This is a genomic window from Citreicoccus inhibens (assembly GCF_019039035.1).
GTDB lineage: Bacteria > Myxococcota > Myxococcia > Myxococcales > Myxococcaceae > Citreicoccus > Citreicoccus inhibens.
Genome location: NZ_JAHNZT010000048.1, coordinates 1 through 46420, shown reverse-complemented (window position 1 = coordinate 46420; position 46420 = coordinate 1). Strand labels below are relative to the sequence as shown.

At 69.4% G+C, this 46420-nt stretch carries 41 protein-coding genes; 13 read left to right on the top strand and 28 right to left on the bottom strand.

What is annotated here, in order from left to right; all coding sequences use genetic code 11:
* Positions 1-939, top strand: a 939-nt coding sequence (locus KRR26_RS33085) for a DUF481 domain-containing protein (protein WP_236069430.1), incomplete at its 5' end; no start/stop codon positions are given.
* A gap of 82 nt (positions 940-1021) precedes the next feature.
* On the opposite strand, the gene KRR26_RS33080 is transcribed toward KRR26_RS33085, so the two are convergent.
* The 13 genes from KRR26_RS33080 to KRR26_RS33020 form a co-directional block, all read right to left on the bottom strand.
* Entirely contained in the window at positions 1022-1462 is a 441-nt protein-coding gene (locus KRR26_RS33080; RefSeq protein ID WP_120203223.1) for a cytochrome C oxidase subunit IV family protein, read from the bottom strand.
* Positions 1463-1471: 9 nt separating this feature from the next.
* On the bottom strand, positions 1472-2131 hold the full coding sequence (locus KRR26_RS33075; RefSeq protein ID WP_120203222.1) for a cytochrome c oxidase subunit 3 family protein: 660 nt from the start codon (positions 2129-2131) through the stop codon (positions 1472-1474).
* A complete protein-coding gene (locus KRR26_RS33070) occupies positions 2121-3797 on the bottom strand; it encodes a cytochrome c oxidase subunit I (protein WP_120203220.1) in 1677 nt (558 codons plus the stop codon). The genes KRR26_RS33075 and KRR26_RS33070 overlap by 11 nt, the downstream gene beginning before the upstream one ends.
* Positions 3781-4827 carry a cytochrome c oxidase subunit II gene (gene coxB, locus KRR26_RS33065; RefSeq protein WP_120203219.1) on the bottom strand — a complete coding sequence of 349 codons (1047 nt, stop codon included), beginning with the start codon at positions 4825-4827 and terminating at the stop codon, positions 3781-3783. The genes KRR26_RS33070 and coxB overlap by 17 nt, the downstream gene beginning before the upstream one ends.
* Entirely contained in the window at positions 4824-5708 is an 885-nt protein-coding gene (locus KRR26_RS33060) for an SCO family protein (protein WP_120203217.1), read from the bottom strand. The genes coxB and KRR26_RS33060 overlap by 4 nt, the downstream gene beginning before the upstream one ends.
* A 33-nt stretch (positions 5709-5741) precedes the next feature.
* On the bottom strand, positions 5742-6203 hold the full coding sequence (locus KRR26_RS33055; protein ID WP_120203215.1) for a hypothetical protein: 462 nt from the start codon (positions 6201-6203) through the stop codon (positions 5742-5744).
* Positions 6200-7423 carry a hypothetical protein gene (locus tag KRR26_RS33050; protein ID WP_120203214.1) on the bottom strand — a complete coding sequence of 408 codons (1224 nt, stop codon included), beginning with the start codon at positions 7421-7423 and terminating at the stop codon, positions 6200-6202. The genes KRR26_RS33055 and KRR26_RS33050 overlap by 4 nt, the downstream gene beginning before the upstream one ends.
* Positions 7420-7980 (bottom strand): c-type cytochrome, encoded by a 561-nt coding sequence (locus tag KRR26_RS33045; protein ID WP_120203212.1) that lies wholly within the window; start codon positions 7978-7980, stop codon positions 7420-7422. The genes KRR26_RS33050 and KRR26_RS33045 overlap by 4 nt, the downstream gene beginning before the upstream one ends.
* On the bottom strand, positions 7977-8522 hold the full coding sequence (locus KRR26_RS33040; RefSeq protein ID WP_120203210.1) for a DUF3341 domain-containing protein: 546 nt from the start codon (positions 8520-8522) through the stop codon (positions 7977-7979). The genes KRR26_RS33045 and KRR26_RS33040 overlap by 4 nt, the downstream gene beginning before the upstream one ends.
* A 4-nt stretch (positions 8523-8526) precedes the next feature.
* Complete coding sequence (nrfD, locus tag KRR26_RS33035) at positions 8527-9933, bottom strand: NrfD/PsrC family molybdoenzyme membrane anchor subunit (RefSeq protein ID WP_120203209.1); 1407 nt, start codon at positions 9931-9933, stop codon at positions 8527-8529.
* A 5-nt stretch (positions 9934-9938) separates the two neighbouring features.
* Positions 9939-13172: a TAT-variant-translocated molybdopterin oxidoreductase gene (locus KRR26_RS33030; RefSeq protein WP_217081774.1), complete on the bottom strand. Its 3234-nt coding sequence runs from the start codon at positions 13170-13172 to the stop codon at positions 9939-9941.
* The gene (locus tag KRR26_RS33025; protein ID WP_120203206.1) at positions 13169-13831 is read right to left on the bottom strand and encodes a cytochrome c3 family protein; all 663 of its coding nucleotides are present in this window, start codon (positions 13829-13831) and stop codon (positions 13169-13171) included. The genes KRR26_RS33030 and KRR26_RS33025 overlap by 4 nt, the downstream gene beginning before the upstream one ends.
* A gap of 471 nt (positions 13832-14302) precedes the next feature.
* A complete protein-coding gene (locus KRR26_RS33020) occupies positions 14303-14695 on the bottom strand; it encodes an HNH endonuclease (RefSeq protein ID WP_217081772.1) in 393 nt (130 codons plus the stop codon).
* 150 nt (positions 14696-14845) lie between these two features.
* On the opposite strand from KRR26_RS33020, the gene KRR26_RS33015 reads away from it, so the two are divergent.
* From KRR26_RS33015 to KRR26_RS33005, 3 genes are all read left to right on the top strand, one after another.
* Positions 14846-15769, top strand: coding sequence for an SH3 domain-containing protein (locus KRR26_RS33015; RefSeq protein ID WP_217081771.1), 924 nt, complete (start codon positions 14846-14848; stop codon positions 15767-15769).
* Between the two features lie 61 nt (positions 15770-15830).
* Positions 15831-17324, top strand: coding sequence for an anthranilate synthase component I family protein (locus KRR26_RS33010; RefSeq protein ID WP_120203201.1), 1494 nt, complete (start codon positions 15831-15833; stop codon positions 17322-17324).
* Positions 17321-17884 carry an anthranilate synthase component II gene (locus KRR26_RS33005; protein WP_120203199.1) on the top strand — a complete coding sequence of 188 codons (564 nt, stop codon included), beginning with the start codon at positions 17321-17323 and terminating at the stop codon, positions 17882-17884. Before KRR26_RS33010 ends, KRR26_RS33005 begins: the two co-directional genes overlap by 4 nt.
* Positions 17885-17896: 12 nt before the next feature.
* Here the strand turns inward: KRR26_RS33005 and KRR26_RS33000 are convergent, their stop codons facing one another.
* From KRR26_RS33000 to aroF, 7 genes are all read right to left on the bottom strand, one after another.
* Entirely contained in the window at positions 17897-18496 is a 600-nt protein-coding gene (locus tag KRR26_RS33000) for a histidine phosphatase family protein (RefSeq protein ID WP_120203197.1), read from the bottom strand.
* A gap of 85 nt (positions 18497-18581) precedes the next feature.
* On the bottom strand, positions 18582-19373 hold the full coding sequence (gene trpA / locus KRR26_RS32995) for a tryptophan synthase subunit alpha (protein WP_120203196.1): 792 nt from the start codon (positions 19371-19373) through the stop codon (positions 18582-18584).
* Positions 19370-20575 (bottom strand): tryptophan synthase subunit beta, encoded by a 1206-nt coding sequence (gene trpB, locus KRR26_RS32990; RefSeq protein WP_120203193.1) that lies wholly within the window; start codon positions 20573-20575, stop codon positions 19370-19372. The genes trpA and trpB overlap by 4 nt, the downstream gene beginning before the upstream one ends.
* Positions 20572-21219 (bottom strand): phosphoribosylanthranilate isomerase, encoded by a 648-nt coding sequence (locus tag KRR26_RS32985; RefSeq protein WP_120203192.1) that lies wholly within the window; start codon positions 21217-21219, stop codon positions 20572-20574. The genes trpB and KRR26_RS32985 overlap by 4 nt, the downstream gene beginning before the upstream one ends.
* Positions 21216-21977 carry an indole-3-glycerol phosphate synthase TrpC gene (locus KRR26_RS32980; protein ID WP_217081770.1) on the bottom strand — a complete coding sequence of 254 codons (762 nt, stop codon included), beginning with the start codon at positions 21975-21977 and terminating at the stop codon, positions 21216-21218. Before KRR26_RS32980 ends, KRR26_RS32985 begins: the two co-directional genes overlap by 4 nt.
* A gap of 47 nt (positions 21978-22024) precedes the next feature.
* Complete coding sequence (gene trpD, locus KRR26_RS32975) at positions 22025-23041, bottom strand: anthranilate phosphoribosyltransferase (RefSeq protein WP_120203190.1); 1017 nt, start codon at positions 23039-23041, stop codon at positions 22025-22027.
* 3 nt (positions 23042-23044) lie between these two features.
* Positions 23045-24070, bottom strand: a complete 1026-nt coding sequence (aroF, locus tag KRR26_RS32970; RefSeq protein WP_120203189.1) for a 3-deoxy-7-phosphoheptulonate synthase — start codon at positions 24068-24070, stop codon at positions 23045-23047.
* A 198-nt stretch (positions 24071-24268) separates the two neighbouring features.
* On the opposite strand from aroF, the gene KRR26_RS32965 reads away from it, so the two are divergent.
* Complete coding sequence (locus KRR26_RS32965) at positions 24269-25519, top strand: NAD(P)/FAD-dependent oxidoreductase (RefSeq protein WP_233576685.1); 1251 nt, start codon at positions 24269-24271, stop codon at positions 25517-25519.
* A gap of 73 nt (positions 25520-25592) precedes the next feature.
* Here KRR26_RS32965 and htpG read toward each other — a convergent pair whose 3' ends face one another.
* On the bottom strand, positions 25593-27527 hold the full coding sequence (htpG, locus tag KRR26_RS32960; protein WP_120203186.1) for a molecular chaperone HtpG: 1935 nt from the start codon (positions 27525-27527) through the stop codon (positions 25593-25595).
* Between the two features lie 228 nt (positions 27528-27755).
* On the opposite strand from htpG, the gene KRR26_RS32955 reads away from it, so the two are divergent.
* From KRR26_RS32955 to KRR26_RS32940, 4 genes are all read left to right on the top strand, one after another.
* Positions 27756-29480, top strand: a complete 1725-nt coding sequence (locus KRR26_RS32955) for a dipeptidyl-peptidase 3 family protein (RefSeq protein ID WP_120203184.1) — start codon at positions 27756-27758, stop codon at positions 29478-29480.
* Between the two features lie 77 nt (positions 29481-29557).
* Entirely contained in the window at positions 29558-30307 is a 750-nt protein-coding gene (locus KRR26_RS32950) for a fatty acid desaturase (RefSeq protein ID WP_120203182.1), read from the top strand.
* Positions 30308-30341: 34 nt separating this feature from the next.
* A complete protein-coding gene (gene msrP / locus KRR26_RS32945; protein WP_120203181.1) occupies positions 30342-31331 on the top strand; it encodes a protein-methionine-sulfoxide reductase catalytic subunit MsrP in 990 nt (329 codons plus the stop codon).
* A 10-nt stretch (positions 31332-31341) separates the two neighbouring features.
* Positions 31342-31965, top strand: coding sequence for a protein-methionine-sulfoxide reductase heme-binding subunit MsrQ (locus tag KRR26_RS32940; RefSeq protein ID WP_120203179.1), 624 nt, complete (start codon positions 31342-31344; stop codon positions 31963-31965).
* 12 nt (positions 31966-31977) lie between these two features.
* On the opposite strand, the gene KRR26_RS32935 is transcribed toward KRR26_RS32940, so the two are convergent.
* The 4 genes from KRR26_RS32935 to KRR26_RS32920 form a co-directional block, all read right to left on the bottom strand.
* Positions 31978-32451: a response regulator gene (locus KRR26_RS32935; RefSeq protein WP_120203370.1), complete on the bottom strand. Its 474-nt coding sequence runs from the start codon at positions 32449-32451 to the stop codon at positions 31978-31980.
* A gap of 214 nt (positions 32452-32665) precedes the next feature.
* Positions 32666-33907, bottom strand: a complete 1242-nt coding sequence (locus KRR26_RS32930) for a hypothetical protein (protein WP_217081769.1) — start codon at positions 33905-33907, stop codon at positions 32666-32668.
* Complete coding sequence (locus tag KRR26_RS32925; protein ID WP_328707250.1) at positions 33904-36435, bottom strand: TonB-dependent receptor domain-containing protein; 2532 nt, start codon at positions 36433-36435, stop codon at positions 33904-33906. The genes KRR26_RS32930 and KRR26_RS32925 overlap by 4 nt, the downstream gene beginning before the upstream one ends.
* Positions 36432-37988, bottom strand: coding sequence for a serine/threonine protein kinase (locus KRR26_RS32920; protein WP_120203176.1), 1557 nt, complete (start codon positions 37986-37988; stop codon positions 36432-36434). The genes KRR26_RS32925 and KRR26_RS32920 overlap by 4 nt, the downstream gene beginning before the upstream one ends.
* A 324-nt stretch (positions 37989-38312) precedes the next feature.
* Here KRR26_RS32920 and KRR26_RS32915 point away from each other — a divergent pair, with 324 nt between their 5' ends.
* The 3 genes from KRR26_RS32915 (at position 38313) to KRR26_RS32905 (ending at position 41781) form a co-directional block, all read left to right on the top strand.
* Complete coding sequence (locus KRR26_RS32915) at positions 38313-39182, top strand: ABC transporter substrate-binding protein (RefSeq protein WP_217081768.1); 870 nt, start codon at positions 38313-38315, stop codon at positions 39180-39182.
* A gap of 272 nt (positions 39183-39454) precedes the next feature.
* The gene (locus tag KRR26_RS32910) at positions 39455-41146 is read left to right on the top strand and encodes a BamA/TamA family outer membrane protein (protein WP_328707249.1); all 1692 of its coding nucleotides are present in this window, start codon (positions 39455-39457) and stop codon (positions 41144-41146) included.
* 68 nt (positions 41147-41214) lie between these two features.
* Positions 41215-41781: a regulatory protein RecX gene (locus tag KRR26_RS32905; protein WP_217081766.1), complete on the top strand. Its 567-nt coding sequence runs from the start codon at positions 41215-41217 to the stop codon at positions 41779-41781.
* Positions 41782-41793: 12 nt separating this feature from the next.
* Here the strand turns inward: KRR26_RS32905 and KRR26_RS32900 are convergent, their stop codons facing one another.
* Entirely contained in the window at positions 41794-42570 is a 777-nt protein-coding gene (locus tag KRR26_RS32900; protein WP_217081765.1) for a UPF0489 family protein, read from the bottom strand.
* Positions 42571-42688: 118 nt separating this feature from the next.
* Between KRR26_RS32900 and KRR26_RS32895 the strand changes: the two genes are divergently transcribed.
* Positions 42689-44905, top strand: a complete 2217-nt coding sequence (locus KRR26_RS32895) for a S9 family peptidase (RefSeq protein ID WP_217081764.1) — start codon at positions 42689-42691, stop codon at positions 44903-44905.
* Between the two features lie 131 nt (positions 44906-45036).
* Here the strand turns inward: KRR26_RS32895 and KRR26_RS32890 are convergent, their stop codons facing one another.
* Both KRR26_RS32890 and odhB read right to left on the bottom strand, forming a co-directional pair.
* A complete protein-coding gene (locus tag KRR26_RS32890; RefSeq protein WP_120203165.1) occupies positions 45037-45240 on the bottom strand; it encodes a cold-shock protein in 204 nt (67 codons plus the stop codon).
* A 169-nt stretch (positions 45241-45409) separates the two neighbouring features.
* A partial coding sequence (odhB, locus tag KRR26_RS32885) for a 2-oxoglutarate dehydrogenase complex dihydrolipoyllysine-residue succinyltransferase (protein WP_217081763.1) occupies positions 45410-46420 on the bottom strand: 1011 nt, incomplete at its 5' end.

Below are 46420 nucleotides of genomic sequence, written 5' to 3'. Positions count from 1 at the left end.
GCCCCCGCGACGGCCCCGAGCGCGGATGCCTCGGCCGCCGAGCGCGCCGCGGTCGCCGCCGAGCGCGCCGCCGCCGCCGCCGAGCGTTCCGCCGAGGCCAGCGCGCGTCTGGCCGAGGCCATGGAGCGCCTCGCCGAGGCCGCCGCCAGGAACCCGGGCAGCGCCACCCCGCCTCCTCCGGTGGAGACGGCCAAGGCGAATGAGGTGACGTCGCCCAAGTCGGGGCAGTGGGATGTGTCCATCGGCCTGGGTCTCATCTCGCTGACGGGCAACGCGTCCACGCTGACGTTCAGCGGACTGGCCAGCGCGCAGCGCAAGACGGAGCACTGGATCTACTCGCTCAAGAGCTACGGCGCCTACGGCCGCAGCCGTCCGCCCGAGGTGCAGGGCGGAGAGGTGGCCGAGTCCCAGGTGGTGGCGCTCAACGCCGGCTTGGAGCTGCGCGGTGACCGGCGCTTCACCCAGCTCTTGAGCGGCTACCTGCTGGCCGGCGCGGACACGGACCACGTGAAGAGCGTGGAGTCGCGTCCCTTCGGCGAGGGCGGAGGCAGCATCCTCTGGTGGGACGGGAAGACGGCGGACGGGCGTGACTCCACGCTGCGCACCGATATCGCCTTCCGCTACGCGCGCGAGACGCGCTTCCAGTACTACCCCACGCGGATGGACCTGCCGGACGTGGACCTGGGCGGCCCGCGCTTCGGCGCCCTGCTGCGCTACGGCTTGTCGCAGGACATCATCTTCCAGGAGGACGTGGAGGTCCTGCTGAGCGTCATCGGCGACTCGCGCGTCCTGCTCAGCAGCCAGACGCAGCTCAACGCCAAGCTCACCCAGTCCCTCTCGCTGGGCGTGGGCTTCCTCGTGAAGAGCGACAGCGAGCCGCCCGCGGGCAAGGTGTCCACGGACACGGCCCTGTCGTTCAACCTCTCCGTCGCGCTGTAGGCCGGACGCGGTAGGCCCCAAATGAAGCGCGGCGCCGGGGAAACCCAGGCGCCGCGCGGGGACTGCGAAGAGAAGGCGAGTCCTACTCGTGCTTCTCGTGGTCCTGCTTCTCGTGGGTGTTGCCCCCGAAGCGACCCTCGGCCTTGTTGGCGCCGATGTCCACGGCCTGCAGGTCGCTGTACTGAGAGCCCGGCGGGTTCGCCAGCCGGAACCGGGTGCCGAAGTCCATCAGCACGAAGCTGATGAGCAGCACCACGAAGAAGATGGACACGCCAAACACCAGGCGGTTGGCGCCCCGGTGCTCGGACAGGTGCATGAAGTACAGCGCCACCAGCGTGCCCTTCACGCTGGCGATGACGAGCGCCAACAACAGGCCGAAGCTGGGCAGGTGCATGCGGCCCGTGAGGACCGTGACCACCGTCAGCACGGACAGGATGAGCCAGATGGCGACGTAACGGCCGGCGCCATGGTGCTCCTGCATGTTGTGCTCTTCCTGACGCGATTCGTTGGCAACGGAAGCCATGGTCGACCCTTAGACGAGGTACAGCATCGGGAAGAGGAAGATCCACACCAGGTCGACGAGGTGCCAGTACATGGAGCCCAGCTCGACCGCGGTGTAGTTGTTCGGACCGAAGTCACCCTTGCGGTAGGCGCGGACCATGATGATGGCCAGCACCGTCATGCCAATGATGACGTGGAAGGCGTGCAGGGCGGTGGACGCGAAGTACACCGTGAAGAACATCGGCGCGCCCGGCACCTGGATGCCGTCGTAGAAGTAGTACCGGCCCGGCAGCGTCCCGATGTGGAACTTGTGCTTGTACTCGAAGTACTTGATGACGAGGAACGCGCCCGCCATCAGCAGCGTGAGGAAGAACATGTGCCCCACCAGCTTGTTCTTCCCCTCCTTCGCGTAGTGCACCGCCATGGCGGCGGTGAACGAGGAGGTGATGAGCACGATGGTGTTGATGCTGCCCATCAGCAGGTCCAGGCTCCGGCTGCTGGCCGCCCACGCTTCCGGGAACAGGAAGCGGTAGGCCGCGTAGCAGGCGAACAGGCCGGCGAAGAGCAGGATTTCCGTGGCCAGGAACAGCCACATGCCCAGGCGCGCCGCGTGCTTCTGCACATCCAGCGACGCGAAGTGCGCCGCCAGCTTGGCGCCGCCCGGGGCGGAGGCGGAGTGACTAGACTGCATCGGAGACCTCGGCCTTCTTCGGATCCACGTAGAAGTGGGGCTCTTCCGGGTACGTAGGCTGCGGGCCCACGAAGTTGTGGGTCGGCGGCGGCGACGCCGTCAGCCACTCATAGCCCTTGCTGCCCCACGGGTTGTCCACGCGCTTCCCATAAATCAGGGCCCACGTCAGGTACAGGGCGATGATGACGAAGCCGAACGCCAGCAGGGACGCGCCCGCGGTGGAGGCCACGTTCAGGGCCTGGAACCGCTCCGGGTACTCATAGTACCGGCGCGGCATGCCCGCGTTGCCCAGGAGGAACTGCGGGATGAAGGTCGCGTTGAAGCCCAGGATGATGAGCGCCGCGGACACCAGGCCCCAGCCCTCGTGGTACGTCTTCCCGAACATCTTGGGGAACCAGTAGTGGAGGGCCGCCAGGAACGCCATGATGGTCGCGCCCACCATGATGAAGTGGAAGTGCGCCACCACGAAGTAGGTGTCGTGCCACGCCACGTCCAGGGACACCGTCGCCACCGCGATGCCCGTCATGCCACCGAACACGGTGAAGAACAGGAAGCCGCAGAAGTAGGCGAACGGCGTGGTGAACTCCACCGCGCCCTTGTAGACGGTGCCCACCCAGTTGAAGACCTTGATGGCGGTGAACACACCGACCAGCATGCTGAGCGCGCCGAAGATGCCCGCGTCGAAGGTCGACTGACCGGACACGAACATGTGGTGGCCCCAGGCGAAGAAGCCCACGAACGCGATGCCCACGCTGGAGTACGCCACCGCGCGGTAGCCGAAGATGTTCTTGCGGCTGAAGGTGCTGACCACCTCGCTCATCACGCCGAACGCCGGCAGCACCATGATGTACACGGCCGGGTGGCTGTAGAACCAGAACAGGTGCTGGAAGAGGACCGGGTCACCGCCGCGGGCCACGTCGAACATGCCCAGGTTGAACAGGTTCTCCGCCGACACGAGCAGCAGCAACAGGCCAATCACCGGCGTGGCGAGCACCTGGATGCAGCTCGTGGCGTAGAGCGCCCACACGAACAGCGGCATCTTGAACCACGTGATGCCCGGCGCGCGCATGGTGTGCGCCGTCACGATGAAGTTCATGCCGGTGAGGATGGAGCTGAACCCGATGATGAACGCGCCGAAGAGCACCGGCGCCACCGTCGTCGTCGTGTGCGCGCTGTACGGCGTGTAGAACGTCCAGCCGGTGTCCAGGCCGCCGTTGAGCATGCCCCAGAGCGCGAAGCCCGCGCCCGCCAGGTACACGTACAGGGACAGCAGGTTCAGCCGGGGGAAGGCCACGTCCTTGGCGCCCAGCATCAGCGGCAGCATGAAGTTGCCGAAGATGGCCGGGATGGCGGGGATCATGAACAGGAAGATCATGACCACGCCATGCAGCGTGAACGTCCGGTTGTACGTCATCGCGTCCATGATGGTCGGACCCGGAGTCAACAGCTCCAGACGAATCATCAGCGCGAAGATGCCGCCCACGAGGAAGAAGAGCAGCACCCAGAACATGTACATGATGCCGATGCGCTTGTGGTCCACGGTGAGCAGCCACGACTTCACCGTGGTGCCGTCGACCAGATAGCTCGGGTGGTCCCCGTGCTCGTCGTGGTGCGCCTCGTGGCCGGGAGCAGCCCCCGGCGCGGCGATGCTACTGGATGGGGTCATAAGCGGGTCCCTCGGAGGCGCCCTCGCGAACGTTCGCGGTGCGCAGCGACTTGATGTACTCGACGATGGCGGCCGACTCGGGGCCCTGCAGCTTGCCCTGATAGGTCGGCATCACATTCTGGTAGCCGGCGACGATGTGCGCGCCCGGGTCCATCATGGACTGGGTGATGTAGGCCTCGTCCACGCGGATGTTCTGACCGTCCTGGAGGTGCTCCATGCGGTCATACATGCCGAGGAACGTGGGCCCGATGTGCTGCGAGCCGTCCACGGAGTGGCACTTGAGGCAGCCCTGCGTGCCGGCCAGCTTCTGGCCCTGCTCCGCCATGCGCGCGGTGCCCGGCACCAGCGAGTTGTCCGCGAGTGCGTCCTGACGGTCCTGGAGCCGCCCGCGGCGCTGCTCCTTGATCCAGGTGTCGTAATCCTCGGGGGCCATGACCACGACCTCCGCGAGCATCTTCGAGTGCGACAGGCCGCAGTACTCGGTGCACAGCACCTGGTACGTGCCCGGCTTCGTCGCCTCGAACCAGGCCTGCGTGTAGCGGCCCGGCAGTGCGTCCATCTTGATGCGGAAGGACGGCACGAAGAAGGAGTGGATGACGTCGCGCGAGGTGATGAGCAGACGCACCGGGCGGTTGGCCGGCACGTGCAGCACGTTCACGCCGTTGGGGCCCTCCGGATAGGAGAACTTCCACATCCACTGCTTGCCCATGACGTAGACGTCCATCGAGTCCTTGGGCGGCGTGGTGAACCACGTGAAGTCCCGGAACCCGATGGCGAACCACGCCAGGAAGAACACCAGCGGAACCGAGACGAAGAGGAACTCCGTCTTCAGGTTCGGGACGACGTACTCCGTCGTCTGGTTCTCTACCCGCCGGCGGTAGCGGAAGAACATGAACAGCGCCGCCAGGCCGACGCCCGCGGACGCAACCATCGTCGTGCCGACGACGAAGTAGTGCAGGAAGTCGATCCGGTCCGCGAACGTGGACGCGCGCTCCGGGAGGAACAACAGTTTGTTGGCCAGGTCGCTCATGTAGTCGCGCCTTTCTTCAGCTCGCGCCTCCAGAAATAGATCAGCATCGTGGCCAGGGCGCCAAACACGGCGAGGGCGCCCAGGCGGATGAACCCGAAGATGTAGAAACCGTACCGCCGCGTGGCGGTGTCATACTTGAAGCAGGACAGGACGATGCGATCGAAGCTCGTTCCTACCCTTCCGCCGGCCGCCTCCAGCAACGCGAACTTCACGTCCTTGGCCGGAAACGTCGTGCCGTAGAGGTAGCGGGAGATGCTCCCCTCCGGCGTGAGCACCATCACCACCGCGGGGTGGGCGTACTGCTTCGTGCTCGCGTCATACACGTACTTGAAGCCCACTGCATCGGCGACCTTGCGGATGTTCTCCTCGGTGCCGGTGAGGAACCGCCAGGGCGCTGTCTCCGGCTTGCCCATGCCCTGCAGGTACTTCCGGCGGCGCTCGCTGCTCAGCTCCGGGGTGTCCTGCGGGTCGATGCTCAGCGTCACCGCCTCGTAGTCCTTGCCCAGCTCCAGGCCCAGCTCGCGCATGACGCTGACCTGCCCGTTGATGACCAGGTTACAGAGCATGGGGCAGGAGTAGTACACCAGCGTGAGCACCGTGGGGCGCGTCTTCGGCATCACATCGCCCAGCCGCACCTCCTGGCCCTGCTCGTCGGTGAACCGCGTCTCCAGGGGGATGGGCTCCCCCAGGTGCTCCTCCACGTCCACGCCCCGCACGGGAAGAGGGGCATCCGAGTCCGCCTCCACGATGGCGCGCGGCGTCTTGCCGCCGCCCGGCATCGCGGACGCGGGCGTGGCCTGGGCCAGCACCAGCGCCGCCGCCGCGAGGAACCCCAGGGCACGGAGGGTGCGCGGGGTGGTGTGCACGTAGAGGGACCGCATCGGAGGACGGCTCGGGTAAGGGGGGAAAGAGGACTACTTCTTGGGGGCCGGCGCGGGGGGCGTCGGCGTGGCCGGAGTGGGCGGGGTGGGCGCGGGCTCGGGGGCGCGCTTCTGGTCCGCGATGACGCGGTCGTACACCTGCTCGATGCCCGGGTGGGCCGCCACGCCCGGCTGGTCACCCCAGCCGTTGCGCAGCGCCTGGTGCTGGCCGCTCAGCTTGTCCGTCGCGTGCCAGTCCTGGTCGAACAGGCGCTGGTTGACGATGCCCACCTCGTACTGACCCACCGCCGCGGGACGCGGAGGAGGACCGTCCGGCTGGGCCTCGTTCATGGTGGCGACCTGGATGCGCCAGGCCCACACGCCGCCCACGATGAAGACGACGATGGCGCCCACGCCGATGCCAACGACCTTCGGCATGTCGATGTGGTCTTCCTCAGCCGCCACGCCATGCGCGCCCACGATGATGCGCGACTCCTCCTTGACTGGCTTGCTCATGGCTGCACGTACCTCATCGACTCGGTGATGTAGGGGTCCTTCACCGGGAGCGTGAACTTGTTGCGGGCCAGCATCAGCGCGAAGCCCACCGCGATTCCGCCCACCCCCACGAACGCGACCGGCAGCGTCCAGTGGAACGACGGACCCGCCTTGCCCGTCATGGCCGGCCACACGAGCCAGTACAGGTCCAGCCAGTGCATCAGCAGCAGGTAGAGGGCGACGACCATCAGCTTGCGCGGCTGCAGCTTCAGGTTGCGCGACAGCAGGGTGAAGAAGGGCAGCACGAAGTGCAGGAGCACCAGCGCGATGGACAGCGGGCGCCACGCGCCGAAGATGCGGATGCCGTACCAGGGCGCCTCTTCCGGCAGGTTGGCGATCCACACCAGCAGGAACTGGGAGAACCCGATGTAGGCCCAGAACGCCGTGAAGGCGAACATCAGCTTGCCCAGGTTGTGGTAGTGCGCCGTCGTCACCACGCTGCCGTACAGGTCCTTGCCCTGCGCCAGGACGGTGACCACCGTCAGCAGGCAGAAGGCCGCGAGAAAGCTGCCCGCGAAGTAATAGGCCCCGTAGATGGTCGACTGCCAGAGCGGCGTGAGGCTCATCAGCCAGTCGAAAGCAGCAAACGTAATGGTGAGGGCAAGGAAGGGCAGCGCGCCCGGAGCGAACTTGCGCTGCTTGACGGTGAGCTCCAGCTCGCCCGTCTCATCCTGCTTCATGCTCCACGAGCGCAGCCGCCAGGACACCAGCGTCCACACCGTGAAGTAGATGGCCTGACGGACCCAGAAGAAGGTCGGGAACAGGTACCCGTGCTGCTTGTGGCCCAGGTGGACCTTCTCGATGCCCTCGATGTGGGCGGCCAGCGGGGACTCCGGCCACCACGAGTAGAGCTGCTTGAGGCCCAGCACCACGCCCACGAAGAGGACGATGAACACGGGCACCGTGGCGCCCATGGTCTCCATGGTGCGGCGCAGCACGATGGGCCACTTGGCCTTCGCGGTGTGGAAGATGGCCAGCATGATGGTGCTGGCCACGCTGATGCCCACCCAGTAGGCGAAGGCGATGAGGTAGCTGTGCGCGGCGGCGCTCGCGTCGCCGACGAAGAAGCCCGCCAGCGCGGCGATGAGGCACACGGCCCCCACACCGAAGGCCAGGCCCATCTTGGAGCTGCCGGCGAACCGCCCCATGGGCTCAGTGGCAGTGGAAGTCGCGGAACTCATCGGTTCTCCTGAGGGACGGGCTGCTGGCCCTGGGGGCTGCGGGCGGCCTGGAGCGCTCGCACGTAGGCGACCACGGCCCAGCGCTCCCGCGTGTCCAGCTCGCCCGAGAAGGACGGCATCACGCCGTAGCCCTCGTTGATGGCGGTGTAGAAGTGGCCCGCGGGCTTGTTCGCCAGCTCCAGCAGGGACGGAGGCAGGCGCATGCCCATGTTCTCCGCGACGATGCTGTTGCCGTCGCCGAGCACGCCGTGACACTGCGCGCAGACGATGTTGTACTTCTTCTGACCCAGGGCGATGAGCGGCTTGTCCACCGGCATGGGGATGGTCGCCACCGGCTGGCCATTGGCGCGGCCGGTGCTGATGCCGGGGTTGCCGACCGGGCGCTCACGCGGGATGGAACCCGCGGGAGGCACGCGCATGGAGCGGCCGTCCGGCCAGAACTCGGACGCCTCGTAGTTCTCGTACTTCGCCTGGACCTCCATGCGCTGGAGGAACTCGGAGCTGACCTCGCAGCCCGTGAGCGCGGCGAGTCCGGCGGCGGGGATGAGCCACCTCATTCCTTCTCTCCCGTGACGATGGTCACCTGGGTGGCGCCCAGGGCCTTGAGCTGGTTCATGGTCTCGGAGCTGTCCGTCCCGGCCGCGAACGGCACGCCCAGCCAGTAGCCGTGGGTGGAGGCGCTGCGGAACGCCTCCGACTCGAAGGCCACGTGGTAGGGCTGCGGCAGGCGGCTGAGGCCGAGCAGACCGAAGAAGATGCCGAACGCGGCGAACAGCACGCTCAGCTCGAACGTGATGGGAATCCACGCGGGAAGGCTGAGCAGCGGACGACCGCCGATGTTGAGCGGATAGTCGATGGTGTTCATCCACGTCTGCATGGCCAGGGCGGTGCACATGCCCGTGAGACCACCGCCCAACGCGATGAAGGGGACGCGCGACGGGGGCAGACCCAGCGCCTCCGACCCGCCATGGAGCGGGTACGGAGAGTAGGTGTCCATGCCCTGGTAGCCCTTCTCGCGCATCTGGTTGGTGGCATCCACCAGGATGTCTGGCGTGGCGAACTCGGCCAGCACCCAGGAATCGAGGACCTTGGCTTCCATGACGCTAGTGGGCTCCGTGGGAGTGGGCGTTGTGCTCGGCGTGCTTCAGCTCCAGCTGCAGCTCCTTCACTTCGCTCACCGCGACGGCGGGGACGAACTTGAGGAACAGCAGGAACAGGGTGCCGAACAGGCCCAGCGTGCCGATGTAGATGCTCCAGTCCACCCAGGTGGGCTTGTAGATGTCCCACGAGGAGGGCAGGAAGTCCTGGCTGAGCGACGTCACGATGATGATGAAGCGCTCACACCACATGCCGATGTTCACCAGGATGGAGGCCACCCACATGATGGGGATGCTGGTGCGGCACTTCTTGAACCAGAAGATGTTCGGCGTGACGACGTTGCACGTGATCATCAGCCAGTACACGCCGGCGTAGGGGCCCGTGGCGCGGTTCACGTAGAACGTCCAGAACTCGTACTCGTTCTGGGAGTACCAGGCGATGAAGTGCTCCATCAGGTACCCGTAGGACACGAGCAGGCCGGTCGCGAGGATGACCTTGTTCATGTTCTCCAGGTGGCGGTCCGTGATGACGTCCCGCAGACCCAGGTACTTGCGCGCCGGGACGATGAGCGTGATGACCATCGCGAAGCCGCTGAATACGGCGCCGGCCACGAAGTAGGGCGGGAAGATGGTCGCGTGCCAACCCGGAATCTGGGACGTGGCGAAGTCGAAGGAAACGATGGTGTGCACGGACACCACGAGCGGCGTGGAGAGGCCCGCGAGCAGCAGGTACGCCGTCTTGTAGTTGTGCCAGTGCCGGCCGGAGCCGCGCCACCCGAGGCTGAACGCGCCGTAGATGATGCGCTGCAGCTTGCCCTTGGACGAGTCACGCAGGGCGGCCAGGTCCGGGATGAGGCCCACGTACCAGAACAGCGCGGACACCGTGAGGTACGTGGAGATGGCGAACACGTCCCACACGAGCGGCGAGCGGAACTGCGGCCACGCGCCCAGGGTGCTGGGGTACGGGAACAGCCAGAAGGCGAACCAGGGACGGCCCGTGTGCAAGAGCGGGAACAGACCCGCGCACATGACCGCGAAGAGCGTCATCGCCTCGGCGAAGCGGTTGATGCTCGTGCGCCACTTCTGCTGGAAGAGCAGGAGGATGGCGGAGATGAGCGTTCCGGCGTGGCCGATACCGACCCACCAGACGAAGTTGATGATGTCGAACGCCCAGCCCACCGGCTGGTTGTTGCCCCACACGCCGATGCCGCGCGCCAGGGTATAGGTGACGCCCAGGACGAGCAGTCCCAGGGCGGCGGAGGTCATGCCGAAGAGCATGAACCAGCCCTTGCCGGGCTTGCGCCAGACATGGTCCAGCAGCGTCTCATTCAGCGACTTGTCGTCGTGGTGCGGTGCGACGAGGCGCCGGGGCTCGAGGGGATCGAGCGCGGCGGCGTGAGCAGTCTCGGCCATGGCGGTCAGTGGCCTCCTTCGGGCGCCTGGGAGTGCTCAGTGGCGACCGCGAGAGCGGGGTTGGGGTTACGCACGCGGATGAGGTGCGAGGTACGGGGGCGGGTGCCCAGCTCGTGGAGCAGCGCGTAGGCGCGCGGATCCTCGGTCAACTGGGTGACTCGCTGCGACTTGTCGTTGAGGGAGCCGAAGACGATGGCCTGCGTGGGGCAGGTCTGCTGGCAGGCCGTCTTCAGTTCCTTCTCCTGGATGAGGCGCTTCTCGACGCGCGCCGTGATGCGGGCCCGCTCGATGCGCTGCACGCAGTACGTGCACTTCTCCATGACGCCGCGGTTGCGCACCGTGACGTCCGGGTTCATCAGCATCTTCTCGGTCGGCGCCTTGCCCTGCGTGTAGTGCAGGTAGTTGAAGCGGCGGACCTTGTACGGGCAGTTGTTGGAGCAGTACCGCGTGCCGACGCAGCGGTTGTACACCATGTCGTTCAGGCCCTCGTCCGAGTGCGTGGTGGCGTTCACCGGGCACACGTACTCGCAGGGTGCCTTCTCGCAGTGCACGCACGCGACCGGCTGCATGACCATGGCCGGGTCGTTCTCGTTGCCCTGGAAGTACCGGTCGATTCGCAGCCAGTGCATCTCGCGGCCGCGGCCCACCTGCTCCTTGCCCACGACCGGGATGTTGTTCTCGGCCTGGCAGGCGATGACGCACGCGTTGCACCCCGTGCAGCGCGACAGGTCAATGGCCATGCCCCACTTGTAGCCGCCCGAGTAGTCGAAGTCGGCGCCGGGCAGGATGTTCTGCAGCTCGGGCTCGATGGGGCCCTTGACGCGCTCGAGGATGTGCTCCGTCTCTTCCGAGGGGTGCGTGAGCTGCGACACCGGCATGTCCAGCGCCAGCGGGCGGCCTTCCATGCGCCAGTGGTACTGGGTGCGCGCGAACGTGTAGCTGCCGCGGACCTTGGTCAACTGGGCGCCGCCGTCGAACCACGGGGCCTTCACCGAGCGCAGCGCGTTGGCGTTGAACCCGATGCCCTTGGCCACCACCTCGTGCAGGCCGTTGCGGCCGTAGCCGAGCGCCACGACGATGGTGTCGTCCGCGTTGCCGGGGAGGATGGTGACCGGGACGGACAGCTTGCGGCCCTGATAGGTCAGCTCCGCCATGTCGCCGGACTCGAAGCCCAGCCGCTTCGCGGTGGCGGGGCTCAGGATGGCGGCGTTGTCCCAGACAATCTTGGTGATGGGGTCCGGCAGCTCCTGGAGCCACGCGTTGTTGCCGAAGCGGCCGTCGAAGACCTTGTAGTCCGCGACGAAGTTCAGCTCCAGGTCGCCCTTGCCCGACGCGGGGGGCGTGTACGCCGCGATGAGCGCGTTGGCCGCCTCCAGGTTCGCGGTGGCGGAGACCTTGTTGGCCGCCGTGCCCGCGACGACACCCTCGGACACCCACGTCTCCCAGCGCGACTCGAAGTCGCTCTGGAAGGTGGCCGCGGCGGCGGTCAGGCCGCTCTGGCCCGCCCAGAAGTCGCGCAGCATCTGGTACGCGGGGCGGTAGGGCTCATCCAGGAAGAGGGCGAAGAACTCGGCCTCCGGAACGCCGTTGAAGAGCGGCTGGATGAGCGGCTGCGCGATGGCCACCGTTCCGTCCAGCGCGCGGCCGTCGCTCCAGGTCTCCAACTGGTGCGCCAGCGGGATGAACCAGTCCTTGGCGCTGCGCACGTGGTCGGACGTCTCGTCCTCGTAGTGCGCGGCGTAGAGCACGCCGAGCTTCTCGCGGTTCGGGTTGGTGGCGGGGTTGAGCACCTCGGCCAGGCCCGCGTCGGAGGGCAGCGTGTAGAGCGGGTTGGAGGCGGTGACGACCAGCGTGTCCACGCGGCCGGCCTTGATGTCCTCCACCAGGGCGTTCACCTCGCCGAAGCCGGAGGCCTCGGGCGTGGTCGCCTGGGTGTAGTGGACCGTGGCGTCCGTGTTGCGCAGGGCCACGTTGATGGCGTGGGCCAGGGCGTGCACGGCGGCCGGCTGGCGCTCACCCGCGATGACCAGCGACTTGCCCGGCTTGGACTTGAGGTCCGCGGCGACGGCCTCCACCCAGTGGGCGAGGTCCGCGTTCAGCTCACCGGCCTTGGCGGCCGCGGCAGCGGCCAGCCCGGAGACCTGACCGCCAATGGCCTGGGCCACGGCGGCGGCGACGCCGAGGATGTCCCGCGACTTCACGCGCACGCGGTGGTCCGCCATGCCGCCCGTGATGGAGAAGCGGGGCTCGGCCACGTACAGGCGGTTGAGCTCGCCGTTCTTCGGGTCGCGGCGGTCCGCGAACTGGCGGGCCATGGCGAGGTGGGTGGGGCGGCTCTCCAGGAAGTCCGCGTCCAGGGCGAGGATGACGTCCGCGCCGCTCAGGTCATAGCGCGTGGCCACGGCCTGGCCGAACAGCGCGCGGGTGGCCTCGTTGTTGGCGTCCTGGGCGATGGGCGCGAAGCTGTGGAAGCGCGCGTTGGGCAGCTTCTTGAGGATGCGGTTGCGCACATCCGCGAGCATCGGCGAGTTGATGGGCTCGGTGAGGAAGCGCACGCGGGCGCCGCCATCGGTGGCCTTGCTGACCAGCGTGGCCAGCTCCTCGGCCAGCACGCGCAGGGCGCGCGGGGCCTTGCCCTGGCGCAGCACGCGGGCGCGCTGCGGGTCATACAGGGAGAGCAGGAAGGCCTGCTCGAAGATGCCGGCGGCGCCCTGGTTGATGGGGTGCTGGGGGTTGCCCTCGACCTTGATGGGGCGACCCTCGCGGGCGGAGATGAGCAGGCCAGAGGTGTGGCCCGCGAACGTCATGCCGGACGCATAGTGGAGCGCGTTGCCCGGGACGACCTCGGGCGGCGTCTTGGTGTACGGCACCATGCGCTCGTCCGAGGGACGGGTGCTGCACGCGCTCGCGCCGGCGAGGGCCAGCGATGCGCCGAGCAGCTGCATGAACTCGCGGCGCACGAAGCCCGTCGGGGGAAGGTCCGCGCCCACGGGGAACTCCGGGCGGGTCTCCTCCAGGAACTCCGGCGTGGCCAGCTTCTCCTCGAGGCCGAGCCAGTACGTCTTGCCGTAGGCTCCCTCGGCGGGGACGCTGCGCTGGGCGGCGTGCTCGAGCGCCTGCTCCACGGCATCGCCGTGGGTGTGGGCGGAGGGGGAAGCGCCCGTGCGGTCCGAGACGACCGGGAGCGCGAACGTCGAGGGGGTGTCCTGCGAAGGAGCACCGTCGGGCTTGGTGTTCATCGGTGGCATGTGGAGCAGCTCGTGCGCGAGTGAACGTCGTACTCTTCCGCCAGCTTGTTGCCGAGCTCAGCGGCCTCGGCCTTATCCGCCGGAGGGGTCCAGGTCATGCTGGTGATGAACTCCGCGGGCCGGAGGTTCGGCTTCGGATCGCGGTGGCAATCCAGGCACCAGCTCATCGTCAACGGCGCGAACTGCTGCACGGCGGCCATCTGATCGATGCGGCCGTGGCAGGTGGCGCAACCCACGCCCTTGTTCACGTGGATGGAGTGGTTGAAGTAGACGAAGTCCGGCAGGTTGTGGACGCGGACCCAGGGAATGGCCGAGTCGGTGAAGAACGCCTTGCGGACCTCGGTGAGGTACGGGCTCTTGTTCCACACCTGCGCGTGACACGACATGCACACGGTGGTGGAGGGGATACCCGCGGACGGGGCCTTCTCCACCGTCCAGTGGCAGTACCGGCAGTCAATCTGCTCATCGCCGGCGTGGTGCCGGTGATCGAACTCGATGGGCTGTTCCACCGGATGCTGCTGGAAGGTGACGTGCGGAGAGCGCACGTAAGCCATGAGACCGCCAATGGCGATGGCGGGCACGGCGAGGAGCGTCGCCGCCGACAGGCGCGACACCGTATTCGTCCAGCGTGGGAAGAGAGGGCCGCTCATACCAGGACCAGGGGCAAGAGGACTTCAGGGAGTGACATGACAGCGGAGGAGAAAGCGTGAAAGCCGCCTGACGCGGAGAGCAGAGCGGCGATCCCGGCCCGGGTGGGGCGGGCGGGCGGCGGCTCCTGGCACTCGGAAGGCAAGGCAGTCACGTCCAACGAAACCTCTAGGTGAGCCGCGGGCGGGCCACTCCTCCACCTCCCCACCCAACGCGGCGCGGGACCATCAACCATCGATACGACAGTGTCAACCAATTCTGCAGTTGCGAACGGGGGATACCACTTCCTGACGCACGGACCGAATGTCGCGACACGCGCGCGATGACTCCGGCTTCTGGCGAGCGGAAGGGGCATTTGCGGTGAGGTGGGCTCCGGGATGGATCAACCCGACGGAACTCCATCCCTCCAGGACGGGCCGCGCGTCGAGACGCGCACGTCTCACGCGATGTCTTGCTACAGCCCCATACAGGCCTCACGGCGCTTCCTCCTCTTCGCGTGCGGGTTCGTCGTCGTCGGCTTCGGGGTCACGCCACCGCTCGCGGCGCCGCGCGAGCAGCCGCTCCACCAACTCGCGCGCCCGCGCGTCGCGGGGGTAGTGGCGGTCATGGCGGGCGCCCTTGCCCTGGTTGCAGCGCGCGCACGCCAGCGCCAGGTTCTCCGGCGCGTTCGTGCCGCCAGCGGTCCTGGGGATGATGTGTTCGAGGGTGGCGCGGCTGATGGGCTCGCCATCCAGCGCGACCACGAGGTGCGCGTTGCAGTGGAGGCACTTGCCCTGCCATGCCTCCTGGCCGCGGTGGGGGACGCGCTCGAAGGTGGCGTCGGTGGCGATGACGTCGAGGATGCGGCGGCGGTGCAGCCGGCTCACGGGTGTCGCCTCCCAGGGCTGGGGCCATGGACCTGCCCACCGGGGCCCGCCCCGGCTGTTCGCCGCGCGTCGGACGCGCCGGGCCCCCCCTTGGATGGCGTGGGGGGACGGGGGATAACCGGGATTCCCTTCACCGCGCGCATCCTGACCATGCTCACCCTCCTGCTGTCTCTGGCCCTGAGCCAGGCGCCCCAGTCGCTCGAGTACTCCGCCCCGGTCGAGCCCTCGGAGCGCACCCCGGAAGCGTATGCATTCACCCGCTTCGCGCCGTCCGAGCGGCCCCTTTATGTGGGGGTGGACGAGGCCAACCTCCGGAGCGAGCCGAGCCCGGAAGCCCCGGCGGTGACCACGTTGATCCTGGGCGCCTCGGTCCGGGTGCTGAAGGCCCAGGAGGGGCAGGTGAAGGTCGGCGACTATGTCAACACCTGGTACCAGGTGGAGGTCGTGTCCCCCCTGGCGGGGGCGGACGGGGCGCGACCGTCGGGGTGGCTCTTCGGGAACACGCTGACGCCCTACCGGTTCGAGGCGGACCTGGACGGCGACGGCGAGAAGGAAGTGGCCACGGTGGTGATGAGCAATGAGTTCAAGATTCGCGTGCGCATCCTGGAGCCGGGCCTGAAGCCCTGGCGCCGCGTCACCAACGTGGACATGGACGTTCCGTCCACGGGGGAGGTCGCCTCGGTGGGCGGCCCGGTGGTCGCGCGACTCATCCCGAGCAAGAAGGCGGGCGTGGAGTTGCTCGAGCTGGACTCCCATCCGGACAGCTGCGGCGCGTACCTCACCCACTACGTGAGCTACGTGGTGCCGGGGCGCAAGAAGGGCGTCCTGGGCAAGGGGCAGGTGGCCCTGTCGCTGGTGGGCATTGACGATGCGCCCGAGCATTCCAACTACAAGGCGACCTTCCAGCCCGCGACGCGGCGGGTGCTCGTGGACTGGGTGCGGAGCGAGGACTCGGAGGACGGCGAGTCGGTGCGGCAGTTGGAGAAGAATCGCGACGTGTATCAGTACGGCGAAGGGGTCTACTCGCTGGTGCGGCCCGGCGCGGACGGGGCCGTTTCCCAAGACAAGCCTTAGCGCCCGCGGTGACGGGCACCCGGTACCCCTCCGGGTCGAGCGAGGGGTTCGAGCGATCATCATGGATGCACAGGAGCGAAGGGCGGCATATCGCCGGCGCGCGGAGAAGGGCGAGGCGGTCCCGGTATCGGTGGACCTGCCTGCGGACCTCGACACGCCGCTGTCGGCGTACCTGAAGCTGGGCGGCGGTTCGCGCGGCTTCATCCTCGAGTCGTGCCACGGCGGCGAGCGCTTCGGGCGCTACAGCCACGTGGGCGTCAACCCGGTGGGCCGCGTGCGGCTCGACCGCGACGGCGCGACGTTGTGGCGAGGCGCGCACGAGGAGCGGCGCGAGGGAAGGCCCCTGGACGTCCTGCGCGGCGTGTGGCGCGAGCTGGCCGTGACGCCCTTGCCGGGCGAGGCGCCCTTCCTGGGCGGGCTCGTGGGCTACATGGGCTACAACACCATCTCGTGGCTGGAGCCGAGCGTGCCGGATCGGCATGCGCCGGACATTGGCTTCCCCGACGCGGAATGGCTGGTGTGCGAGGACTTCGTCACCCACGACACGCGCACGCAGTTGCTGCGCGCCACGGCCATTGCCCGCCCCGCGCTCCACGCCAGCGTGGCGCATGCGCTTCAAGACGCGGAGGCGCGCGCGCAGGCCATGGCGGACGCGCTGCGCAAGCCGCTGCCTCCCGAGGCCTATGCCGCGGCGCCCGCGCTGCCGGGAGGCGCTCCTCCCGAGGTGACGTGGGATCGCGCGGGGTACGAGGAGGCGGTGCGCCGCGCGCAGGAGTACATCCTGGCGGGGGACTGCTTCCAGGTGGTGCTGGCGCGCCGCTTCGAGGCACGCGGGCACATGCCTCCGCTGTCGCTCTACCGGGCCCTGCGGCGGGTCAATCCCTCTCCGTATCTCTTCCTCGTGGACCTGGGGGAGGCGCGCGCGCTGGTGGGCGCGTCGCCGGAGCTGCTCGTCCAGGTGCGCGATGGGGACGTGGTGGTGCGCCCCATCGCTGGCACGCGCCGCCGTGGCGCGAACGAAGCCGAGGACCTCGCGCTGGAGAAGGAGTTGCTCGCGGACGAGAAGGAGCGGGCCGAGCACATCATGCTCGTGGACCTGGGCCGCAACGACGTGGGCCGCGTGGCCGCGCCGGGCTCCGTGCGGCTCGAGGACCTGATGGTCATCGAGCGCTACAGCCACGTCATGCACATCGTCTCGCAGGTGCGGGGGCGGTTGGATCCGCAGTACGACGCGCTCGACGCGCTGGCCAGCACGTTCCCCGCGGGCACGGTGTCCGGCGCGCCGAAGATTCGCGCCATGCAGATCATCGACGCGCTGGAGCCCCTGCGTCGCGGGCCCTACTCGGGCGCGGTGGGGTACCTGTCCTTCTGCGGGACGCTGGACGTGGCCATCGCGCTCAGGACCTTCTTCCTGGACGGGGACCGCACGATGTGGACCGCGGGCGCCGGCGTGGTGGCGGACTCGGTGCCCTCCAAGGAGTCGGACGAGACGGAGGCCAAGGCGGGCGCCATGGCCGCGGCCCTGCGGCTCGCGCGCGCGGGAGGCACCCCGTGATTCTCGTCATCGACAACTACGACTCGTTCACCTTCAACCTCGTCCAGCTGCTCTTCACGCTGGGCGCCGAGGTGAAGGTGGTGCGCAACGATGCCCTGGATGTGGCGGGCGTCCTGGCGACGGGGGCGTCGCACCTGGTCATCTCTCCGGGGCCCTGCACCCCGCACGAGGCAGGTGTCAGCGTGGCGGCCATCACCCAGGCGCGCGTCCCGGTGCTCGGCGTGTGTCTGGGGCATCAGTCCATCGGCGCGGCGTTCGGTGGACGGGTGGTGCGCGCGCCCTTGCCCGTGCACGGCAAGGCGGCGCACATCCAACACGATGGCACGGGGGTGTTCTCCGGACTGAGTCCCGGCTTCCAGGCCGCGCGCTACCACTCGCTCATCGTCGAGAAGGCGTCGCTGCCCGCGGAGCTGGAGGCCACGGCGTGGAGCCAGGATGGGCTCATCATGGCGCTCCGTCACCGTGAGCGGCCCGTGGTGGGGCTGCAGTTCCATCCCGAGAGCGTGCTCACGCCGGAGGGGCCTCGGCTGGTGCGCAACTTCCTGGAGGGGGCGCTCTAGCGGCGCCTGGGCTCACTCGCGCAGGTGCGTGGTGTCGTTCCAGCAGGCGAGCGCGGGCTGGGTTCCGTCCCCGTCCGCGCTCAGTGCGCTGATGGAGCCCGTGCTCAACAGGAACAGGCGCCCCGAGTCGGGCGGGAGCGCCAGCCACCGGGCGGCGAGCACGCGCAGGAAGTGGCCGTGGGAGAAGATGAGGACGTTGTCGTCGAGGTCGCGCGCATCGGCGATGACCCGGTCCGCCCGCTCTCCCACGCGCTGCGCGTTCTCTCCGTTGGGGGCGCCGTCTCGCCAGAGCGTCCAGCCTGGGCGCTCGGCGCGGATCTCCGTGCCCTTGCGGCCCTCGTAGGCGCCGTAGTCCCATTCCATCAAGTCCTCGCGCGCTTGCGCGACGCCACCGTAGCCCGCGCGCGCGCAGGTCTCCGCGGCGCGGCTCAGGGGACTCGTCCATACGGCGGCGAAGCGCCAGCGGTGGAGTGGGGCGCCGAGCAACTCGCCCATCTTCCGCCCTTCTTCCAGGAGCGGCATGTCCGTGCGGCCGGTGTGCTGTCCGCTGCGGCTCCATGCCGTCTCGCCGTGCCGCACGAGCACGACGACAGGTGGGGGTGTCCTGGCCATATGGCGGCGGATTGTGCCAGGAGCGCCCCCACGCGGTGCACCCCGTCGCGTGCTCCGCTCGGCGCTGGACAGATAGGGCGCGTGCTTAGCGCTTCAGTCCACGTTTGATGTCCGCGCACAGCCGCTTCGCTGCCGCGGGGCCATCCGCGTTCGCCGCGCGCACCAACGCGCTGCCCACCACGACGCCGTCCGCGTGCGAGGCCAGGGTTCGAGCCTGCTCCTCGTTGGAGATGCCGAAGCCCGCCACCACGGGCACGGGGGACACTCGCCGCACCAACTCCAAGCGCTCCGAGAGGTCCGGCGGCAGCTCCGCTCGCATGCCGGTGACGCCCGCCACGGACACGCAGTACACGAAGCCGCGTGCATCTTTCGCGATGGCTTGAGCACGCGCGGCGGACGTCGTCGGCGCGCACAGGGGGATGAGGTCCAGGCCCTCCGCGTCGAAGGTCGCGCGCAGGGACTCGCTCTCCTCGGGCGGCAGGTCCGGGAGGATGGTGCCGGCCACGCCGCGCTCGCGCGCCAGCTTCGCGTAGCGGGCCTCACCCAGCGCCAGCACCACGTTGACGTACGTCATGATGACGAGCGGCGTCTCCGGGAAGCGCTGACGCAGCGGGGGAATCACCTCGTCCAGCACGCGGCGCAGCGTGGCGCCCGCGCGCAGCGCCCGCTCCGAGGCGGCCTGGATGACGGGCCCGTCCGCGATGGGGTCGCTGAACGCCACGCCCACCTCCACGATGTCCGCGCCGCCCTCCACCAGCGCGGCGAACACCTCGACCGAGCGCTCGATGTTCGGGTCGCCCGCCATGGCGTACCCGACGAGCACGCCCTCTGCTCGGGACCTGGCCCGAGCGAATGCCTTCGCGATCTCGCCGCTCACGCCTTCACCCCCACCGCCGCGGGCACGCCGCGCGCCGAGATGGTCGCCACGTCCTTGTCGCCGCGACCCGAGCAGTTGATGACCAGATGCGTGCCGCGCCCCATGTCCTGCGCGAGCGCTCGCGCCGCCGCGAACGCGTGCGACGTCTCCAGCGCCGGCAGGATGCCCTCGGTGCGCGCGACCTCGTAGAAGGCCGCGAGCGCCTCGTCATCCGTCGCGGTGCGCACCTCCATGCGTCCCGTGGTGGCGAGGTGCGCCAGCTCCGGCCCCACGCCTGGATAATCCAGACCGGCGGAGATGCTGTGCGCCTCTTGAATCTGGCCGTTCTCGTCCTGCAGCACGAGCGATCGCGAGCCGTGCAGCACGCCCTCGGTGCCCAGGGTGAGCGATGCGCCGTGCTGGCCGGACTGAAGGCCGTGGCCCGCCGCTTCCACGCCCACCAGCCGCACGCTCGCGTCCTCGATGAACGGGTGCAGCGCGCCGATGGCGTTCGAGCCGCCGCCCACGCACGCGATGATGGCGTCGGGCAGCCGCCCGATGGCCGCCTGCGTCTGCGCGCGAATCTCCCGCCCGATGATGGATTGGAAGTCGCGCACGATGGTGGGGTAGGGGTGAGGGCCCGCCGCGCTGCCGATGACGTAGTAGGTGTCACGCACCTGCGACACCCAGACGCGCATGGCCTCGTTCATCGCGTCCTTCAGCGTGCGCGAGCCCGACTCCACCGGGCGCACCACCGCGCCCAGCGCGCGCATGCGGAAGACGTTGAGCGCCTGTCGCTCCACGTCCAGCGCGCCCATGAACACTTCGCAGCTCAGGCCGAACAGCGCGCACGCGGTGGCCGTGGCCACGCCGTGCTGGCCCGCGCCCGTCTCCGCGATGACGCGCCGCTTGCCCATGCGCCGCGCCAGCAGCACCTGGCCCACGGTGTTGTTGATTTTATGCGCGCCCGTGTGCGCGAGGTCCTCGCGCTTGAGCCACACGGTGGCGCCGCCCCACGACTCGGTGAGCCTGTGCGCGGGCGTGAGCACGGTGGGGCGTCCCACGAACTCGCGCAGCACTCGCGACACCTCTTCACCGAACGTTGGATCCGCGCGCGCCGCCGCGTAGGCCTCCTCCAGCTCCAGGAGCGCGGGCACCAGGGTCTCCGGGACATAGCGTCCGCCGTAACGCCCGAAGCGTCCGGCGACTGTCTCCGACTTCATGGGATGGCTCCAAACAGATTGAGGGACTTGGCGGTCCGCACGAAGGCGCGCACCGCGTCCAGATCCTTGATGCCAGGGGCGGACTCCACGCCGCTGGCCACGTCCACGCCGTAGGGCCGCGTGGCCCGCACGGCCTCGGCCACGTTCGAGGGCTTCAGGCCGCCCGCCACCAACACCGGCAGCCCTTCTCCCGTGAGCCGCGCCACCAGCGACCAATCGAAGGTGACGCCACCGCCGCCGTAGCCCGGCGCGGCCCCGTCGAGCAGCAGCCCGGCCACGTCGCCCGCGCCCACGTACGTCCGCGCCCGAGCCACATCCTCGGGGCCACGAACTTGGAGGGCCTTGATGACGGGCACGCCGAAGCCACCGCAGGCCTCGGGGGGCTCGTCGCCGTGGAGCTGCACCGCCGTGAGGCCGCACTCGCGCACGCGCACGCGGATGTCCTCCGGCGAGGCGTTCACGAACACGCCCACCACCGCGCCGAGCGGCGGGCGCGTGGCCGCGAGCGCCGCGGCCGTGGCGATGTCCACGCAGCGCGGCGAGCGAGGATAGAAGTTCAACCCGAGCGCGTCCGCACCGGCGGCCCACGTCGCGCGCGCGTCCTCGAGCCGGGTGACGCCACAGACCTTCACCTTCACGCTCACGCCGGGCCACCTTCCAGGCCGAGCAGACGGCGCAGCGCACGGCCCGGCTCCGCGTCGCGAAGCAGGGACTCGCCCACGAGCACCGCGTCGGCGCCCGCGTCGCGTGCGGCGCGGAGATCCGCCACCGAGCGCAGCCCACTCTCCGCCACGAGCACGCCCGCTCGGGCACGCAGCTTCGGCATCACGCGAAGCGCCGTGCCCGTGTCGGTCTTGAGCGTGGAGAGGTCTCGGTTGTTGATGCCGACCAGCCCCGCGCCCGCGGCCAGCGCCCGCTCCGCGTGCTCCGCCGTGTGGGCCTCCACGAGCGCGGCCACGCGGACTTCGCGAGCCGTGGCCAGCATCTCGTGAAGCTCCGTGTCCGAGAGCGCATCCGCGATGAGGAGCACCGCATCCGCGCCCCAGCGCGCGCTCTCCTCCACTTCGCGCGCGGCCACCAGGAAGTCCTTGCGGAGCACGGGCAGCGCCACCGCTGCACGCACCGCCACGAGGTCTTCCAGGCTGCCGCCGAAGTCGGGCCCATCCGTCAGCACACTGATGGCGCTGGCCCCAGCGGCCTCATAGGCGCGCGCGACCGCCACCACGTCGGGGTGGGGAAACGCGCCGCCCGAGGGACTCTTGCGCTTCACTTCCGCGATGACGCTCACCGGGTGCTCCGGCGCGCGGCGCGTCCGGAGTGCCTCGGCGAAGTCGCGCGCAGGAAGACGCGGACGGGGAGCCAAGGGCGCGCGCTGAGCCAGCTCACGACGCTTGCGCGCCATGATCAGCTCCAACGTGCCCTCGGCGGTGCGTCCAGTCCGGGGCGCGCTCACAGCACACCGCCCTGGACGAGCGCCGCGAGCTTGCGCGCGGCAGCGCCCGAGTCGATCGCGTGCTCGGCCTTGCGCACGCCCTCGGTGAGGTCGTTCGCATGGCCGACCACCACGAGCGCTGCGGCGGCATTGAGCAACACCGCGGTTCTCAGTCCGTTGCGCTCGCCCGCGAGCAGGGCCTTCAGCCGGTGCGCGTTCTCCTCCGCGTCGCCGCCCGCGATGGCTTCGCGCGGCACGGTGTCCAGCCCCGCGTCCGTGGGGGACACCGTGAAGATGCGCACCGTTCCGTCCTCGCGCAGCTCCGCGACCTCGGTGGGGCCGCAAGGGCTGATCTCATCCAGCCCGTCGTGCCCGTGCACCACCCACGCGCGGCGACTGCCCAGACGCCCCAGCACGCGCGCGGTCTGCTCCACGCGTTTGCCGTCGAACGTGCCGAGCAACTGGTAGCGCGCTCCCGCCGGATTCGTCAGCGGCCCCAACAGATTGAAGACACTGTGAAACCCGAGGTCCCGCCGCGCTTGCGCCACATGCCGGAGGGCACTGTGGTGCGAAGGCGCGAAGAGGAACCCCACGCCGTGCTCGTCGATGTCGCGCGCCACGTGGGCGTGCGGACGCTCCATGGACACGCCGAGCGCGGCCAGCACATCCGCGCTTCCGCATCGGCTGGAGACCGCTCGATTGCCGTGCTTCGCCACGGTGACGCCCGCCCCGGCGGCCACGAAGGCCACCGCGGTGGAGATGTTGAAGGTGTGCGCTCCATCACCCCCGGTACCGCAGGTGTCGAGCACCACCTCCGCCGTCGGCGAGATGCGCGCCGCGCAGGCCCGCATGGCCTCCGCCGCGCCGAGGATTTCGTCCTCGGTCTCACCCTTCATGCGCAGCGCGGCCGCGAGCGCGCCCACTTGGGCAGGCGACGCCTCTCCCGCGAGCATCTGGCCCATGACAGAGGCCATCTCCTCGCGAGTCAGGTCGCGCCGGCTCACCACCTTGCCCAGCGCTTCTTTGAGGGTCATGGCCTATCCCAGTCGTACCAGCTCGCGTCCCATCGCTTGCGCGATGGCCCGCACCTCGCCCATGGACTTCTCGAACTCGTTGAAGTCCAGCGACTGGAAGCCATCCGACTTCGCGCGCGGCGGATCCGGATGCACCTCGACGATGATGCCGTCGGCCCCCACCGCGACCGCCGCCCGCATCATCGCCGGCACCGCCTTGCGCACGCCGATGCCGTGCGAGGGGTCCACGAAGACCGGCAGGTGCGAGAGCGCCTTCAGCATGGGCACCGCGTTCAGGTCGAGCGTGTTGCGCGTCATCGTCTCGAACGTGCGGATGCCGCGCTCGCAGAGGATGACCTGGGTGTTGCCTCGGGCGACGATGTACTCGGCCGCCATCAGCAACTCCTTGATGGTGGCGCTGATGCCTCGCTTGAGCAGCACGGGCTTGCGCGTCTCGCCCACGGCCTCCAGCAGGCTGAAGTTCTGCATGTTGCGCGCGCCCACCTGGAGGATGTCGGTGTGCTCGGCCACCGCGTCCAGCGTGGCGGTGTCCTTCACCTCGGTGGTGACGAGCAGGCCCGTCTCCTTGCGCGCCTCGGCCAGCAACTGGAGGCCGTCGCCCTTGAGGCCCTGGAACTCATAGGGGCTCGTGCGGGGCTTGAACGCGCCGCCGCGCAGCATGGTGGCGCCGGCCTTCTTCACCGCGTGCGCGGTGGAGAGGATCTGCTCGCGCGACTCGACGGAGCACGGGCCCGCGATGACGTGGATGGCCGCGCCACCGATGGTGAGGTTGCCCACCTTCACGTGGCTGTCGTCCGGCTTCACCTCGCGGCTGACGAGCTTGAACGGCTGCGAGATGGAGACCGCGTCCGCGACTCCCGGCAGCACTCGGAAAGGCTCGGGCTCCACCGCGCCGGGGTTGCCCGTGATGCCAATGGCCGTGCGGCTGCCTCCGGGGATCGCGTGCGGTTGCCAACCGCGACGGCGGATTTCATCGTTCACACGCTCGATGTCCTGGGCCGTCGCGTCGGGTCGCATCACGATCAACATGGGAGTACCTGTTCTCTCTCTCCGGAGTGTGGAGTGCGGGTCGAAGGACCTGCACGGGGGCTCTACAGTAACGGCTGCACGGGTACGGTTCTGCACCAACTCCTCGGTGCCCGGCAACCGGCCCACCACTCTCCCTTGCACTTGCGGCTCATGACAAGTGAGGGTCTCGACACTGCGCGGATGTGGGAGGGCCACCAGGTGACGAATCCCGAGGTGATCGTCGTGGGCGCGGGGCTCGCGGGCCTGGCCTGTGCCCGGGCGCTCAGGCAGTCGAGGGTTCGGGTTCAGCTCCTGGAAGCAGGGGACGCGCCAGGCGGTCGCGTGCGCACGGACGCGCACGAGGGTTTCCTGCTCGACCGGGGCTTCCAGGTCTACCTCACGGCCTACCCGGAGGGGCGGCGGGTCCTGGACCTGGAGGCGCTCTCCTTGCGCGCCTTCCATCCCGGGGCCCGCGTCTGGCGCGGCGGCAAGCTGCGCACGCTGGTGGATCCCGCGCGTCACCCGCTCCAGGCACTGGGGCACCTCTTCGAGCCGGTGGGGGACCTCGGCGACAAGCTGCGCGTGCTGGAGCTGCGGCAGCAGGCTGGCTCGGGAGAGCTGGAGGACGTGTGGCATCGGCCGCAGCGGACCTCGCTGCGCTACCTGCGGGACCTGGGCTTCTCCGACGCGATGCTGGAGGCGTTCCTGCGGCCCTTCTTCGCGGGCGTCTTCCTGGAGCGCCCGCTGGAGACCTCTAGCCGCATGCTCGAGTTCGTCTTCCGGATGTTCGCAACTGGACACGCGGCGGTGCCGGCGCGCGGGATGGGCGCCATCGCGGAGCAACTGGCGACGCAGCTTCCCGCCGGCACGTTGCGCATGCACGTTCCGGTGACAGAGGTGTGGGGTCACCGTGTGCGCCTGGAGGATGGTGAGGCGCTTCGCGCCGACGCGGTGGTGGTGGCGACGGATCCACGCACCGCCAGCGGCCTGCTCCTGGGCATGCCCGAGCCCGCCATGCACGCCGTGACGTGTCTGTATTTCGCCGCGCCGGAGCCGCCGGTGGAGGGCCCTTGGTTGGTGCTCGACGGCGAAGGTCACGGTCCGGTGAACCACGTCGCGGTGATGAGCGAGGTGTCACCGGACTACGCGCCCCGAGGCCAGGCGCTCATCTGCGCCACGGTGCTGGGCGCCACTTTGGATGAGGGCACGCTGGAGGCGCGCGCGAGGGCGCAGCTCGCCGAGTGGTTCGGCTCGTCGGCGGTGAGCGCGTGGCGCCTGCTGCGCACGGATGTGATTCCCCACGCGCTACCAGCGCAGCCGCTGTCCATCCTCCACGAGCCGCACCGCCCGGTGCGCCTCTCCCCGGGCCTGTATGTCTGTGGAGACCATCGGGACAACGCCTCCATCGATGGGGCCCTCACCTCCGGGCGTCGCGCGGCCGAGGCCGTCTTGCGAGACCTGGGGCGATAACGCCCGCCCCGGCGAGCCCCGTGGCGCGTCCCCGGCCAAGATGCCAGGGACGCGCTGCGCGGCGAGGTCCGGGTCAGCTCGCGCGAGGCTGGGCCGGCGCGGTGTGCGCGGCCACCTGCGTGAGCAGCGCCGTCATCCGCTTCGCGAAGCGGTTGGGGTCGCTGAGCGGGCTGCCCTCGGTGAGCAGCGCCTGGTCATGGAGCAGCTCGATCCACTCGCCCACCTGCGTGGCGGTGGGGTCGCTCGTGTAGACCGCGCGCAGGTGCTCGATGACGGGGTGCTTGGGATTGACCTCGAGGATGCGCTTCATGTGCGGCATGCCCTTGCCGCGCTCGCGCAGGAGCTTCTCCAGGTAGGCCGGCGAGCCGCCCTCGGGCAGCACCAGGCACACCGGCGACTCGGTCAACCGGTCGGACACGCGCACCTCGCGCACGGTGTCGCTCAGCACGTCCTTCATCTTGTCCGTGAGCGCCTTGAAGCCCTCGGACTGCTGCTCCTTCTCGCGCTTCTGCTCGTCGGTGCTCTGGAGCTTGAGGTCGGCGTTGAGCGCGGACACCAGCGGCTTCTCCTGGAAGTCACGCAGGCCCTGCGCGGCCCACTCGTCCACCGGATCCGTCATGAACAGCACTTCGTAGCCGCGCTGTTTGAGCGCCTCCAGGTGCGGGCTGTCCGCCACGGCCTTCCGAGACTCGCCGTAGACGTAATAGATGGCCTCCTGGCCCTCCTTCATCCGCGACACGTAATCGGTGAGCGACGTCAGGCCCTCCTCGCGCGAGCTCTCGTAGCGCAAGAGGACGCCCAGCTTCTCGCGGTGCTCGGTCTCCGTCGCCAGGCCCTCCTTCAGCACGGTGCCGAAGGACTGCCAGAACGTGCGGTAGTCCTCGGGCTTGTCCTTGGCGAGCTTCTCCAGCATCTCCAGCGACTTCTTGATGACGTGCTTGCGGATGGCGCGCACCACGGCCGAGTCCTGCAGCATCTCGCGCGACACGTTCAGCGGCAGGTCGTCCGAGTCGATGACGCCGCGCACGAAGCGCAGCCACTGCGGCACCAGCTCCTCGCAGCGGTCCATGATGAACACGCGCTTGACGAACAGCCGCACCCCGCGCTGCTGCTGCGCGTTCAGGTCGTAGGGCGGGTGCTTGGGCACGAACATGAGCCCGGTGAACTGCTGCTGCCCGTCCGTCTTGAAGTGCGTCCACGCGAGCGGCGCGTCGAAGTCGTGCGTCAGGTGCTTGTAGAACTCGGTGTACTGCTCATCCGTGATGTCCGACTTGGAGCGCTGCCACAGGGCGCTCGCCTTGTTCACCACCTCCAGCGAGACCTCGGTCTTCTTGTCGTCCCCCGTGCCGGTCGTCTTGGCGACCTGGAGCTTGATGGGGTGGCCCACGTAGTCTGAGTACTGGGTGATGAGCGTGCGCAGCCGCCACTCCTCGAGGAACTCCTTCTGGTCCTCCTTGAGGTGCAGGGTGATGGCCGTGCCGCGCGACGTGCGCTCCGCCGGCTCCACGGTGAAGGTGCCGTGGGCCTCGGAGGTCCAGCGCCACGCCCGCTGGTCAGCGCCGGCGGCGCGGCTCACCACCTCCACGCGGTCCGCCACCAGATAGGCGCTGTAGAAGCCCACGCCGAACTGGCCGATGAGCTGCATGTCCTTCTGGCCCTTCTGGGCCATGGTCTGGATGAACTCGCGCGAGCCGGAGTGGGCGATGGTGCCCAGGTTCTTCACCAGCTCGTCATGCGTCATGCCGATGCCGGTGTCCTCGATGGTGAGGGTGCCCAGGGCCGCGTTGGGGGTGATGCGCAGCTCCAGCTCGGGCTCGTTTCCCAGCAGCTCGGTCTCGGTGATGGTGCGGAAGCGCAGCTTGTCGAGCGCATCGGACGCGTTCGACACCAGCTCCCGGAGGAAGATCTCCTTGTGGCTGTAGAGCGAGTTGATGACCAGGCTCAGGAGCTGGTTGATCTCCGCCTGGAAGGCATGGGTTTCGCGCTGGGGCTGCGATTCAACGGACATGAGGACCTCCGGGCGCCACCGTGGACGCCACCGACGCTTCCCCCATAACCATGGGCTCCGGTTTGTCGAGTCCTCGGCCGGGCCATGGGTGTAGGTGTTTCTCTACCCCCTGGGGCCGGCCCCCGGCCCAGGTGATGCGCCGCGCCGAATGCGGACGGTGGACGGTCTGGGGGGCCGTGGCGCATCGGGCGCTGGGAGGGGGGAACACAATGCGCTAGGGAGGGAGGCATGACCCGAACCTTCCTGCCCCTGCTGGGCGCGCTGCTCGTGGGGAGCGCCGCCCCCGCCGCGGAAAAGAGCCCCGAGCGCTTCCCGGATGCCGTCGAACTCCAGCGGATGACCGCGCGCTTCGCGCCGGTGGACCTCAAGGTGGACGTCAAGGCGCTGCCTCCCGAGGAGAAGCTCGCCCTCGCGAAGATCGTCGAGGCCGCCCGCGTGATGGATCCGCTCTTCCTGCGGCAGGCCTGGGCGGGCAACGAGACGCTCCTGCTCGACCTCGTGCACGACGACTCGGCCCTGGGGCGCGCGCGCCTGCACGCGTTCCTGCTCAACAAGGGCCCGTGGTCGCGCCTGGATGAGGCGCAGCCCTTCATGCCCGGCGTGCCCGCCAAGCCTGACGAGGGCAACTTCTACCCGGCCGGCGCCACCAAGGCGGAGGTGGAGGCCTGGGTGAAGTCCCTGCCCGAGGCGCAGCAGCACCAGGCCACCGGCTTCTTCACCACCATCCGGCGCGGCCCCGACGGCAAGTTCGTCACCGTGCCCTACAGCGTCGAGTACCAGGGCGAGCTGGCCATCGCGGCGCAGCGCCTGCGCGAGGCCGCGGCGCTCACCCAGCAGCCCACGCTGAAGGCCTTCCTCACCAAGCGCGCGGACGCGTTCCTGTCCAACGACTACTACGCCAGCGAAGTGGCGTGGATGGAGCTGGACGCGAGCATCGATCCGACCATCGGGCCCTACGAGGTCTACGAGGACAACTGGTTCAACTACAAGGCGGCCTTCGAGTCCTTCATCGGCCTGCGCGATGACGCCGAGACGCAGAAGCTGACGAAGTTCAGCGCCGAGCTTCAGGAGCTGGAGAACAACCTCCCCATCGACGCCAGGCTGCGCAACCCGAAGCTGGGCGCGCTGGCGCCCATCCGCGTCATCAACAGCCTCTACTCCTCGGGTGATGGCAACCGCGGCGTGCAGACCGCCGCCTTCAATCTGCCCAACGATGAGCGCGTGGCGGCCGAGAAGGGCACCAAGCGCGTCATGCTGAAGAACGTGCAGGAGGCCAAGTTCCAGCGCGTGCTCGTGCCCATCGCGAAGGTGGCGCTCACGGAGAAGGAGCGCAAGGACGTGGCCTTCGACGCCTTCTTCACGCACATCCTCATGCACGAGTTGATGCACGGCCTGGGGCCTCACAACATCGTCGTTGGCGGCAAGGAGACGACGGTGCGGCAGGCGCTCCAGGTGGCCTCCAGCGCCATCGAGGAGGCCAAGGCCGACATCTCCGGCCTGTGGGCGCTCCAGCGGCTGGTGGACAAGGGCGTCATCGAGAAGTCGATGTCGCGCACCATGTACACGACGTTCCTGGCCTCCGCGTTCCGCTCCATCCGCTTCGGCGTCGATGAAGCGCACGGCAAGGGCATTGCCCTCCAGCTCAATCACTTCCTGGACACGGGCGCCGTGAAGGTGAACGCGGACGGCACCTTCTCCGTCGTCGCGGACAAGATGCCCGAGTCCGTGACCGCGCTGACCCGTCAGCTCATGGAGCTGCAGGCCAGCGGAGACCGCGTGGCGGCCGAGGCGCTCCTCGCCAAGCAGGGCGTGGTCCGCCCCGAGGTCCAGCGAGTCCTCGCCAAGCTCAAGAACGTGCCGGTGGACATCGAGCCCCGCTACGTCACCGCGGATCAGCTCGTACGTGACGCGGCGAACCCCGCCACCGCGCGCCCCGCGGCCGGCAAGAAGTAGGGCGCCGCTCGTGCTTCCTTCCTCCGCGCTCCAGGGCTCGGGAGCGCGGAGGGCAGGGCACGGACCTCGCGGACCCGATGGACACGCCGCCGCGTCAGCGTCCGGAGTCTCCCGGGCCGTGGGGCCTGCTCATCGCGCTCGGCCTGATGGGCGCGTGGTGCGCGCACCTCGTCTGGTTGCTGCGCGCGCCGGGGCTGTCCTGGACGTCTCCCGCGGCGTGGCTGCACGGAGCGCTTCAGGTCTCCCTGTGCACCGGCCTCTTCATCACGGCCCATGACGCCATGCACCGCGCGGTGTCACGTCACCGAATTGTGAACGACGCGGTGGGCATGGCCGCGTGCTTCCTCTTCGCGGGCCTGTCCTATCGACGGCTCGTGGCCCACCACTCGGCGCACCACGCGGCACCCACGGACGCGAGCGACCCGGACTTCTCCACCCGTTCGCAGTCCTTCGTGCCGTGGCTGGCGCTCTTCATGGCCCGCTACACCACGTGGGGGCAGTGGGTGGTCATGGCGCTCCAGTTCAACCTGCTCCTGCTCGCCGGGGCGACGCGCGAGCGCCTGTGGGCCTTCTGGGTAGTGCCCTCCGTCCTGGGCACCCTCCAGCTCTTCTGCTTCGGCACCTACCTGCCGCACCGGCATCCGCACACCGAGGACATGGCGCCGCACCACGCGCGCTCGCTGACGCGCAATCACGCGTGGGCCCTGCTGTCCTGCTACTTCTTTGGCTACCACTGGGAGCATCACGCGTCGCCGGGTACGCCTTGGTGGCGGCTGTGGCGCCTGAAGGACGCGCGGGGCGTGGGGCATCTCGCGCAGGGGCGGTAACCGCGCGGCGGGCTCGGGCGTTATAGCCTGCGCCATGGCCGACCCGCTTCCGCCCGAGCCACCCGCTTCCGAGGTCACCCCCGAGAAGCTCTACCTGCGCCGCCGCGACTTCATCCGGAACGTCGCTCTCTTCACGGGCACGGCCGTGGGCGTGGGCGGAGGCTTGTACTGGCTGGGCGCGCGCCAGGCGCCTCCCTCGGATGTGCTCGTGCCGGACGCAGGGGAAGTGCCCCAGCCCGTGGCGCATGGGGTGGGGGCCTTGGACACGGACGAGCCGCGCACGCCCTACGACGTCGTCACCACGTACAACAACTTCTACGAGTTCGGCCTCGACAAGAGCGACCCCGCTCGCCACGCGGGCACGCTGCGAACGCGGCCGTGGACCGTGGTCGTGGATGGCGAGGTGCACGAGCCGCGCACGTGGGACATCGACGCGCTCCTCGCGGCGTTCCCGCTGGAGGAGCGCGTCTATCGCATGCGCTGCGTGGAGGCGTGGTCCATGGTGATTCCGTGGCTGGGCTTTCCCCTGGCGCGGCTGCTGGAACGCGCTCGGCCCACGGGCGCCGCTCGGTACGTGGCCTTCACCACGCTGAACGATCCCGAGCAGATGCCCGGCCAACGGCGCGGCGTGTTGGACTGGCCTTACGTCGAGGGTTTGCGCCTGGATGAGGCGCAGCATCCCCTGACGCTCCTGGCCTCCGGGCTCTATGGCAAGCAGCTCCCGCCGCAGAACGGCGCGCCGCTGCGGCTCGTCGTCCCGTGGAAGTATGGCTTCAAGGGAATCAAATCCATTGTCCGCATCACGCTCACGCGCGAGCAGCCACCTACGACCTGGAACCTCGCGGCGCCGCGCGAGTACGGCTTCTATGCGAACGTGAACCCTGCGGTGGATCATCCGCGCTGGAGTCAGGCCCATGAGCGCCGCCTCGGCGAGTTCCGTCGCCGGCCCACGCTGCCGTTCAACGGCTACGCGGAGCAGGTGGCCTCGCTGTACCAGGGCATGGACCTGAGCCGGGATTTCTGAGGGACACCCCATGGCCTCGCCTCCGCATCCGTGGCTCAACCCCGCGCTCACCGTGGGCGGTCTTGCGCCCTTGGTGGTCCTCGTCATTCAGGGCGCACAGGGCTCGCTTGGCGCGAACGCCATCGAGCGCGCCTTGAATCAGACGGGGCTCACGGCCCTGGTGCTGCTGTTGGCCTCGCTCGCGTGCACGCCGCTGCGACTGCTGTCTGGCTGGACCTGGCCCGCGCGCGTGCGCCGCACGTTGGGGCTCCTGGCCTTCACGTATGCCGTGGCCCACCTCCTCACGTATGTCGTGCTGGATCAGAACCTCGCGCTGTCCGCGCTCGCCACGGATGTGGTGAAGCGGCCCTTCATCACCGTGGGCTTCACCGCGCTGGTGTTGCTCGTGCCGCTCGCCGTGACGTCGACGAAGGCGTCGGTGCGTCGGCTGGGCTTTCCCCAGTGGCAGCGATTGCACCGGCTGGCCTACGCCGCCGCCGCGCTGGGCGTGGTGCACTTCGCGTGGCGGGTGAAGCGCGACGTCACCGAGCCGTTGGTCTACGGCGCGGTGCTCGCGCTGCTGTTGGCCGTGCGCGTGGGCGAAGCGCTGCGTCAGCGACGGGCTCGCGCGCCTCAGACACGACGCGTGGCCTGAGGTGGACGCGCGTTACTTGCGGGGCAGGGGAAGGATGGTGTCCACCAGCGTCATGAGCTGTGCGCAGCTCACCGGCTTGCGGACGAAGGCGCTGATGCCGGCCTTCTGGCCCAGGGCACGCACCTCGGCGACGTTGGGGTCGCCCGTCATCATCAGGATGGGAACCTTGGCGAGCCGCACGTTCGCGCTGGCGCGAATCTGCGCCGCGAAGTCCGCCCCGTTCATCCCATCCATGTGGAAATCCGTGAGGATGAGGTCCACCGGGCTGGCCTCGGCGACCTTCAGTCCCTCCTCGGCGGACTCCGCCTCGAGGAACTCGAAGCTGCGGGCCATCAGGTAGATTTTCAGCAGCGTCCGGATGGAGCGGCTGTCATCCACCAGCAGCACACGCTGGGGCGAGACTCCGGAGGTCGGGCGCACCGCAGGCGTACTCCCGGACAGACGAGGGGATGGCGCTTCGGGAGTGGGGAGGGGGCCTGACTTCATGAGAGGGCGAACCCGGAGGAACAGCCCCCCGTGGAACGCACCCATGTTGTCGGAACCCCCCCTCGAAGTCAAAGTCAGGACATCCCGTACAGATCGATTTCCTGGGTTCAGTTGCCACCTGCGTGAAGCCGGGCGCGCAGGATATCGCCTGCTTGTCAGGTTGCCTGGCGCGCGGCGGAAAGAGCGCGCCGCGCGGTGGCCATCACGGAGCGGACTAGGGGACCTCGATGGTGAATGACTGGGTCTCCACCGAGGGCAGGCCCAGCGCGGGGGCCAGGGCCGGATCCAACTCGTTGGGCACGCGCCACGTCTGGCCCGTCGAGGTGATGAGGGTGATGGAGTAGCGGCCCGAGGGCAGCGAGGCCAGCGGCGCGGGCGCGGCCGGGTTGCGTGCATCCAGCGCGATGGGCCGGATGGCGATGTCCAACTCGGGGGCGATGATGGGCTTCATGCGCGGCGCGCCCTGCTCATCGGTGAGCGCGGCGATGAGCGCGTCCGGCACCAGCCCCGCGGCGAGCACCACGACGTCCGGCTGACCGTCGCGCATCCCATCGGTGTGCACGTAGTCCACGCCCTCGGCGTCCGGGATGCCGTTGTGGTCCAGGTCGTTCTCGTCGAGCACGCCCACGGTACCGGCCAGCTTGCGCACCACCACCTTGGGCCACAGGTCGCCCACGTTGTCGTGGTTGGCGTCATCCGGGATGCCGTCGTGGTTGTCGTCCACGTACTGCACCAGGAAGCCCGGCGGGCGCTGCTCCACGCCTCCCTGGGAGATGACCTGGGGCCGCAGCTTGAGGAGCTTGGTGCCGGACTTCGCGTCCAGCGTGCGCGTGCCGACGGCGACCTGGAAGGCGGGTCGATCCAACGGCACGGTGGCCGTGTCGGAGAAGGAGACCGCGACGCCGGTGAGCGGCTGAGGCCAGCCGTCCGCGTCCGAGGTCACCTCCAAGATGCGCGAGGCCCCCGTGGCCAGGTCCACCGCGGCGCCGCCCACGTCGCCCATGTTGGGCTCGCCGGTGACGCCATACCAGGGGATGAAGTCCGAGGTGTGGCAGGGCTGCGCGCCCGTGCGGCAGGTGTCCGCGTCGATGAAGCCGCGCAGCAGGTAGCGGCCGGGCTCCACCAGGCTCAGCGTGAACGGCGCGGTGAAGGGGCCGGTGGCCGAGGGGTCGCCCAGGGCCTGTCCGAACAACTCCACGGCGGGGATGACGGTGAAGGCCTTGGGCCGACCGGTCCCGACGGGCGGGGGCGGACGGTCCGCGTCGTAGATGAACACGATGGCGTTGCCGCGCGCGCGGGTCTGCGCCACGAGCGTGCCCTCGATGCGGCCGGCGCGGGTGTTCTGCTGGTGATCCGCGGTGGGAACCACGGGCGGGGACTCGCAGCCCGCGGACAGCACGGACGAGACGGCCAGGGCCCACAGGGCCCGGGTGGAAGCAGGAATGGGGCGGCTCATGGAGTCACCGTCAGCGTGGCGAAGACTCGCCGCTCGATGCGATTGCCAAAGGGATGTTGGGCGTGCGTGCCGCCCAGGTGACTGCCGACGAGCGCGACGGACACCGCGTCCTTCACGGCCTCGTAGCCCACGCGCGCGTTGATGACCGTGTAGGCCGACAGGGGGTTCGAGTTGAACTGCACGGTGGTGGGGTCGGACGGGGAGGGCTCGCGCTCGATCCACGTGGTGGACGAGGTGAAGGCCGCGTCCACGCCGAACTCCAGGTCCGCGCGCGTGCGGTACGTGACGCCGCCGTACAGCTTGACCCCGGGGGCCTGGCTGCACGGGCCGCACTGCTCCTCGTTCTGCGCCGTCATGTGCTGGATCGCGGCGCTGGCCTTGATGCCCAAGCCGTCAATGGGGGCCAGCGTGACGCCGGCCTCCACGCCGCGCGCCGTGTAGATGGCGGCCTCGTTCTGGAAGACCGAGCGGCCCAGGAGGTAGCTGCCAGTGCCCGGGTCATACGCCTCGCCCGCGGGCAGGGCCTGGAACGCGGACAGGCCGATGAGGTCCTTCACCGTGTTCTGGTAGAGCGCCAGGTCCCAGTCGAAGCCCAGCTCCGGGGCCTCGCCGCGCCACCCCAGCTCCAGGGCGGTGAGGCGCTCGGGACGCAGCTGCGTGCTGCCCGTGGTGAGCACGCTGGCGCCGTTGACGCCCGGCACCGGGACGGGAAGCCGCGTGTAGCTCTCGAGGAAGGTGGGCTCGCGGAAGGCCGAGGCCGCCGAGGCCCGGAACGCCTGACCCTCGAACGGCGTGAACAGCGCCGAGACGCGCGGCGAATGCGCAAGCCCGGGCTTGCCGTTGTCCAGCAGCGGGTGGCGGTCCACGCGGTAGCTGGCCACAAAGCGGAAGGGCTCCACCACGCGCCACTCGTCCTGGATGAAGGCCGCGGCGTGGACCTCCTGACGCAGCGGCCCCAGGTAGCTGAAGGCCACGCGCTTGAGGCGGCCCTCCACGCCGATGTTCACCTGGTGCTCACCGGCCAACTCGAAGTTCTTGGCGTACAGCGCCTCGCCGTTGAACACGTTGGACGTGACGTGCGTGGCCAGCGAGCGCTGGCCAATGGGCTCGTACTGCGGTCCCGCGTCCACCGCGAGGTGGTTCCAGAACGCCTTGACCTTGATGGGGCCCAGCTCCACGTCGCTCTTCGCGTACGCGCTGAGGCCGTTGAGATAGTAGTTGCGCAGGAGGCCCAGCGGATAGACCTCCGTGGCGTAGCGGTGCACGCCGCCGGAGACGCCGAGCTGCCGCCCGTTGTCGAACGTGTAGACGGTGGACAGGTTGCCACGCGCGCCGCGCAGACCAATCTCCGGCGAGCCACCCAACAGCGCCACGTCCGGGCGATCATCGCCGTAGTCGCGGCTCCACTTGTCCTCTTGCGCGTACGCCGCCGAGGCGCGGAAGCGCAGCGGGCCCGAGCCGCCGTGGCTGACGAACGAGCCGTCCACCGTGTGGCCGCTGCCCACCGTCGCGGTGAAGCGCGAGCGAGGGCCGCTGCCGGGCGCCTGGGTGATGATGTTGATGACGCCGAGCATGGCGTTGGCGCCGTACAGGGCGCTGCCCGGTCCACGGATGACCTCGATGCGCTCGATTTCATCCAGCCCGATGGGCAGCGTGGACCAGAGCGTCAGGCCGAGGAAGTCCTGGTACTCGGTGCGGCCGTCCACGAGGACGAGCACCTTGTTGGCGATGCGTTGGTTGAAGCCGCGCAGCGACACGTTCGCGCTGCCCACGCCCAGCGTCATCACGTCCGCGCCCGGCACCCGGCGCATCAGCTCCGACAGGCTGGTGGCGCCCGACAGGCGGATGTCTTCCGCCGTGATGACGGTGGTCGCGTTGGGCGCCTCGAGCGAGGACTGCGCGCGACGGCTCGCCGTCACGACGCGCTCTTCGTAGGGCACCGCGCCCTCATCCACCGCGGGGGCGGCGGCGGCCTCCACGCCCGAGCCCGGCAGGGCGACGGGCACGTAGGTGGAGGAGGCCGGGCCTTGCTGCGGCTGGCTCGGCAGGGACTCCGCGCGAGCGATGGCCTTCTCCAGCCGCTCCATCAGCGTGGCGAGCTGCTGCGTCGTCTGCACGCTCGCGGGCGGCGGCGGCATGGGCAGCGACGAGCCGCTCGCGCCGGGTTTCGGCTCCGCCGCCACCTCGGCGGCCTTGAGCGCTGCTTCCAGCTTGGCCACCTGTCCCGTCACGGACGAGGAGTCCGCCGGGTTCGAGGCCAGGTAGCGCTTGAACGTGTCGAGCGCTTCCTGGTTGCGGCCCGCGTCCTGATACGCGCGGGCGATGTTGAAGAGGACGTTGGGGTGCGGCTTGATGGCATAGGCCGCTTCCAGCTCGGCGATGCCCGGGTCGAACTGCCCCGAGGCGATGAGACTCATGCCGTTGCGGAAGTGACGACGGGCCTCGAGGCGGGCGTCCGCCAGGGCCTCGGTCGCGCACAGACACACCGCGACGAGGGCCGCTCGCTGGAGGGCTTTCACTGTTCTCACTGGTAGGGATCGTCCTTGTACGCGGACGAGCCCGCGCCCTTGGCAGGACGCGTGCTCGCCTTCTTCGTCTTCGTGAGCTTCTGGTTGAACCGAATCTCGGTGCCGGTGCCCTCGGCCTGGACGATGATCCGCTGATAGCCGTCCAGGCTGAAGGTGAGCTGGGCGCTCGCGTGACCGAGCGCGTCCGAGGGAACCTCGATGTTCACCGGCGTCTCGCCCACCAGCTTGCCCTCGTACTCCACCTGAGCGCCGGAGGGCTCCGTGGTGATGAGGAAGCGGACCGGATCCGGAATGGGCGCCAGGTCATCGCGCGCCGGAGGCGGCGTGGGCGTGGGCGTGGGGGCCGGGTTGGGCGCGACGGCGGCGGCCTCGATGGGAGTGGGCGCGGTGGGCTCGGGCGTGGCCGGGCGCAGTGCCACGACCAACGCGCCCGCGATGCCAAGGAGCACCGCGCCGCCGAACAGCGCGACCATGAGCCCCTTCTGGCTCTTCTTCTCGGGCTCCTCCACGGAGATGTCCAGCGCCATGGTGCTGGGGCCCGAGCCGGGCATCGCGTGCGGGCCGGTGTGCGGACCGCTGATGGGGCCGCTGCCCACCGCCGTGCGGGGGCTGGAGAAGACGCCGCTGACCCCCGAGGCCGCGGCCGCGCGGCGCATGGCGTTCATCACGTCTTCCATGGACTGGAAGCGGTCCTCGGCGCGCTTGGCCAGGCACTTCATCACCACGGCCTCGACCTCGGCCGTGACGGTGTGCTCGGGCCACAGCGAGCCGAACGCGGGCGGCGGCTCGTTGATGTGCTTGACGATGACGTCGATGCTCTGCGCGGCCAGGAACGGCGGCCGTCCCATGAGCATCTGGTAGAGCACCACGCCCAGGCTGTAGATGTCGCTGCGCGGGTCGGAGACGTTGCGCGCCTGCTCGGGCGCCATGTACTGCGGCGAGCCCAGGATGATGCCCGTCTGCGTGAGCGACGCGTCCTTGGGGACTGGATCCGCGTCGCCCTGGATGGACTTCACCAGGCCGAAGTCGAGCACCTTCACCACGTCATGGTCGGTCTCTTGATTGAGGACCATGATGTTGGCGGGCTTCAGGTCGCGATGGATGAGGCCGACCTTGTGGGCCTCTCTCAGTGAACGCGCCACCTGCTGGGTGATGTTGAGGGCGCGGTTCCACGGCAGCGGCCCTTCCTGGGTGAGGAGCTGCGAGAGCGTGAGCCCCTCCAGGTACTCCATGGCGATGTAGAAGATGCCGTCGTCGGTCTTGCCGTAGTCGATGACGGTGACGGTGTTCGGATGGCGCAGCCGCGCGGTGACGCTGGCTTCCAGGAAGAAGCGCTTCTGGAATCCGGGGTCCTTGCCGTCGCTGTACTGCGGGTTGAGCACCTTCAACGCCACCAGCCGCTCCAGCGGGAACTGGACGGCCTTGTAGACGCGACCCATGCCTCCGGCACCGAGCGTCTCCAAGATGCGGAAGCGCTCGTTCAATACTCTCCCCAGAAGGGGATCCGTCACGTCGGGTGGCGCGCCCGTCGTCGGGACGTCGCTTTCGATCATGTCTTCCCCCACCGAGCGAGAAGGACGGGAAACGTCCGGTCGAGCGGGGGGATGGTAACACCGCAAATGTCCGTCTCCCAAGAGACCTGCATCACTGCCGCAGCGCATCAGGGGCCGAGAATCCGGCTCCCGCCGCTGCGCCAGCCGCCTCCCCATACCGCAAGTCCGGGTGCGCGGACAGGATGCTTCCACTCGCATTCACCCGCGCGCGCGCGCACTCCGGGTGGCGTGGCGCGTTGCGTTATGGCGGATCCGAACATGAGGGGACCGGGTGGGTCGGGTGCGTGCTCGCGGTGGCGGAGCGGGGCCGTTAGGGTGCCGCGCATGAACGCCCGCCTGTCCGCGTTGCTCGCTTTGGCCCCGCCCTATCCGCGGCGGGTGGTGTGCATGACGGAGGAGACGACGGAGGTGCTCTACCGCATCGGCGCGGAGGACCTCGTCGTCGGCGTGTCGGGCTTCACGGTGCGCCCGCCGGCGGCGCGCAAGAAGCCGCGGGTCAGCTCGTTCCTCGACGCGAACTTCGAGCGCATCCTCGAGCTGAAGCCGGACCTGGTGCTGGGGTTCTCGGACTTGCAGGCGGACATCGGTCGCGAGCTGTGCAAGCGCGGGGTGCCGGTCTACCTGTTCAACCAGCGGTCCATCGCGGAGATCCTTCAGGCGGTGCGCGTGACCGGAGCGCTCGTGGGCCGCGCGGAGGCCGCGGATGCGCTGGCCAGGGAGCTGGAGGCCAACCTGGAGCGTCACGCGGACGCCGCCGAGTCACTGCCGCGGCGGCCTCGCATCTTCTTCGAGGAGTGGCACGAGCCGCTCATCTCCGGCATCCGGTGGTGCTCGGAGTTGGTGGAGCTGGTGGGGGGCGTGGACATCTGCAGCGAGTCGCGCGCGTCCCAGGGGGCGCAGGGGCGCATCTTCGACCCACGGGAGGTGGCGCGCCGAGCGCCCGAGGGCGTCATCGCGAGCTGGTGTGGGCGAAAGGCCCAGCGGGACAAGATTGTCTCTCGGCCGGGCTGGGACGCGGTGCCCGCGGTGCTCGCGGATCAGCTCTACGAGGTGCGGAGCGCGTACATCCTCCAGCCGGGCCCGGCGGCGTTGTCGGACGGGGTGGCGCAGCTCGCGCGCATCGTCGCCGCTGTCGCGCGCGGGGAGACGCTGCCCGCGGTTCGGGGCGGGGAGCTGCGCTCCGCGCTGTCGTGAGGTGGGGCCCTGGCGGTGGGCGTGGCCCGTGACAGGATGGACGCGTGCCGCTCCTGTTGCTTGCCCTGCTCGTCGCACCGCTCGCCCAGGTTCCGTCGGGGCCTGATGCCGCGTCCTCGGATGCGGGCACCGCTCTCGTGCAGTCGGCCCCGAGCGGAGGCGCGAGTCCCGCATTCGATTCGGGCGTGAACTCCCCGTCGGTTCCGTCCGCTGCTGAGGCGAGAGCGAACACCGGATTCACGCCGTCGGCTCCGAACGGTGAACAGGTGGGGGTGTCTTCCGATGCGGGCGTGAGCGCGGACTACGAGCAGACGCTCATCGCGTGGGGCCTCGCGCGGGGCGGCGATGTGGTGGAGCCCGCGCCCGAAGGCAAAGTGCTGGAGGATGTGCGCGTGGCCGCCGAGGACGTGGTGGCCCAGAGCGACCCGTACCCGAACCTCCTCAACATCTTCCATGCGCGCACGCGCGATGACGTGGTCCGCCGAGAGGTGTTGCTGACTCCGGGCCAGCCGTACTCGGCGGCGCTCGTGGACGAGTCCGTGCGCAACCTTCGCAAGCTGGGCCTCTTCTCCGCCGTGCGCGCGGTGACCGTGAAGGGCCGTCAGCCCGGCACGGTCGTGCTGCTGCTCATCACCAAGGACCTGTGGTCGCTGCGACTCAACAGCGACTTCTCCGCGGTGGGCTCGTTGCTCCAGTACCTGAGGTTGCAGGGCACGGAGCAGAACTTCCTCGGACGCGGCAAGAAGGTCGCGGTGGATTTCGTGCTCCGCCTCGACACGATCAGCCTGGGCCAGAGCTACACCGACCGGCGCGTGCTCGGCAGTCGCTGGGCGCTCAGTGAGTCCGCGGCGGTGCTGCTCGGACGCGAGAGCGGCAAGCCCGAGGGCTCGCGCGGCAGCCTCTCCGTGAGTCGGCCGCTGTACTCGCTGGCCACGCCGTGGAGCGTGAGCTCCTCCGTGGCGTGGAACGTGGAGACCGCGCGCCAGTATCGCGGCGCGGACATCTGGCAGCTCCCGTTCCCGGACGGGCCCGCCGTGCCCTACGTCTACAACGCGCGCGAGGTGGCGGGCGGAGTCACGTACACGCGCTCGTTCGGTCATCGCTACAAGTGGAACGTGGGCATGGGCGCGGGCGCCTATCACGATGCCTACGCCGCGCCCGTCGCCTCCATGCTCACCGACGCGCAGGAGGCATGGTTCCGCAGCAACTACCTGCCGCGCGCCGAGGACGCGGCCTACGCGAGCCTGTCCCTCAGCGCCTACGAGGCGCGCTACGAGGTGTTCCATGACTTGGACTCGTATGCGCTGTCGGAGGATGTGCAGCTCGGTCACTCCATTGGCGCGTCGCTCCGGTATGCGCCGCCCGTGCTCTCGTCCTCGGCGCACTACGCGCAAGGGGCGGTGACCGCGCGCTACCGCGTGCGCTGGGCCGGCGATGCGCTCACCGCGGTGTCGGCCGCTGCGTCCATTCGCCGGCAGCTCGGCGAGAACGCGGGGTGGACGGATCGGCGTTGGGCCACCGAATTCGTGCAGGCCTCGCCCCAGTTCTTCGGCGGGCGCATCGTGGGCCGCGGCGTGCTGGACGTGAACATCGACGACCTGTCGGACCGCATCAGCCTGCTGGGCGGTGGCAATGGGCTGCGCGGGGCGCTCGTGGATGCGTACTCGGGCAAGCGGCTCCTGCTGTTCAACCTCGAGTACCGCTCGCCGCCGCTCGTCATCAAGACCGTACACCTGGGGGGCGTGCTCTTCCTCGACTCGGGCAGCGCGTTCAACCGCAGGCCGTCGATGGTGACCTCCGTGGGCGTGGGCCTGCGGCTGCTCTTCCCGCAGTTCAACGTGAATCCGTTCCGCATCGACTTTGGCTACGTGCTCAACGGGGACCGTCCTCCCGTGAGCGGCCGGTTCTCCTTCAGCGCGGGACAGGTGACCGACTATCGGCCCTCGTTCCTGGACTCTCCCTAGGTCGCCTGCCCGGCGTACGTCGTGGGTGCGTGCGCGGTGTCGGACCTGGGTGGTAGACACGCCGCCGCATGGAAGACGAGCAGAAGGGTGACGCGGGCCGGGGTGGCCCCAAGAAGCCGAAGCAGCCCCGGAAGGTGTCCCCGCGCTACCTGGAGAACGCGGCACTGCATTACCTCAAGCGCTACGCCGCGACGGTGAGCCAACTCCAGCGGGTGTTGGAGCGCCGAGTCGACCGCTCGCTGCGCTGCCATGGAGGGGACCGCGCCGAGGCGCTGGGCTGGGTGCGCGCGCTCACCGAGAAGCTCGTTCGCAATGGGCTCGTGAATGATCCCGCCTACGCCGAGATGAGGGCGCACGCGCTGCGCGCCTCGGGACGCAGCGCTCGGGTCATCACCCAGAAGCTGCGGATGAAGGGCATCGCGCCCGAGGTCGTCGCGCAGAAGCTGGCGCTCGCCACCGAGGACGTGTCCGAGGAAGCCGCCGCGCGCATCTGGGCGCGCAAGAAGCGGCTGGGGCCCTTCCGCAGAGACCTGAGCACCCGCGAGGAGAACCGGCGACGCGACCTCGCCGCGCTGGCTCGCGCGGGGTTCTCCTTCGCCACCGCGAAGAAGCTCGTGGATGGGCCGGTGGAGTGAGGTTGCCGGGGCCTACGGCGGCTCCACGCGCAGCAACTCGCGGAACAGCACATCAGCCAGGTCGCGGAACAGCTCTCCCGAGGCGAGCAGCCCGCCGCAGTGGTACGGCTCGCGGGCCAGCGTCAGCGCCACGGACTTGCCCAGCACCGCGTCCCAGAAGGGCTCGGAGTCCGCGGGCAGGAGGAACTCCCGGATGAGCGCGCGGGGCCAGGGAATCACCGTGGTGGGGTCCGCGTCGCTCAAGGTGGTGAAGCAGTCCAGGTCCACGTCGAGCAGCACCCGCTCGGCCTCGTCGAGCACCGTGCGCACGGCCTCGCCGGGCGCGGGGGCTCGGTAGGCCTCCGCCGCGCGGTCCACCGTGGGCGCGATGACCAGCCGGTGCGCGCGTCCGCGCGTGTCCACGTAGGTGTCCTCGGTGAAGGCGCCCCGGGGCCGTGAGCGGGCAATGAGCAGCGCGTCTCCCACCACGCCGGCCTCCATGGCCGCGAGGATGTGGTCGTAGTTGCGGACATCCAGGGACCAGCGCGCGTGCTCATCCAGGGCGCGCAGGCCCGCCGAGAGGTCCGGCACGTCCGCGGGCCGAGCAGGCACCACCGTGTCCAGGTGACGGTCGAGCGTCACCAACAGTGCTGGCGGCCCAGCCGCTCCGAGCGCGCAGACCCAAGCGGGGAGGGCGAGCCGGTGGGGGTCGAAGACGTAGGCATCCGAGGGGCCTCGGCCGCCGCCCAGCGCGAGGCGGATGACTCCGGCCAGTCGCAGATGCCGCGTGGCGTCGTCGTCGGGGCGCATGTCCAGGGAATCCTCTCGTGGGCCTTGGGTTACCCGGCCCGCGCGGCCGGCGGAGTGTAGGCTCGGCCACGCCTTCACGCGAAAGGAGACCCGCTCCCCGGCGGGTGTTCAAGCACGCATGCGCCAGGTCCTTACCGCCGCGCTCCTTCTCATGAGCGCTCCTTCCGTTGCCCAGGAGAACAAGACTCCTCCCATGGCTCCCTCGCAGACCCAGGTTGATACCTTCCTGCGCCAGTACTCGGACACGCGCCGCTTCATGAGCGGCCGTCCCGTGGGCGTGCGCATCACCCCGGACGAGAAGACCGTCCTCTTCCTGCGCACGCAGCCCACGTCCAACGTGCAGATGCTCTACGCGTTCGACGTGGACTCGGGGCAGACCCGCGAGCTGCTCACCCCCGCCTCCATCCTCCAGGGCACCGAGGAGACCCTCACCCCCGAGGAGAAGGCCCGCCGGGAGCGCATGCGCGTGAGCGCGCGCGGCTTCACCACCTACAGCCTGTCCGATGACGGCTCGCGGCTGCTGGTGCCGCTCTCCGGTCGCCTCTTCGTGGTGGATCGCGCCACGGGCAAGTCGCAGGAGCTGAAGACGGGCCCGGGCGTGCTGGACCCGCGCCTGTCGCAGGACGGCAAGCAGGTGGCCTACGTCCGCGACCATGACCTGTACCGCGTGGACCTGGCGACCAACCAGGAGAAGCGCATCACCACGGGCGGCACCGAGCAGAAGACGCACGGCCTGGCCGAGTTCGTCGCGCAGGAGGAGATGAGCCGCTTCTCGGGCTACTGGTGGAGCCCGGATGGCAAGTCGCTCGCCTACACCGAGTCCGACACGAGCGACGTGGAGAAGCTCACCATCGTCGACGTGATGCACCCCGAGCGAGGCGGAGAGGTGTTCGCCTATCCACGCCCGGGCAAGCCCAACGCCAAGGTGCGCCTGGGCATCGTCCCGGCCGCGGGCGGCAAGACGGTGTGGGCGCAGTGGGACGCGGCCAAGTACCCGTACCTGGCCACCGTGAAGTGGGACAAGGGCGGGCCGCTGACGCTCGTGGTGCAGGACCGCGCGCAGATGGAGGAGCAGGTCCTGTCCGTCGACCCGCGCACGGGCAAGACGCAGCCGCTGCTCACCGAGAAGGACGCGGCGTGGCTCAACCTGGAGCAGGACTTCCCGCTGTGGCTCGAGGATGGCAGCGGCTTCCTCTGGTACACCGAGCGCAACGGCGGCCCCGAGGTGGAGCTGCGCAAGGCGGACGGCGCGCTGGTGCGCACGGTGGTCAAGCCCGACGCGGGCTTCCGCACCCTCAGCCGCTTCGTGCAGGCGGACCACTCGCTGTTCTTCACCGGCGGCCCCAACCCCACGGAGAGCTACCTGTGGCGCGTGAAGGACGGCGGCGCGCCGCAGAAGGTGTCGTCGGGCGTCACCGGCCCCGCGATGGAGGGCGGCGCGGTGTCCAAGCAGGGCGGGCTCGTGGTGCTCGGCACGCAGGGCCCCAAGAGCATGCCGCGCACGTACGTGCTGCGCGCGGATGGCACCCGCGTGGGCGAGCTGCCCGAGGTGGCCGACGAGCCGCCCTTCGTCCCCAACCTGGAGGTCCGTCAGGTGGGGCCGCGCAAGTTCTGGGCGGCCATCATCAAGCCGCGTGACTTCAAGCCCGGCCAGAAGCTGCCCGTCATCGTGGAGGTGTACGCCGGCCCCACGACGACCACCGTCGCCCAGTCCATGGCCGCCAACCTCCTCAACCAGTGGATGGCGGACCAGGGCTACCTCGTCGTGAAGTTCGACGGACGGGGCACGCCGCTGCGCACCGCGGAGTGGGAGCGCTCGGTGAAGTACGACTTCTCCGGCGTCACGCTGGAGGACCAGGTGGCCGCGCTCCAGGCGCTCGCCGCCGAGATGCCCGAGGTGGACCTGAACCGCGTGGGCATCGAGGGGTGGAGCTTCGGCGGCTACATGTCCGCGCTCGCCGTCCTCAAGCGCCCGGACGTCTTCAAGGCCGCGGTGGCCGGCGCCCCGGTGGTGGACTGGCTGGACTACGACACGCACTACACCGAGCGCTTCCTCGGCGTGCCCTCGGAGCACCCCGAGGCGTACGAGAAGAGCTCGCTGTTGTCGTACGTGAAGCAGGACAAGCCCATGGGCGCGCTCCTGCTCATGCACGGCACCGCCGATGACAACGTCTACTTCTTCCACTCGCTGAAGCTGAGCGACGCGCTGTTCCGCGCCGGCAAGCCGCATGAGCTGTTGCCGCTCAGTGGCCTGACGCACATGGTGCCGGATCCGCTGATTACGCAGCGCAAGCAGGAGGCCGTGATGGCCCACTTCAAGCGCTATCTGAAATAGCGCGATGAAGCGCCGCGCTGCCGTGCCGCGCGGCACCCCTCGCTCAAAGCCAGAGGCCCGGCCTCCTTCAAGGGAGTACCGGGCCTCATCATGTGGCCAGTCCATGAGGAGTGGCCTGATACGCGAGAACTTCAGGCAGCGCGGACGTTCTGCGCCTGCAGGCCCTTGGGGCCGCGGGCCACGTCGAACTCCACCTTCTGACCCTCGGCCAGGGTGCGGAACCCGTCCATGTTGATGGCGGTGTGGTGGCAGAACACGTCCTCGCCGCCGCCGTCCTGGGTGATGAAGCCGAAGCCCTTCGCGTCGTTGAACCACTTCACGGTACCGGTTGCCATGTTGCTTCCTTGCGGTCTGCGGGGCGGTGTGGAGAGGCCGCCCGTTCTTCCTGCCCCCCCGACGACCGGGGAGGCCGCTTAGTTGTAGTGAAAGGGCCGACTGGAAGTCCAGCCGGCCCCTTGGATTGCGGGACTTGACGTGATTGCGGCGGTTGAAAGCCGCAGCGCGTCAGATGTCCAGGAGCAGCCGCTCCGGGTTCTCGATGCACTCCTTCACCCGGACGAGGAACTGCACGGCCTCGCGGCCGTCCACCAGCCGGTGGTCGTAGGTGAGGGCGACGAACATGATGGGCCGGATGACGACCTGGCCGTCACGGGCCACGGGGCGCTCGACGATGTTGTGCATGCCCAGGATGCCCGTCTGCGGCGGGTTCAGGATGGGCGTGGACAGCATGGAGCCGAAGGTGCCGCCGTTGGTGATGGTGAACGTGCCGCCCTGCAGGTCCGGCAGGGTCAGCTTGTCGTTGCGCGCGCGGGCGCCGTAGTCGCCGACCGTCTTCTCCAGGTCCGCCAGGCCCACCTTGTCCGCGTCACGCACCACCGGCACCACCAGACCGCGGCTGCCGCTCACGGCCACGCCGATGTCGTAGTAGTGCTTGAAGATGACGTCCTCGCCGTCGATCTCCGCGTTGATTTGCGGGAAGGCCTTGAGGGCGTCCACGGCCGCGCGGATGAAGAAGCTCATGAAGCCGAGCTTCACGCCGTGCTTGGCCTGGAACTTCTCGTTGTACTTCTTGCGCAGGGCCATCACCTCGCCCATGTCCACCTCGTTGAAGGTGGTGAGCATGGCGGCGGTGGACTGGGCCTGGATGAGGCGCTCGGCCACGCGCTTGCGCAGCGGCGTCATGCGCACGCGCTCCTCGCGCGCGGCGTTGGGGCGCGGACCAGACGGCGCGGCCGGGGCCACGGGGGCCGGGGCGGCAGGCGTGGCCGGGCGGTTGAGCTGCCCCAGCACGTCCTCCTTGGTGATGCGGCCACCGGAGCCGGTGCCCTTCAGCTGGGCGACGTCCAGCTTGTTCTCCTCGGCCATCTTCTTGGCCGTGGGGGTGATGCGCGCGTCCGGGCCCTGCGCGGCGGACTCCGCGGCGGCCGGAGCGGGCGCGGCGGCCGGAGCCGGGGCGGCGGCGGGCTTCGCGGCGGCAGCACCAACACCAACCTCAATAAAACCAAACACATCACC

Coding starts and splice junctions, on each gene's coding strand:
- KRR26_RS33030 (WP_217081774.1), bottom strand. CDS start 13,172: ATGAACACCAAGCCCGACGGTGCTCCTTCGCAGGACACCCCCTCGACG.
- KRR26_RS32905 (WP_217081766.1), top strand. CDS start 41,215: ATGGAAGACGAGCAGAAGGGTGACGCGGGCCGGGGTGGCCCCAAGAAG.
- KRR26_RS33045 (WP_120203212.1), bottom strand. CDS start 7,980: ATGAGGTGGCTCATCCCCGCCGCCGGACTCGCCGCGCTCACGGGCTGC.
- KRR26_RS33050 (WP_120203214.1), bottom strand. CDS start 7,423: ATGAGTTCCGCGACTTCCACTGCCACTGAGCCCATGGGGCGGTTCGCC.
- KRR26_RS32955 (WP_120203184.1), top strand. CDS start 27,756: ATGACCCGAACCTTCCTGCCCCTGCTGGGCGCGCTGCTCGTGGGGAGC.
- KRR26_RS32900 (WP_217081765.1), bottom strand. CDS start 42,570: ATGCGCCCCGACGACGACGCCACGCGGCATCTGCGACTGGCCGGAGTC.
- KRR26_RS32915 (WP_217081768.1), top strand. CDS start 38,313: ATGAACGCCCGCCTGTCCGCGTTGCTCGCTTTGGCCCCGCCCTATCCG.
- KRR26_RS32950 (WP_120203182.1), top strand. CDS start 29,558: ATGGACACGCCGCCGCGTCAGCGTCCGGAGTCTCCCGGGCCGTGGGGC.
- KRR26_RS33015 (WP_217081771.1), top strand. CDS start 14,846: ATGCTCACCCTCCTGCTGTCTCTGGCCCTGAGCCAGGCGCCCCAGTCG.
- trpB (WP_120203193.1), bottom strand. CDS start 20,575: ATGAAGTCGGAGACAGTCGCCGGACGCTTCGGGCGTTACGGCGGACGC.
- KRR26_RS32890 (WP_120203165.1), bottom strand. CDS start 45,240: ATGGCAACCGGTACCGTGAAGTGGTTCAACGACGCGAAGGGCTTCGGC.
- nrfD (WP_120203209.1), bottom strand. CDS start 9,933: ATGGCCGAGACTGCTCACGCCGCCGCGCTCGATCCCCTCGAGCCCCGG.
- KRR26_RS33060 (WP_120203217.1), bottom strand. CDS start 5,708: ATGCGGTCCCTCTACGTGCACACCACCCCGCGCACCCTCCGTGCCCTG.
- htpG (WP_120203186.1), bottom strand. CDS start 27,527: ATGTCCGTTGAATCGCAGCCCCAGCGCGAAACCCATGCCTTCCAGGCG.
- KRR26_RS32895 (WP_217081764.1), top strand. CDS start 42,689: ATGCGCCAGGTCCTTACCGCCGCGCTCCTTCTCATGAGCGCTCCTTCC.
- KRR26_RS32920 (WP_120203176.1), bottom strand. CDS start 37,988: ATGATCGAAAGCGACGTCCCGACGACGGGCGCGCCACCCGACGTGACG.
- coxB (WP_120203219.1), bottom strand. CDS start 4,827: ATGAGCGACCTGGCCAACAAACTGTTGTTCCTCCCGGAGCGCGCGTCC.
- trpD (WP_120203190.1), bottom strand. CDS start 23,041: ATGACCCTCAAAGAAGCGCTGGGCAAGGTGGTGAGCCGGCGCGACCTG.
- KRR26_RS33070 (WP_120203220.1), bottom strand. CDS start 3,797: ATGACCCCATCCAGTAGCATCGCCGCGCCGGGGGCTGCTCCCGGCCAC.
- KRR26_RS32980 (WP_217081770.1), bottom strand. CDS start 21,977: ATGGCGCGCAAGCGTCGTGAGCTGGCTCAGCGCGCGCCCTTGGCTCCC.
- KRR26_RS32940 (WP_120203179.1), top strand. CDS start 31,342: ATGGCCTCGCCTCCGCATCCGTGGCTCAACCCCGCGCTCACCGTGGGC.
- KRR26_RS32935 (WP_120203370.1), bottom strand. CDS start 32,451: ATGAAGTCAGGCCCCCTCCCCACTCCCGAAGCGCCATCCCCTCGTCTG.
- KRR26_RS33075 (WP_120203222.1), bottom strand. CDS start 2,131: ATGCAGTCTAGTCACTCCGCCTCCGCCCCGGGCGGCGCCAAGCTGGCG.
- msrP (WP_120203181.1), top strand. CDS start 30,342: ATGGCCGACCCGCTTCCGCCCGAGCCACCCGCTTCCGAGGTCACCCCC.
- KRR26_RS33010 (WP_120203201.1), top strand. CDS start 15,831: ATGGATGCACAGGAGCGAAGGGCGGCATATCGCCGGCGCGCGGAGAAG.
- KRR26_RS32930 (WP_217081769.1), bottom strand. CDS start 33,907: ATGAGCCGCCCCATTCCTGCTTCCACCCGGGCCCTGTGGGCCCTGGCC.
- KRR26_RS33040 (WP_120203210.1), bottom strand. CDS start 8,522: ATGGAAGCCAAGGTCCTCGATTCCTGGGTGCTGGCCGAGTTCGCCACG.
- KRR26_RS33025 (WP_120203206.1), bottom strand. CDS start 13,831: ATGAGCGGCCCTCTCTTCCCACGCTGGACGAATACGGTGTCGCGCCTG.
- KRR26_RS33055 (WP_120203215.1), bottom strand. CDS start 6,203: ATGAGCAAGCCAGTCAAGGAGGAGTCGCGCATCATCGTGGGCGCGCAT.
- KRR26_RS33080 (WP_120203223.1), bottom strand. CDS start 1,462: ATGGCTTCCGTTGCCAACGAATCGCGTCAGGAAGAGCACAACATGCAG.
- aroF (WP_120203189.1), bottom strand. CDS start 24,070: ATGTTGATCGTGATGCGACCCGACGCGACGGCCCAGGACATCGAGCGT.
- KRR26_RS33000 (WP_120203197.1), bottom strand. CDS start 18,496: ATGGCCAGGACACCCCCACCTGTCGTCGTGCTCGTGCGGCACGGCGAG.